Origin of the sequence: Cellulomonas sp. PhB143 (assembly GCF_003752595.1) — a bacterium.
Lineage (GTDB): Bacteria > Actinomycetota > Actinomycetes > Actinomycetales > Cellulomonadaceae > Paraoerskovia.
In genome coordinates, this window is sequence record NZ_RKIJ01000011.1 from 55,322 (window position 1) to 110,958 (window position 55,637).

At 75.0% G+C, this 55,637-nt stretch carries 52 protein-coding genes, 3 tRNA genes and 2 riboswitches; of the genes, 33 read left to right on the forward strand and 22 right to left on the reverse strand.

Going from position 1 to position 55,637, the window contains the following annotated elements; genetic code table 11:
• Positions 1 to 130: 130 nt before the first annotated feature.
• Both EDF32_RS06525 and fbaA read left to right on the forward strand, forming a co-directional pair.
• Positions 131 to 856 (forward strand): TrmH family RNA methyltransferase, encoded by a 726-nt coding sequence (locus tag EDF32_RS06525; RefSeq protein ID WP_123307742.1) that lies wholly within the window; start codon positions 131 to 133, stop codon positions 854 to 856.
• 124 nt (positions 857 to 980) lie between these two features.
• Complete coding sequence (fbaA, locus tag EDF32_RS06530) at positions 981 to 2,000, forward strand: class II fructose-bisphosphate aldolase (RefSeq protein ID WP_123307743.1); 1,020 nt, start codon at positions 981 to 983, stop codon at positions 1,998 to 2,000.
• Positions 2,001 to 2,076: 76 nt separating this feature from the next.
• Here fbaA and EDF32_RS06535 read toward each other — a convergent pair whose 3' ends face one another.
• Positions 2,077 to 2,499, reverse strand: coding sequence for an STAS domain-containing protein (locus tag EDF32_RS06535; protein WP_123308033.1), 423 nt, complete (start codon positions 2,497 to 2,499; stop codon positions 2,077 to 2,079).
• Between the two features lie 154 nt (positions 2,500 to 2,653).
• Between EDF32_RS06535 and EDF32_RS06540 the strand changes: the two genes are divergently transcribed.
• Positions 2,654 to 4,921 carry a SpoIIE family protein phosphatase gene (locus EDF32_RS06540; RefSeq protein WP_123307744.1) on the forward strand — a complete coding sequence of 756 codons (2,268 nt, stop codon included), beginning with the start codon at positions 2,654 to 2,656 and terminating at the stop codon, positions 4,919 to 4,921.
• Between the two features lie 154 nt (positions 4,922 to 5,075).
• Here EDF32_RS06540 and EDF32_RS06545 read toward each other — a convergent pair whose 3' ends face one another.
• Positions 5,076 to 5,426 (reverse strand): STAS domain-containing protein, encoded by a 351-nt coding sequence (locus EDF32_RS06545; RefSeq protein WP_123307745.1) that lies wholly within the window; start codon positions 5,424 to 5,426, stop codon positions 5,076 to 5,078.
• Positions 5,427 to 5,523: 97 nt separating this feature from the next.
• On the opposite strand from EDF32_RS06545, the gene EDF32_RS06550 reads away from it, so the two are divergent.
• The 7 genes from EDF32_RS06550 to EDF32_RS06580 all read left to right on the forward strand — a co-directional run bounded on the left by EDF32_RS06550 (position 5,524) and on the right by EDF32_RS06580 (position 12,599).
• Complete coding sequence (locus EDF32_RS06550; protein WP_123307746.1) at positions 5,524 to 5,973, forward strand: DUF3151 domain-containing protein; 450 nt, start codon at positions 5,524 to 5,526, stop codon at positions 5,971 to 5,973.
• Between the two features lie 125 nt (positions 5,974 to 6,098).
• A complete protein-coding gene (locus EDF32_RS06555) occupies positions 6,099 to 7,391 on the forward strand; it encodes an adenylosuccinate synthase (protein WP_123307747.1) in 1,293 nt (430 codons plus the stop codon).
• Between the two features lie 67 nt (positions 7,392 to 7,458).
• Entirely contained in the window at positions 7,459 to 9,687 is a 2,229-nt protein-coding gene (purD, locus tag EDF32_RS06560; RefSeq protein WP_123307748.1) for a phosphoribosylamine--glycine ligase, read from the forward strand.
• 248 nt (positions 9,688 to 9,935) lie between these two features.
• Complete coding sequence (gene purS, locus EDF32_RS06565; RefSeq protein ID WP_123307749.1) at positions 9,936 to 10,205, forward strand: phosphoribosylformylglycinamidine synthase subunit PurS; 270 nt, start codon at positions 9,936 to 9,938, stop codon at positions 10,203 to 10,205.
• On the forward strand, positions 10,205 to 10,924 hold the full coding sequence (purQ, locus tag EDF32_RS06570) for a phosphoribosylformylglycinamidine synthase subunit PurQ (protein ID WP_123307750.1): 720 nt from the start codon (positions 10,205 to 10,207) through the stop codon (positions 10,922 to 10,924). The genes purS and purQ overlap by 1 nt, the downstream gene beginning before the upstream one ends.
• Positions 10,921 to 11,988, forward strand: coding sequence for a GNAT family N-acetyltransferase (locus tag EDF32_RS06575; protein ID WP_233565767.1), 1,068 nt, complete (start codon positions 10,921 to 10,923; stop codon positions 11,986 to 11,988). Before purQ ends, EDF32_RS06575 begins: the two co-directional genes overlap by 4 nt.
• A 2-nt stretch (positions 11,989 to 11,990) precedes the next feature.
• Positions 11,991 to 12,599 carry a DUF998 domain-containing protein gene (locus EDF32_RS06580; protein ID WP_123307751.1) on the forward strand — a complete coding sequence of 203 codons (609 nt, stop codon included), beginning with the start codon at positions 11,991 to 11,993 and terminating at the stop codon, positions 12,597 to 12,599.
• Here the strand turns inward: EDF32_RS06580 and EDF32_RS06585 are convergent.
• The 3 genes from EDF32_RS06585 to EDF32_RS06595 all read right to left on the reverse strand — a co-directional run bounded on the left by EDF32_RS06585 (position 12,572) and on the right by EDF32_RS06595 (position 14,665).
• Positions 12,572 to 12,826 (reverse strand): type II toxin-antitoxin system VapC family toxin, encoded by a 255-nt coding sequence (locus tag EDF32_RS06585; RefSeq protein ID WP_123307752.1) that lies wholly within the window; start codon positions 12,824 to 12,826, stop codon positions 12,572 to 12,574. The two genes, EDF32_RS06580 and EDF32_RS06585, sit on opposite strands and share 28 nt — an antisense overlap.
• Positions 12,827 to 12,911: 85 nt before the next feature.
• Positions 12,912 to 14,195 carry an O-succinylhomoserine sulfhydrylase gene (locus tag EDF32_RS06590; protein ID WP_123307753.1) on the reverse strand — a complete coding sequence of 428 codons (1,284 nt, stop codon included), beginning with the start codon at positions 14,193 to 14,195 and terminating at the stop codon, positions 12,912 to 12,914.
• Positions 14,192 to 14,665, reverse strand: a complete 474-nt coding sequence (locus EDF32_RS06595) for a rhodanese-like domain-containing protein (RefSeq protein WP_123307754.1) — start codon at positions 14,663 to 14,665, stop codon at positions 14,192 to 14,194. The genes EDF32_RS06590 and EDF32_RS06595 overlap by 4 nt, the downstream gene beginning before the upstream one ends.
• A gap of 6 nt (positions 14,666 to 14,671) precedes the next feature.
• Positions 14,672 to 14,768: riboswitch (SAM riboswitch) on the reverse strand.
• A 129-nt stretch (positions 14,769 to 14,897) separates the two neighbouring features.
• Positions 14,898 to 15,013, forward strand: a riboswitch (SAM riboswitch).
• A gap of 37 nt (positions 15,014 to 15,050) precedes the next feature.
• Between EDF32_RS06595 and EDF32_RS06600 the strand changes: the two genes are divergently transcribed.
• Positions 15,051 to 16,493 carry an aminotransferase class V-fold PLP-dependent enzyme gene (locus EDF32_RS06600; protein ID WP_123307755.1) on the forward strand — a complete coding sequence of 481 codons (1,443 nt, stop codon included), beginning with the start codon at positions 15,051 to 15,053 and terminating at the stop codon, positions 16,491 to 16,493.
• 5 nt (positions 16,494 to 16,498) lie between these two features.
• On the forward strand, positions 16,499 to 17,266 hold the full coding sequence (locus tag EDF32_RS06605) for a hypothetical protein (RefSeq protein WP_123307756.1): 768 nt from the start codon (positions 16,499 to 16,501) through the stop codon (positions 17,264 to 17,266).
• Here the strand turns inward: EDF32_RS06605 and EDF32_RS06610 are convergent.
• From EDF32_RS06610 to EDF32_RS06625, 4 genes are all read right to left on the reverse strand, one after another.
• Complete coding sequence (locus EDF32_RS06610; RefSeq protein WP_123307757.1) at positions 17,256 to 17,429, reverse strand: CsbD family protein; 174 nt, start codon at positions 17,427 to 17,429, stop codon at positions 17,256 to 17,258. The two genes, EDF32_RS06605 and EDF32_RS06610, sit on opposite strands and share 11 nt — an antisense overlap.
• 104 nt (positions 17,430 to 17,533) lie before the next feature.
• Positions 17,534 to 18,526, reverse strand: a complete 993-nt coding sequence (locus EDF32_RS06615) for a MaoC/PaaZ C-terminal domain-containing protein (RefSeq protein ID WP_123307758.1) — start codon at positions 18,524 to 18,526, stop codon at positions 17,534 to 17,536.
• A complete protein-coding gene (locus EDF32_RS06620) occupies positions 18,523 to 19,896 on the reverse strand; it encodes a 3-oxoacyl-ACP reductase (protein ID WP_123307759.1) in 1,374 nt (457 codons plus the stop codon). Before EDF32_RS06620 ends, EDF32_RS06615 begins: the two co-directional genes overlap by 4 nt.
• Positions 19,897 to 19,899: 3 nt before the next feature.
• Positions 19,900 to 21,222 (reverse strand): acetyl-CoA C-acetyltransferase, encoded by a 1,323-nt coding sequence (locus tag EDF32_RS06625; RefSeq protein ID WP_233565801.1) that lies wholly within the window; start codon positions 21,220 to 21,222, stop codon positions 19,900 to 19,902.
• A gap of 292 nt (positions 21,223 to 21,514) precedes the next feature.
• Between EDF32_RS06625 and EDF32_RS06630 the strand changes: the two genes are divergently transcribed.
• Entirely contained in the window at positions 21,515 to 22,279 is a 765-nt protein-coding gene (locus EDF32_RS06630) for a TetR/AcrR family transcriptional regulator (protein ID WP_123307761.1), read from the forward strand.
• The gene (locus tag EDF32_RS06635) at positions 22,276 to 24,477 is read left to right on the forward strand and encodes an acyl-CoA dehydrogenase (protein ID WP_123307762.1); all 2,202 of its coding nucleotides are present in this window, start codon (positions 22,276 to 22,278) and stop codon (positions 24,475 to 24,477) included. The genes EDF32_RS06630 and EDF32_RS06635 overlap by 4 nt, the downstream gene beginning before the upstream one ends.
• Before the next feature lie 39 nt (positions 24,478 to 24,516).
• Here EDF32_RS06635 and EDF32_RS06640 read toward each other — a convergent pair whose 3' ends face one another.
• From EDF32_RS06640 to EDF32_RS14665, 3 genes are all read right to left on the reverse strand, one after another.
• Positions 24,517 to 25,980: an APC family permease gene (locus tag EDF32_RS06640; RefSeq protein ID WP_123307763.1), complete on the reverse strand. Its 1,464-nt coding sequence runs from the start codon at positions 25,978 to 25,980 to the stop codon at positions 24,517 to 24,519.
• A 41-nt stretch (positions 25,981 to 26,021) separates the two neighbouring features.
• The gene (locus EDF32_RS06645) at positions 26,022 to 26,282 is read right to left on the reverse strand and encodes an acylphosphatase (protein WP_123307764.1); all 261 of its coding nucleotides are present in this window, start codon (positions 26,280 to 26,282) and stop codon (positions 26,022 to 26,024) included.
• A gap of 79 nt (positions 26,283 to 26,361) precedes the next feature.
• Positions 26,362 to 27,171, reverse strand: a complete 810-nt coding sequence (locus EDF32_RS14665; protein WP_199734846.1) for a DUF2599 domain-containing protein — start codon at positions 27,169 to 27,171, stop codon at positions 26,362 to 26,364.
• A gap of 150 nt (positions 27,172 to 27,321) precedes the next feature.
• On the opposite strand from EDF32_RS14665, the gene purL reads away from it, so the two are divergent.
• The 8 genes from purL to purM all read left to right on the forward strand — a co-directional run bounded on the left by purL (position 27,322) and on the right by purM (position 39,692).
• Positions 27,322 to 29,703: a phosphoribosylformylglycinamidine synthase subunit PurL gene (purL, locus tag EDF32_RS06655; protein WP_123307765.1), complete on the forward strand. Its 2,382-nt coding sequence runs from the start codon at positions 27,322 to 27,324 to the stop codon at positions 29,701 to 29,703.
• A 70-nt stretch (positions 29,704 to 29,773) separates the two neighbouring features.
• Positions 29,774 to 30,127: a hypothetical protein gene (locus EDF32_RS06660; RefSeq protein WP_233565768.1), complete on the forward strand. Its 354-nt coding sequence runs from the start codon at positions 29,774 to 29,776 to the stop codon at positions 30,125 to 30,127.
• 70 nt (positions 30,128 to 30,197) lie between these two features.
• Entirely contained in the window at positions 30,198 to 30,941 is a 744-nt protein-coding gene (locus EDF32_RS06665; RefSeq protein WP_123307766.1) for a copper homeostasis protein CutC, read from the forward strand.
• Positions 30,942 to 30,945: 4 nt separating this feature from the next.
• Positions 30,946 to 31,317, forward strand: a complete 372-nt coding sequence (locus EDF32_RS06670) for a sterol carrier family protein (protein WP_123307767.1) — start codon at positions 30,946 to 30,948, stop codon at positions 31,315 to 31,317.
• 224 nt (positions 31,318 to 31,541) lie between these two features.
• A complete protein-coding gene (locus EDF32_RS06675; protein ID WP_199734847.1) occupies positions 31,542 to 36,458 on the forward strand; it encodes an ExeM/NucH family extracellular endonuclease in 4,917 nt (1,638 codons plus the stop codon).
• A 141-nt stretch (positions 36,459 to 36,599) separates the two neighbouring features.
• Positions 36,600 to 36,944 (forward strand): histidine kinase, encoded by a 345-nt coding sequence (locus EDF32_RS06680; RefSeq protein ID WP_123307768.1) that lies wholly within the window; start codon positions 36,600 to 36,602, stop codon positions 36,942 to 36,944.
• Between the two features lie 32 nt (positions 36,945 to 36,976).
• Complete coding sequence (gene purF / locus EDF32_RS06685) at positions 36,977 to 38,524, forward strand: amidophosphoribosyltransferase (protein WP_123307769.1); 1,548 nt, start codon at positions 36,977 to 36,979, stop codon at positions 38,522 to 38,524.
• A gap of 52 nt (positions 38,525 to 38,576) precedes the next feature.
• Positions 38,577 to 39,692: a phosphoribosylformylglycinamidine cyclo-ligase gene (gene purM / locus EDF32_RS06690; protein WP_123308037.1), complete on the forward strand. Its 1,116-nt coding sequence runs from the start codon at positions 38,577 to 38,579 to the stop codon at positions 39,690 to 39,692.
• Positions 39,693 to 39,852: 160 nt separating this feature from the next.
• Here the strand turns inward: purM and EDF32_RS06695 are convergent, their stop codons facing one another.
• Positions 39,853 to 40,044 (reverse strand): DUF3073 domain-containing protein, encoded by a 192-nt coding sequence (locus EDF32_RS06695; RefSeq protein WP_123307770.1) that lies wholly within the window; start codon positions 40,042 to 40,044, stop codon positions 39,853 to 39,855.
• Between the two features lie 326 nt (positions 40,045 to 40,370).
• Between EDF32_RS06695 and EDF32_RS06700 the strand changes: the two genes are divergently transcribed.
• On the forward strand, positions 40,371 to 40,580 hold the full coding sequence (locus EDF32_RS06700) for a BldC family transcriptional regulator (protein WP_123307771.1): 210 nt from the start codon (positions 40,371 to 40,373) through the stop codon (positions 40,578 to 40,580).
• A gap of 54 nt (positions 40,581 to 40,634) precedes the next feature.
• On the opposite strand, the gene EDF32_RS06705 is transcribed toward EDF32_RS06700, so the two are convergent.
• The 4 genes from EDF32_RS06705 to EDF32_RS06720 all read right to left on the reverse strand — a co-directional run bounded on the left by EDF32_RS06705 (position 40,635) and on the right by EDF32_RS06720 (position 41,671).
• A complete protein-coding gene (locus tag EDF32_RS06705; RefSeq protein WP_123307772.1) occupies positions 40,635 to 40,919 on the reverse strand; it encodes a DUF3618 domain-containing protein in 285 nt (94 codons plus the stop codon).
• Positions 40,916 to 41,353 (reverse strand): phage holin family protein, encoded by a 438-nt coding sequence (locus EDF32_RS06710; protein WP_123307773.1) that lies wholly within the window; start codon positions 41,351 to 41,353, stop codon positions 40,916 to 40,918. Before EDF32_RS06710 ends, EDF32_RS06705 begins: the two co-directional genes overlap by 4 nt.
• A gap of 128 nt (positions 41,354 to 41,481) precedes the next feature.
• A tRNA-Phe gene (locus EDF32_RS06715) sits at positions 41,482 to 41,554 on the reverse strand.
• Between the two features lie 43 nt (positions 41,555 to 41,597).
• A tRNA-Asp gene (locus EDF32_RS06720) sits at positions 41,598 to 41,671 on the reverse strand.
• A gap of 245 nt (positions 41,672 to 41,916) precedes the next feature.
• Between EDF32_RS06720 and EDF32_RS06725 the strand changes: the two genes are divergently transcribed.
• Positions 41,917 to 42,576 (forward strand): Type 1 glutamine amidotransferase-like domain-containing protein, encoded by a 660-nt coding sequence (locus EDF32_RS06725; RefSeq protein ID WP_123307774.1) that lies wholly within the window; start codon positions 41,917 to 41,919, stop codon positions 42,574 to 42,576.
• A 253-nt stretch (positions 42,577 to 42,829) separates the two neighbouring features.
• Here the strand turns inward: EDF32_RS06725 and EDF32_RS06730 are convergent.
• Positions 42,830 to 42,902: transfer RNA gene (locus EDF32_RS06730), tRNA-Glu, on the reverse strand.
• A 142-nt stretch (positions 42,903 to 43,044) separates the two neighbouring features.
• Between EDF32_RS06730 and EDF32_RS06735 the strand changes: the two genes are divergently transcribed.
• The 8 genes from EDF32_RS06735 (at position 43,045) to EDF32_RS06765 (ending at position 49,799) form a co-directional block, all read left to right on the forward strand.
• Positions 43,045 to 43,389, forward strand: coding sequence for a metallopeptidase family protein (locus tag EDF32_RS06735; RefSeq protein WP_123308038.1), 345 nt, complete (start codon positions 43,045 to 43,047; stop codon positions 43,387 to 43,389).
• 86 nt (positions 43,390 to 43,475) lie between these two features.
• Positions 43,476 to 44,459, forward strand: a complete 984-nt coding sequence (galE, locus tag EDF32_RS06740; RefSeq protein ID WP_123307775.1) for a UDP-glucose 4-epimerase GalE — start codon at positions 43,476 to 43,478, stop codon at positions 44,457 to 44,459.
• Between the two features lie 74 nt (positions 44,460 to 44,533).
• The gene (locus EDF32_RS06745; protein WP_158614061.1) at positions 44,534 to 45,646 is read left to right on the forward strand and encodes a polyprenyl synthetase family protein; all 1,113 of its coding nucleotides are present in this window, start codon (positions 44,534 to 44,536) and stop codon (positions 45,644 to 45,646) included.
• Positions 45,643 to 46,509 carry a phytoene/squalene synthase family protein gene (locus tag EDF32_RS14555; protein ID WP_158614062.1) on the forward strand — a complete coding sequence of 289 codons (867 nt, stop codon included), beginning with the start codon at positions 45,643 to 45,645 and terminating at the stop codon, positions 46,507 to 46,509. The genes EDF32_RS06745 and EDF32_RS14555 overlap by 4 nt, the downstream gene beginning before the upstream one ends.
• Positions 46,509 to 48,176, forward strand: coding sequence for a phytoene desaturase family protein (crtI, locus tag EDF32_RS06750; protein ID WP_158614063.1), 1,668 nt, complete (start codon positions 46,509 to 46,511; stop codon positions 48,174 to 48,176). The genes EDF32_RS14555 and crtI overlap by 1 nt, the downstream gene beginning before the upstream one ends.
• Positions 48,173 to 48,520 carry a lycopene cyclase domain-containing protein gene (locus EDF32_RS06755; RefSeq protein ID WP_199734848.1) on the forward strand — a complete coding sequence of 116 codons (348 nt, stop codon included), beginning with the start codon at positions 48,173 to 48,175 and terminating at the stop codon, positions 48,518 to 48,520. The genes crtI and EDF32_RS06755 overlap by 4 nt, the downstream gene beginning before the upstream one ends.
• Positions 48,517 to 48,882: a lycopene cyclase domain-containing protein gene (locus EDF32_RS06760; protein ID WP_123307777.1), complete on the forward strand. Its 366-nt coding sequence runs from the start codon at positions 48,517 to 48,519 to the stop codon at positions 48,880 to 48,882. Before EDF32_RS06755 ends, EDF32_RS06760 begins: the two co-directional genes overlap by 4 nt.
• A 47-nt stretch (positions 48,883 to 48,929) precedes the next feature.
• Positions 48,930 to 49,799, forward strand: coding sequence for a prenyltransferase (locus tag EDF32_RS06765; protein ID WP_123308040.1), 870 nt, complete (start codon positions 48,930 to 48,932; stop codon positions 49,797 to 49,799).
• 28 nt (positions 49,800 to 49,827) lie between these two features.
• On the opposite strand, the gene EDF32_RS06770 is transcribed toward EDF32_RS06765, so the two are convergent.
• Together EDF32_RS06770 and EDF32_RS06775 are read right to left on the reverse strand one after the other, a co-directional pair.
• The gene (locus EDF32_RS06770; protein WP_123307778.1) at positions 49,828 to 51,129 is read right to left on the reverse strand and encodes a D-alanyl-D-alanine carboxypeptidase family protein; all 1,302 of its coding nucleotides are present in this window, start codon (positions 51,127 to 51,129) and stop codon (positions 49,828 to 49,830) included.
• A 248-nt stretch (positions 51,130 to 51,377) separates the two neighbouring features.
• Complete coding sequence (locus tag EDF32_RS06775) at positions 51,378 to 51,830, reverse strand: pilus assembly protein CpaE (RefSeq protein ID WP_123307779.1); 453 nt, start codon at positions 51,828 to 51,830, stop codon at positions 51,378 to 51,380.
• Between the two features lie 47 nt (positions 51,831 to 51,877).
• Here EDF32_RS06775 and EDF32_RS14860 point away from each other — a divergent pair, with 47 nt between their 5' ends.
• Complete coding sequence (locus tag EDF32_RS14860; RefSeq protein ID WP_233565769.1) at positions 51,878 to 53,848, forward strand: mechanosensitive ion channel domain-containing protein; 1,971 nt, start codon at positions 51,878 to 51,880, stop codon at positions 53,846 to 53,848.
• A 14-nt stretch (positions 53,849 to 53,862) separates the two neighbouring features.
• Here EDF32_RS14860 and surE read toward each other — a convergent pair whose 3' ends face one another.
• Positions 53,863 to 54,627: a 5'/3'-nucleotidase SurE gene (gene surE / locus EDF32_RS06785; RefSeq protein WP_123307780.1), complete on the reverse strand. Its 765-nt coding sequence runs from the start codon at positions 54,625 to 54,627 to the stop codon at positions 53,863 to 53,865.
• Positions 54,628 to 54,655: 28 nt separating this feature from the next.
• Complete coding sequence (locus EDF32_RS06790; RefSeq protein WP_123307781.1) at positions 54,656 to 55,630, reverse strand: PfkB family carbohydrate kinase; 975 nt, start codon at positions 55,628 to 55,630, stop codon at positions 54,656 to 54,658.
• Between the last annotated feature and the right edge of the window lie 7 nt (positions 55,631 to 55,637).

Genomic DNA, 55,637 nt, shown 5'->3' on the forward strand with positions numbered 1-55,637 from the left:
GCCGGCCCCCCTCCCCGCCGAGCCCGGCCCGCCGCGACGGGCCCGCCGCGACGTCGAATTCCGCCCCCGATCTGGCCAGATCGGGGGCGGAATTCGACGTCTCGGCGGATCCGGGCGGGAGAATGGGCGCGTGCCCGACGACGCCCCTCGCCCCGACGACGCCCCTCGCCACCCGCGGGACGAGACCCTCGAGCAGGCCCCCCGCGCCGAGCAGGTGGGCGTCGGCCCGTGGCCCGGGGGAGAGGGCTCCTGGCCGGACGACCCCCGCTACGACCGCGAGCTGCTCGCGCACGGCGACCGCCGCAACGTCGTCGACCCCTACCGGTACTGGACCGTCGAGGCCGTGGTGGCCGATCTCGACACGCGCCGCCACCCGTTCCACGTGGCGATCGAGAACTGGCACCACGACCTGAACATCGGCTCGGTCGTGCGCACGGCGAACGCCTTCGCGGCGGCCGAGGTGCACGTCGTCGGGCGGCGGCGCTGGAACCGGCGCGGCGCGATGGTCACGGACCGGTACCAGCACGTGCGCCACCACGCGGACGTCGCCGACCTCGTCGCCTGGGCGAGGTCCGCGCCCCGGGACGACGGCGGTCGCGGGCTCCCGCTCGTCGGCGTCGACAACGTCCCGGGGTCCGTCGCGATCGAGCTCCACGAGCTCCCGCGCGAGTGCGTGCTGCTCCTCGGCCAGGAGAGCACGGGTCTGACGGCGGAGGCGCTCGCGGCGTGCGACGTCGTCCTGCACATCACCCAGTTCGGGTCGACGCGCTCGATCAACGCGGGCGCCGCCGCGGCCGTCGCGATGCACGCGTGGGTGCGCCGGCACGCCGTCGTCCCGGCCGACCCGGCTCCCTGAGGCGGGACCCGGGCGTCCACCCGCCGGGACCGCTACGCCGTCGGGCTCCCGTCCGTGAGAAAATCGGGCCGTACCGGGAGACAGCGCCGTCCTCCACCACGTTCTCGCCATTGGAGATCCGCAGATGCCCATCGCAACCCCCGAGGTCTATGCCGAGATGATCGACCGCGCGAAGGCAGGCTCGTTCGCCTACCCCGCGGTCAACATCACGTCGTCGCAGACCGTGACCGCCGCCATCCAGGGCTTCGCCGAGGCCGAGTCGGACGGCATCATCCAGGTCTCCGTCGGCGGCGCCGAGTACGCCTCCGGGTCGACGATCAAGGACCGCGTCTCCGGCTCGCTCGCCCTCGCGGCGTACGCGACCGAGGTCGCGAAGAGCTACGGCGTGAACATCGCGCTGCACACCGACCACTGCGCCAAGCAGAACCTCGACTCCTGGGTCCGCCCGCTCCTCGCCCTCGAGGCCGAGCAGGTCCGGGCCGGCGGCCTGCCGACGTTCCAGTCGCACATGTGGGACGGCTCGTCCGTGCCGCTCGACGAGAACCTGGTCATCGCCGAGGAGCTCCTCGAGCTCTCCGTCGCGGCCCGCACGATCCTCGAGATCGAGGTCGGCGTCGTCGGTGGCGAGGAGGACGGCCACGAGGCCGAGATCAACGAGAAGCTCTACACCTCGGTGGCCGACGGCCTCGCGACGGTCGAGGCGCTCGGGTCCGGCGAGAAGGGCCGCTACCTCACGGCCCTGACGTTCGGCAACGTGCACGGCGTCTACAAGCCGGGCGCCGTGAAGCTGCGTCCGTCGCTGCTCAAGGAGATCCAGGACGGCGTCGGCCAGAAGATCGGCAAGACGAACCCGTTCGACCTGGTGTTCCACGGCGGCTCCGGCTCGACGGCCGAGGAGATCTCGGAGGCCGTGGACAACGGCGTCATCAAGATGAACATCGACACGGACACGCAGTACGCGTTCACGCGCCCCGTCGTCTCGCACATGTTCGAGAACTACGACGGCGTCCTCAAGGTGGACGGCGAGGTCGGCAACAAGAAGGCCTACGACCCGCGCGCCTGGGGCAAGAAGGCCGAGGCCGGCATGGCCGCGCGCATCGTCGAGGCCGCGCAGCAGCTGCGCTCCGCCGGCAACAAGATGTGACGTCCCCCGGGACGACGAGGGCCCCGCACCGCACGAGACATCGTGCGGTGCGGGGCCCTCGTGCGTACGGGACGCGTCAGCCGGTCGGGCCCTGGGGCCGGATCGCGGACACGCTGCCCTCGACCTCGAACCCGGGGTCGTCGTCGACGACGTCGAGCAGCTCGCCGATGCGCGTGACCTCCAGCAGGAAGCGGACGGTCGGCGGGGCGCGCAGCACCCGCACGGTGTGCGGGCTGCGCGAGGCGAGCCGGGCGAGGAACGCGACCCCGGAGGAGTCCATGAACGTCACGTGGTGGGCGTCGATCTCCACCGGGAGGTTCGTCGCCTCCGCGTGGGCGGACGCCTCCTGCAGGTCGGCCGCGAGATCGGCGTCGACCTCGCCCGACAGGACGATGCGGGCTCGCGAGGAGCCGACGATCACGTGGACGGTCGCGGGATCGCCGGGGGCGGGCGTCGGTGTCGGGAGGCGCGTGCTGGTGCCGCCGGCGGTCTCGTCCACGGTGCTGTTCTTCCCGCCAGGGGGCAGGTGACCCTCGTCCACGGTGCTCCTCTCCGTCTCGACCGGGACGTCCCGGCGCTCACAGGTGACCAATCTACGGTTGAATGACCGTTCGGGACAGCAGGTTCGCGCGTGGTCGGGTGAGGGGAGCGAGATGTCCGGCGAGACGCAGGGCTCCGCCGACCCGTACGCGACCCTGCCCGAGCACGTGGCGGGCCGCGTCGCGCAGCACAGCTCGGTCCCCATGTTCGTGACCGGCTCGCACGCCGACGCCATGCCCGTCCTCTTCGTCAACGACGCCTTCGCCCGGCTGAGCGGCTTCACGACGGACGAGATCGCGCGCCGCGGGCCCGACGCGCTCGAGGGCCTGCTGTCCGACGACGTCGACTTCGCCCCGCTGCGCGACGCGGTCCGGGCGGGGGTCCCCGCCACGCACACGGTCAAGGCGACGCGCAGCGACGGCCGCCCCCTGTGGACGCGGGTGTTCGTCGACCCCGTCCCCGGGCCCCGGACGGGGGCCGACCACTGGGTGGGCGTCGTGGTCGACGAGTCCGGCCACTACGAGCAGCACGCCGCCCAGGCGGAGTCCCTCGCCCACGAGCGCGGGGCGCGTACCGGCCTCGACGCCATCGCGCAGGTCTCCGAGCTCTTGGCCGACCTCGAGCGCCCGGACGTGCTGGGCGAGATCTCGGAGCGCCTGAGCCGCACCGTCGTGGCGTGGGCGGGCTTCTACCTCAACGACGGCGGCCTGCAGTTCGCCGAGGGGATCGACGTCACGGCGCCGCCGTCCGGCCGGGGGCGCACGCACCGCTCGGGCACCGCGGCCCGGCACGCCGGCCGTGCGGGCGCGGACGAGACGGACGCCCTCGGCGACCCCGTGCGGCCCGGCGGGGTGATCCGCCCCGCGCACCTGGGCGGCGAGACCCGCGCCGACCCGGTGCAGAGGGTCCTGGACGGCATCGCCCGCGACCCGGTGCTCCTCGAGCTCGCGACGGACGAGCCCCGCGGCTCCGCGTCCCGGTGGCTCGCGGACGACCTCGAGCGGCGCCTGCCGCAGGGCCTGTGGGGCCGGGCGATCGAGGTCCACCCGGTGCCCGGGCGCCGGAACGTGCTCGGGGTCCTGGTCGTCGTGCCCCGCCATCAGCGCGACGCCGGGGTGATCGACGTGCGCTCGGTGCTGCACGTCACCGGCCGCCGCGCCGGGCTCGCGATCGACAACGCGCGCCTGTACGCGCGCGAGCACCGCCTCGCCGAGACGCTGCAGCGGGCGATGCTCCCCGAGCAGGCGGAGGTGGACGGCCTCGACGTCTGGACGTACTACGCGCCCAACTCCGAGCACGCCCAGGTCGGCGGCGACTGGTACGACGTCCTGCAGGTGACCCGCGACGTCGTCGGACTGGTGATCGGGGACGTCGTCGGGCACGACGTGGAGGCGGCGGCGGCCATGGGCCAGCTGCGCTCGGTCGTGCGGTCCTACGCGTACGAACGCCGGACGCCGGGCCCGGTGCTCGAGCGCGTGGACGCGCTCGTGGCGGGCATGCGGATCCCGCGGTCGGCGAGCCTGGTGTACGGGACGCTCAGCCGGGGCGCGTCCGCCGACGGAGCGGACGGCGAGGGCCCGGGGGGCGACGGGCCCGAGGCGCGGCCCGCGGCGTGGCTCCTGGAGTACAGCCGGGCCGGGCACCTCCCGCCCCTGCTCGTGCGCAACGGGATGGTCACCCAGCTCGGGGACGCGGGAGGCCCGCTGATCGGGTTCGGTGCGCGCCCGCGCGCGACCGCGCAGGCGTCCCTCTACCCGGGCGACACCCTCCTGCTGTACACCGACGGCCTCATCGAGCGCCGCGACCGTGCCCTGCGCGTCGGCCTCGACGCGCTCGTCGAGACGGTCGCCCTCGTGGAGGCCACCGACGCCGCCGGGATCGGCGAGGAGCTCCTCACGCGCCTCGCGGAGGCGCCGGAGGACGACGTCGCGGTCGTCGTCGTGCGGGTGCCGGACCCCGACGGCGACGCGGCCGCCCGCGTGACGAGCCCGCGCACGCGGCGCTGGCTGCTGCCCAGCGAGGTGGCCTCGATCGCCCGGGCCCGGCACGCCGTGCGGCGCACGTGCCTGGCGTGGGGCGTGTCCGACGCGGCGAGCGCCGAGCTGGTGGTCTCGGAGATCGTGGCCAACGGCGTGCTGCACGGGTGGGGACACATCGCCCTGCGCCTGTTCGACACGGGCGAGGGCCTGCGCATCGAGGTGGAGGACTCCAACCCCGCGCCGCCGATCGCCGGGGAGGGCCATGCGAACCGCGCCGGCGGGTTCGGCATGCAGATCGTCGAGCGGCTGGCCGACTGGGGCTGGCGGCCGTCGCCGAGCGGCAAGATCGTCTGGGCGCGGATGCGACCGTCGTCGGGCGTCCCGGGGCTCTCCCGCACCTGACGGCCGCCTGGTCCCGCCGGCCCGGCTCCGCCGGCCCGGTCCCGCTGGATCGTCCCGCCGAGACGTCGAATTCCGCCCCTGAGATCGCAGATCTCGGGGCCGAATTCGACGTCTCGGCGGACGGGGCGACCGGACGGGCCGAGCGGGCGGGGGCTCAGGCCTCCGGGTGGACCCCGGCCGGCGGCGTCGGCGCGCAGTGGTGGTCCGTGTCGATCCGGAAGAGCTCCAGCGCGCCGCACACCTCGAGGACGAACAGGTCGCGGTCGTCGCACCCGCGCAGCACCGTCGCCCCGCCACGCTTGCGGCCCGAGTCGGCCAGCGAGATGAGGAACGCGGCCCCCGTGGAGTCCATGAAGGTGACCCGGCACATGTCGATGACGAGCAGCTGGCGCCGCAGCCCGACGACGCGGGCGGCGATCTCGGGGAACTGGTCCCGCTCGGCGAGATCGAGGTCCCCGCTGATGACGAGGGTGGTCGTCGCCGGGGACGTGGCGATCTCGATCATGCCTGTACCTGGATCATGCCTGCACTGTAGACACCGGGCGGTGCCCGCGCAGGCGGGCGCCCCCCGGCGCCGGTCTCGACCTGCGAGAATCGTGCCCATGACGGACGCAGCGCACCCCCCGGTCCACGGTCGCAACCTCCTGGACGGCCCGGCGCCGGTCCGCCTCGGCGACGACCACCCCGACCTCGCGGCGCGCCGGGCGCTCGAGGACGGGGTGCCGGTGGACGACGCCGCACGTCGCTTCCCGGCGTCGTCGTACGTCTGGGCGGTGCTCGCCGAGGGCGCGCTCGACGCGGGGGACCCGGTCGCGGCCTACGCCTACGCGCGCACGGGCTACCACCGCGGGCTCGACGCCCTGCGACGAGCGGGCTGGCGCGGGCAGGGGCCGATCCCGGCCGACCACCGGGCGAACCAGGGGATCCTGCGGGCGGTGCTCGCGCTCGCGGACGCCGCCGAGGCGATCGGCGAGGAGCCCGAGGCACAGCGGTGCACGCAGCTGCTGCTCGACTCCGGGACGTCCGCGGACGAGGTCCGCGCGCTGCGCTGAGCCCCCGCCGCCCCGCTTGGTCAAAGACTTGTAAACTCGTCGCGGTCGGCGCGCCGCAGGGCGCTCGGACGCGGGCCGCGGCCCGTCACAGCACCACCACCGTCTGAACGGAAAGCAGGGATCGCATGCCAGCCGTCGTGCTCGTCGGGGGCCAGTGGGGAGACGAGGGCAAGGGGAAGGCGACCGACCTCCTCGGTTCGCGCGTCGACTACGTCGTGAAGTTCAACGGCGGCAACAACGCCGGCCACACGGTCGTGATCGGCGACGAGAAGTACGCGCTGCACCTCCTGCCCTCCGGGATCCTCTCGCCGGGCGTCGTGCCCGTCATCGGCAACGGCGTCGTCGTCGACATCGAGGTGCTGTTCGAGGAGCTCGACGCCCTGATCGCGCGCGGCGTCGACGTCTCGCGGCTGCTCGTCTCGCAGGGCGCGCACGTCATCGCGGACTACCACCGCACGATCGACAAGGTCTCCGAGCGGTTCCTCGGCAAGCGTCGCATCGGCACGACGGGCCGGGGCATCGGGCCCGCGTACGCGGACAAGATCAACCGCGTCGGGCTGCGCATGACCGACCTGTTCGACGAGAAGATCCTCGCCGAGAAGATCGAGGGCGCCCTCGACCAGAAGAACCACCTGCTGGTCAAGGTCTACAACCGGCGTGCGATCGAGGTGCAGGAGACGCTGGACGAGCTCCTCATCCACGCCGAGCGCCTCAAGCCGATGGTCGCGGACACCGGCCTCGTGCTGAACGAGGCGCTCGACGCCGGCAAGACCGTCCTCTTCGAGGGCGGCCAGGCGACGATGCTCGACGTCGACCACGGCACCTACCCGTTCGTGACGTCGTCGAACGCGACGGCCGGCGGCGCGGTGACCGGCTCCGGCGTCGGGCCTACCCGCATCGACTCGGTGATCGGCGTCATCAAGGCGTACACGACGCGGGTCGGCGAGGGACCGTTCCCCACCGAGCTGTTCGACGACGCGGGGGAGTACCTGCGCAAGACCGGCGGCGAGTTTGGCGTGACGACGGGCCGCGCGCGCCGGTGCGGCTGGTACGACGCCGTCATCGCCCGGTACTCCTCGCGCGTCAACGGGCTCACGGACATCGTGCTGACCAAGCTCGACGTGCTGACCGGCCTGGAGAAGATCCCGGTCTGCGTCGCGTACGACGTCGACGGCGTCCGGCACGAGGAGATGCCCATCGACCAGACCGCGTTCCACCACGCGAAGCCGGTCTACGAGGAGCTGCCCGGCTGGTGGGAGGACATCTCGCAGTGCCGCACCTTCGAGGACCTGCCCGCCAACGCCCAGGCGTACGTGCGCGCGCTCGAGGACATGTCGGGCGCGCGGATCTCCGCGGTGGGGGTCGGCCCGCGTCGCGACGAGATCATCGGCGTCCACGACCTCATCCACGGTCGCTGAGCCGGCGGCGGCCCGGGCCGCGGACGGCTCCCCGGGTCGGGCCCGCCGCTCGGTAGACTCGGCGCCCGTGAAGATCCTCGTCGTCGGTACCGGTGCCCGCGAGCACGCCATCGCCTACGCGCTCGCGCACGAGGCCCGCCCGGACGGGGCCGCGCCGCACGAGCTGCACGCCGCGCCGGGCAACCCCGGGATCGCGGCGCTCGCCACGCTGCACCCCGTCGACGCGCTCGACGGCGCGGCCGTGGCGGGGCTCGCGACGTCCCTCGGCGCCGACCTGGTCGTCGTCGGCCCGGAGGCGCCCCTCGTGGCCGGGGTCGCGGACGCCGTGCGCTCGGCCGGTGTCCCGGTGTTCGGGCCCGGCGCGCGGGCGGCGCGGCTCGAGGGCTCCAAGGCCTTCGCCAAGGACGTCATGGCCGCGGCGGGCGTGCCGACGGCGCGTGCGCACGTGTGCACCGACCTCGACCGGGTGGCCGCCGCGCTCGACGACTTCGGCGCCCCGTACGTCGTCAAGGACGACGGCCTCGCGGCCGGCAAGGGCGTCGTCGTCACCTCCGAGCGCGCCGAGGCGCTCGACCACGCGCGGGCGTGCCTCGACGCGCGGGGCGGCGACGGCCGGGTCGTGATCGAGGAGTTCCTCGACGGGCCCGAGGTCTCGCTGTTCTGCGTGTGCGACGGGACCGACGTCGTCCCGCTCGCCCCGGCCCAGGACTTCAAGCGGGCGCTGGACGGCGACGCCGGCCCCAACACCGGCGGGATGGGTGCCTACAGCCCGCTGCCCTGGGCGCCCGAGGGGCTCACCGAGGAGGTCGTCGCGCGCATCGCGCAGCCCACGGTCGACGAGATGGCGCGGCGGGGCACGCCGTTCTCCGGCGTCCTGTACGTCGGGCTCGCGCTGACCAGCCGCGGCACGCGGGTCGTGGAGTTCAACGCCCGCTTCGGCGACCCCGAGACGCAGGTCGTGCTCTCGCGGCTGCGCACCCCGCTGTCGTCGCTGCTGCTCGCGGCGGCGGAGGGCCGGCTGGCGGGGCAGCCGCCGCTCGAGTGGTCGGACGGCTCGGCGGTCACGGTGGTCGTCGCGTCGCAGGGGTACCCGGCAGCGCCCCGCACGGGCGACCGGATCGACGGCGTCGCGGCCGCGGCCGCCCTCGACGCGGTGCACGTCCTGCACGCCGGGACGGCGCTCGACGCGGACGGCGCCCTGGTGAGCGCGGGCGGCCGCGTGCTGTCCGTCGTCGGGCAGGGGGCGGACCTCGGCGCGGCGCGGGAGCGGGCGTACGCGGGCGTCGCGCGCATCTCGCTGGCCGGCTCCCACCACCGCACGGACATCGCGGCGCGCGCCGCGGCGGGGGACACCCGCGCCGGTGCCCCGTCCGTGCTCGAGCTGCCCGGCTGGCGGCACGTGTACTCCGGCAAGGTCCGCGACCTCTACGAGCCCGACCTGCCCGCCCTGGGGGGCGTGCACCCGCTCGGCGACGTCGTCCTCGTCGTCGCGAGCGACCGGGTGAGCGCGTACGACCACCCGCTGAGCCCGCCGGTCCCGGACAAGGGGGTCGTGCTCACGCAGCTGAGCCTGTGGTGGTTCGAGCAGCTCGGCGACGTGGTGGCGAACCATGTCGTCTCGACCGAGGTCTCGGCGGAGCCGGGCGACGGCCTGGTGCCCGACGTCGTCGCGGGCCGTGCGATGGTGTGCCGTCGCCTGGACATGTTCCCCGTCGAGTGCGTCGTGCGGGGCTACCTGACCGGGTCGGGGCTCGTCGAGTACCGGGCGGGGGGCGCGGTGTGCGGCGTCCGGCTCCCCGAGGGGCTGGTGGACGGCTCCCGGCTGCCGGAGCCGATCTTCACGCCCGCGACCAAGGCCGAGCAGGGCGAGCACGACGAGAACGTGAGCTTCGAGGTGGTCGCGGCGACGATCGGCGCGGACGCCGCGGAGCGCCTGCGCGAGCTGTCGCTGGCGGTCTACGGGCGGGCCGAGCGGATCGCCCGCGAGCGCGGGGTGGTGCTCGCCGACACGAAGCTGGAGTTCGGGGTGGACCCGACGAGCGGCGAGGTGGTGCTCGGCGACGAGGTCCTGACGCCGGACTCGTCGCGGTTCTGGCCGGCCGACCAGTGGCAGCCCGGGCGCGCGCAGCCGAGCTTCGACAAGCAGTTCGTGCGCGACTGGCTGACCTCGCCCGCCTCCGGCTGGGACCGCTCGGGCGACGCCGCGCCGCCCATGCTTCCGGACGACGTCGTCGAACGGACTCGCGACCGCTACCTCGAGGCCTTCGAGCGGATCACGGGCGCGCCCCTGAGCTGACGGCACGTCCCGTGGATGTCCGCGGGCGCCGGCGCTGCAGGGGGGGCGGAGCGCCGGCGCCCGTCGAACACGTGTTCGAAGATACACCCTGCGCCGCCGAGCGCGCACCCGGTGCGCACAGGGCTGCCCGAGCAGCCCCGGCGCGGGAGGTCGCCCGTCCGCGGGCGGCTAGACTGACCCCGGAATCCCGGCGACCGCGGCCCGTGCGTGGCCCGTCGCCCCCCGTACCGAGTGCTCGAGGAGCCCCCGTGGGACGCGTCGTCGTCGAGGTCATGCCCAAGCCCGAGATCCTGGACCCCCAGGGCAAGGCCGTCGTGCGGCAGCTGCCGCGCCTCGGGTTCACGCAGTTCACCGGCGTCCGTCAGGGCAGGCGCTTCGAGCTCGAGGTCGACGGTCCGGTGACCGACGCCGTGCTCGCGGCGGCGCGCGAGGCGGCCGAGACGCTGCTGTCGAACCCGGTGATCGAGGACGTCGTCCGCGTCGCCGAGGTGACCACCGAGGCCGAGGCCACGGCCTGATGGCCTCCACCGCCCTCGCCACGGCGCGCATCGGCGTCGTGACCTTCCCCGGCACGCTCGACGACCGGGACGCGGCCCGCGCGGTCCGGCTCGCCGGCGGCCGGCCCGTCGCCCTGTGGCACGCCGACGCCGACCTGCAGGGCGTCGATGCCGTCGTCCTGCCGGGCGGCTTCTCCTACGGCGACTACCTGCGCGCCGGCGCCATCAGCCGGTTCGCCCCCGTGGTCGACGTGCTCGTGGACGCCGCGCGGGGAGGGCTGCCGGTGCTCGGCATCTGCAACGGCTTCCAGGTGCTCACCGAGGCCCACCTCCTGCCGGGCTCGATGATCAAGAACGACCACCTGCACTTCGTCTGCCGCGAGCAGGTGCTCACGGTCGAGAACGCCGAGACCGCGTGGACGCGCGACTACGCGGCGGGCCAGCGCATCACCGTCCCGCTGAAGAACCAGGACGGCCAGTTCGTCGCCGACGAGCGCACGCTGGACGAGCTGGAGGGCGAGGGCCGGGTGGTGTTCCGCTACGCCGACGCCAACCCCAACGGCTCGCGCCGCGACATCGCCGGGATCACGAACGCCGCAGGGAACGTCGTGGGCCTCATGCCGCACCCCGAGCACGCGGTCGAGGCCGGGTTCGGCCCCGCGTCCGACGCAGGCCACCGCGCCGGGACGGACGGCCTGGGGTTCTTCACCTCGGTGCTCACCACGCTCGTCTCCTCGTGAGCGCGATCGGGTCCCCGCCCGCCGCGGCGCCGGACCTCGAGCTCGTGCCGTTCGACGACCCCGACGCCGTGCGCCTGCGCGAGGTGCAGCAGGCCGAGCTCGCCGCGACCTACGGCGTGGCGCCGGGGCAGAGCGACGTCGGCGATCCGGTGACCGGCGACGCCGCCGTGGCGACGGTCGTGCTGCGCGAGGCGGGCGTGCCCGTCGCCTGCGGGACGGTGCGGGACGTCTCGGGCGCGCCGGACGGTCGCGGGGGTCGCCACCCGGACGGCACCGGCGAGGTCAAGCGCGTCTTCGTCGACCCGTCGTGCCGTGGTCGTGGCCTCTCCAAGGCGGTCATGGCCGCCCTCGAGTCGCACGCCGCGCAGCACGGTCTGCGCTCGCTCGTCCTCGAGACGGGCACGCGCCAGCCCGAGGCGATCGGCCTGTACCTCGCCCTCGGCTACGTGCCGACCGAGCGCTACGGCGCGTACGTGGCCGAGGCGGACTCGCGGTGCTTCGCGAAGCCGCTGGCTGCCGGCGGCCCGGGCGCGCCGGTCCCTGCCGCGCCGCCGGGGCAGGGCGAGCGACGTCGGCCCGTGGACCTCGCCGAGGTCGCGTGGGACCACCCCGACGCCGCCGTCCTGCGGCGCGAGATGTTCGAGACCACCAACCTCGCGCGCTACCCGGAGGACTTCGCCCATCTCGCGGAGCCCGCGGCCTTCGCGGCCTCCGACGCCGGGCTCGGCCGCAGCGTGCTGGTCACCGTCCTCGCCTCGCGGGACGGGCGCGCGCTCGGCTGCGCCTCGGTCCGGGTGGCCGACGCCGGGTCTCCGGCCGGGGCGGCCGAGCTCTCCAAGGTCTTCGTCCGCGCCGAGGCGCGGCGCACGGGCGTGGCCACGGCGCTCCTCGACGCGGCCGAGCAGGCGGCGCGCTCGCGCGGGTTCGCCCGGCTCCTGCTGGGCACCGGCCCGCGCCAGCCCGAGGCGCTCGCGACGTACCGCCGCCGCGGGTACCGGCCCGTGCTGCCGTTCCCGCCGTACGACGCCTTCGACTCCGCGTTCTGCCTCGGCCTGGTGCTCTGAGCGTGCGCCCGCCGTGGTGGGCGCTCGCGAGCGCGGTCGTCGCGCCGGTCGCGATGATCGGCGGCTGGACGCTCGCCGCCGCGCGGCAGCAGAGCTTCGACCCGGTCGCGGAGACGATCAGCGCGCTCGCGGCGGCGCCGTCCGTGGACACCTGGATCATGACGACGGGTCTCGCGGTGACCGGGGCGTGCCACGTCGTGACCTCCCTCGGGCTGCGCGGCCTGCCCGCGGCCGGGCGGGCGCTGCTCGCGCTGGGCGGCGTCGCGACGGCCGCGGTGGCGGCGCTGCCGGTCGACCTCTACCCGCACGCGCACGGCGTCGCCGCGGGCACGGGGTTCGCCGCGCTGGCGCTCTGGCCGGCGGCGTCCGCAGCGCGGCGTCCTGCATCGGGCCGGGGCATCGGCGTGGGTCCGGGCCTGGGCACGAGCGCGGTGCTGGTCGTGCTGCTCGGCGCGTTCGTCCTCGAGCTGGCGCAGGGCGGCCCGGGTGGCGGCGCCGCGCTCGGCCTCACCGAGCGCCTCGTGGCGGGCGCCGAGTCGCTCGCGCCGCTCGCCGTGGCGGTGTGGCTCCGAGCCCGGTCGCGTCAGACCAGCCGGACGGGACCCGGGTAGCGCGGCACCACGGGGCCGTGGGTCAGCGACGGCAGCCCTGCGACGCTCGCCTGAGCGACGAGCAGGCGGTCGAACGGATCCTTGTGGATCGCCGGCAGGTCGGCCACGGCGGCAGCGTGGGCGCCGTCGACGGCGAGCTCGACGAATCCGAGCCGGAGGGCGGCGCCGCGGGCGACGCTGGGCTCGAGCGTGAACGACGCGTGCCCGAGCCCGAACGTGATCTTCACTCGGTGAGGCGGAACATCTCGGCGATCTCGTCGGCGCCGAACCTGTCCGACCAACCAGGGTCGGTCCACCGTACGCCCGGCGCGGCTACCGCGCGGCCAGCGCCTGCTCGACGTCCTCGAGGATGTCCAGCGGGTCCTCGAGCCCCACGCTCAGGCGTACGGTCGTCTCCGCGATCCCGACGGCGGCCCGCCCCTCCGGCCCGAGCTTGCGGTGCGTCGTCGTGGCCGGGTGGGTGATCAGGGACTTGGCGTCCCCGAGGTTGTTCGAGATGTCCACGACGCGCAGCGCGTCGAGGAACGCGAACGAACGCTTCTTGGCGTCCACGGCGTCGGTGCCCGCGGGCACCTCGATGTCGACCGTGACCACGGTGCCGCCGCCCGACTGCTGCGAGCGCGCGAGCGCGGCCTGCGGGTGGGAGTCGAGGAACGGGTAGCGCACCTGCGCGACGCCGGGCAGGCGCTCGAGCGCCGTCGCGACCTGCAGGGCGTTCGCGTTCTGCGCCGCGACACGCACGGGCAGCGTCTCGAGGCCCTTGAGCAGCGTCCAGGCGTTGAACGCCGACAGCGACGGCCCGGTGTTGCGGATGAACGTCTGCACGGGCCCGTGGACGTACTCCTCGGAGCCGAGGATCGCCCCGCCGAGCACCCGGCCCTGGCCGTCGATGTGCTTGGTCGCCGAGTAGACGACGACGTCGGCGCCGAGCTCGAGCGGCTTCTGCAGCAGCGGGGTCGCGAACACGTTGTCGAGGACGACGGTCGCGCCGGCGGCGTGCGCCAGCTCGCTGACGCGACGCACGTCGACGATGTCCTGCATGGGGTTCGACGGCGTCTCGAAGAACACGACGTCCGCGGGGGTCGACAGCGCCTCCTCCCACTGGGCGAGGACGTGCCCGTCGACGTAGTCGGTGCGCACGCCCCACTTCGCGAAGATCTCGTCGAAGATCACCAGCGACGAGCCGAACAACGCGCGCGAGGCGACGATCCGCGAGCCGGACGCCACGAGCGCGGCGAGGGACGTGAACACGGCCGACATCCCGGAGGCGGTCGCATAGCAGGCCTCGGCCCCCTCGACGAGGCGCATGCGCTCCTCGAAGGCGTGCACGGTGGGGTTGCCGTAGCGCGAGTAGATGAAGCGGTCGAGGTTGCCCTCGAACGCCGCCTCGGCGTCGCTCGCCGTGCCGTAGACGAACCCCTGCGTGAGGAACAGCGCCTCGCTCGTCTCGCCGAACTCCGAGCGCCGGTGACCGCCGCGCACGGCGAGCGTCGCGGGCCGGGCGGCGGCGGGCAGCGGGCCGCGGCCCGAGCCTCCGGGGACCTCGCCGGGCGCGGAGGGCCCGGTGACGCTGCCGACGACCTGTGCGTCGCTCATGCCCCGGCACCGTCCGTCCCTGCCGACGGCGCCCAGGTGGTGGACGCGAGCCCCTCGGCGCGCCAGCCGGCGTGCCCGCGGCGCCCGTCGGGGCCGACGTCGCCCTCGAAGCCGTCCAGCACGTTGTACGCCGGGCCGAGGCCCGCGGCGGTCGCGGCGCGGGCGGCGGCGATCGAGCGCTGCCCGGAGCGGCAGAGGAAGACGACGGGACGCTCGTCCCCGGCCACGAGCCCGGCCGCGCGGACCTCGTCGAGGAACGCGGGGTTGGGCCCGGCGGGCGTGACCCACTCGGCGAACGTGGTCCGCCGGTCGAGCGGGGCGACGTCGGGCACGCCGACCGTCGACCACTCGCCCTCGGTGCGGACGTCGACGAGGACGGCACGCTCGTCGGCGGCGAGCAGGTCCCACGCCTGCCGGGGCGTGAGGTCGCCGGCGTAGCCGGCAGCGGGTCGTGCGTCAGGGGACGTCATTGCGCTCCTCCATCGGTCGTGGCGGTAGCACCCTCGCCCGGATCGCTCCGAGGGGTTGCTGCGGCGTCGTCGTGCCAGGTCACTCGGCCGCTCTGGATGGTGGTCGGAGCGTACGTCATGCCGGAGGGCTCCGGGGCGCCCGTCCGCCGTCCCGTCCGCCGACGGGTCCACGATGCGAGACGTGATGGACAGCCGTTTGACGCGCCCGGCGCCCTCGGTGATCCTGGATCCAGGTCATGAGCGCCAGCGTGAAACCCCGGTTTGCTGGCCGGCAACCCTCCACTCGCGGTGGGGTGCCCCGGGTGACGACCTGGCTCCCCGCCGCACGGCGCGGAGCAAGCGCGGGGCGGCCCTCGGCCGGTCCCCGGGACGACGGAGGACTCGCATGACCACATCCACCCTCGGCACGAGCTGTCCGGACCGGACGGTGCAGGACGCCCCGGGCCTCGCGGGCCTCGGCCCGGTGCTGCCCGTCGTCGGCTCCGACACCCTCGTCCCGCTCGTCGACGGACGGCAGGTGCCGTACGCCAACCTCGACGTCGCGGCGTCCGCCCCCGCCCTCGTGAGCGTCGCCGAGCGCGTCACCGAGGTGCTGCCGCTCTACGCGAGCGTGCACCGGGGCGCGGGGTACCTCTCCCAGGTCTCCACGGCGCTCTACGAGGCCTCGCGCCGGACGATCGGCGAGTTCGTGGGGGCGCGGCCCGACGACGTGACGATCGTGACGCGCAACACGACCGACTCCCTCAACCTGCTCGCGGGCTGCGTCCCGGCGCATGCGGACGGCAGCCCGGGGCGCGTGCTCGTCCTGGACGTCGAGCACCACGCCAACTTCCTGCCGTGGCAGCGCACGGGCGGTGCCACGGTGCTCGCCGGCGCGGCGTCCGTCGCGGCCACGACCGAGCTGGTGCGCGCGGAGCTCGCGCGCCGCCCCTACGCGCTGCTCGCGGTGACGGGCGCGTCCAACGTCACGGGGGAGTCGCTGCCGCTCGGCCCGCTCGTCTCGGCCGCGCACGACGCGGGGGCGCGCGTCGTCCTGGACGGCGCCCAGCTCGTCCCGCACCGCCGCTTCTCGCTCGCCGACAGCGGCGTGGACTACGTCGCCTTCTCCGGGCACAAGACCTACGCGCCGTTCGGCGCGGGAGCGCTCGTCGGCCGGCGGGACTGGCTCGACGCGGGCACCCCGTTCCTCGCAGGGGGAGGAGCGGTGCGCCAGGTCGGGCTCGACGCGACGGACTGGCACGTCGGCACGGCGCGGCACGAGGCCGGGTCGCCCAACGTCGTCGGCACGGTCGCGCTCGCGGCGGCCTGCGACGCGCTCGGCTCGCTCGACCCCCGCGAGGCCGCGGCGCACGAGTCCGCCCTCCGGGCGCGCCTGGTCGAGGGTCTCGACGCGATCGACGGTGTCACCGTCGTGCGGGCGTGGGACGACGCGAGCGACCCGGTCGGCGTCGTGACCTTCGCCGTCCAGGACCACGACCCGGGCTTCGTGGCCGCGTACCTGTCCGCGGAGCACGGGATCGGCGTGCGCGACGGGCGCTTCTGCGCGCACCCGCTGCTGCACCGGCTCGGGCTCGACGGCGGGGCGATCCGCGCGTCGGTCGGCGTCGGCACGTCGGGCGAGGAGGTCGAGCGGCTGCTCGCCGCGCTCGCGCAGTTCGCGGCCGACGGCCCCCGGGCGCGGTACGCGATCGTCGACGGCTGCTGGACCGTGGTCGACGACCCGCGCCCCGTGCCGGCCGGCAGCGGCCTGACCGGGCTGTTCGCGACCGCGGCGGCCGGGTTCGTCGGCGAGTCCGCCGGGTGCGGTCCCGTCCCCGCCCAGGGCTGAGCCCCGTGCCGATCCTCGAGATCGACGTCCCGCTGACCACCGCGACCGCGCGGTTCCCCGACGGCACGAGCGAGTCGGTCACGGCGCCGCCGGGCACCTACCGCCACGCCGTGGTGGCCTCGCCCACCGACCCGGCGGCCGCGATCGGCGCGTTGACGGTCCGCGCCGACGTCCACGACGGCGTCGCCGCGCGGCTCGAGGCGCTCGCGCGCGCGCCGCGGTTCGTCGTCGAGCGCCGACCCCGCGTCGCGGGCGGCGGCAGCGTGCGCGTCCTCGCGCTGGTGGGCTCGGGGATCCCGCGCGAGCACGGCGACGCGCCGGCGTGCGCCGGGGGACGGCCCGGCACCGCCGGCACCCTCGGCACCGCCCAGCCCGACGCCGTCCTGCTCCCCGCCCGCGACCCCGCGGAGAGCGAGGGGCAGCGCGCGGCGTGGACCGCGGCTGCCGGCCGGGAGCTCGTCGCCCGGGCGCTGCTCCGCGCGGCGCAGGAGCGGACGCGGGCCCGTGGGCTGCGCGAGCGTGCCGGTCGCCTGCGCGGCGGCACCGAGCCGCTCGGGCGCTGGGAGGTGCTGCAGTGGCTCACCGACGGGCGGTTCGCGGGACGGGGGGCGCAGGACGCCGCCGCGCGGCACGCGCTCGACGGGCGCAGCACCGCCCTGGTGGACGTCGCCGAGGGTCTGCCGGTGCACGACGACGCCCCACCCGAAGGGAGTCACGGATGGGGCGTCGTCGTGCGGGCCGGGCGTGCCGACCCGGTCGAGGTCAGTCCTTGAAGGCGTCCTTGACCTTCTCGCCGGCCTGCTTGATGTTCGCGGAGGCCTGGTCGCCCTTGCCCTCCGCCGCGAGGCTGTCGTTGTCGGTCGCCTTGCCGGCGGCCTCCTTGGCCTTGCCCTGAGCGTTCTCACCGGCGTTCGAGATCTTGTCGTCGAGTCCCATGTCGGTCTCCTCTCGTGGTAGCACCCGGTGGTGCACCGGGTTCGCAGTGACAGGGTGAGCGTAGGCACGCCCGCCGTGGACTCGCACCCGGCGAGCGCGCGGGCTCAGCGCGGGACGACCGTCCCGGCGAAGTGCCGCCGGGCGCGCCAGGCGTCCCACCCGACGTACTCGTGCCCGTCGCCCGCGCCGTCTGCCGCCGGGGTGATCGCGACGTCGACCGTCCCGGGCAGCAGGACGGGGTGCGCGAAGCGGACCGTCCAGTCGTAGGCCGCGCCCCGGGCGGTGCCGACCTCGGCGAGCGCGCGCGCGGCGGTGTACATCCCGTGCGCGACGGCCCGCGGGAACCCGAACGCCTTGGCGCTCAGCGCGGAGAGGTGGATGGGGTTGCGGTCGCCGGAGACGGCGGCGTAGGCGCGCCCCGTGCCCGCGGGAAGGCGCCACCGGCCCGTGGGCAGCGGGGGGACGAACCCGGGGCGGGAGCCGGCCGGCTCCTGCGCGTCGTGGGCGCCGGCGGTGCCTTCGGCGCCGTCTGTGCCCGTGGCCTCGAGCGAGACGCCGCGCGCGAGATACGTCGACACCCCGCGGTAGGCGCCCTCGCCGTCGGCCCGGACCTCCGTCACGAGGTCGACCGTCACGCCCCGCCGGTGGGGGCGCAGGTCCTGCGCCCACGCGTCGACCGTCAGGAGCTGCCCGAGCGCCACGGGCCGGGCGAGGGTGACCGCGTTGGCCACGTGCACCATCCCGAGCAGGGGGAGGGGGAAGTCGCCGCGGACCATGAGGGCGGTCGCGACCGGGAAGGCGAGCACGTGCAGGAACCCCGCGGGCAGCGCGTCGCCCACCCGTTCGCCGACGAGCCGCTGGTAGGCCGCCAGGCGCGCCGCCACCTCGGGCCCGGTGGGGACGTCCTCGACGCGCAGCGCCACCGCGGGCAGCGCGGGCTCGGGAGTCTCGCCCGGGAGCACGCGGCGCGCCGCGATGGTGCCCGACGACGCCGCTCCCCGCGCGTAGAGCCCGCCGAGCCCGGGCGTGGTCGCCAGGGGCTCGGTGCGGTAGGCGCCCGGGGCACCCGTCGGCACGCCGGGGGCGGCGAGCGTCATCGGCCCACCAGGTTCTGTCCGCAGACGCGCAGCACCTGCCCGGTGATCCCGGTGGACCCCGGCGAGGCGAGGAACGCGATCGCCTCGGCCACGTCGACCGGCTGCCCGCCCTGCTGGAGCGAGGAGGCCCGCCGCGCGACCTGGCGGGGCACGAGCGGGATCGACGCCGTCATGTCCGTCTCGATGAATCCCGGCGCGACGGCGTTGGCGGTGCCGCCGAGCGCCGCCACGAGCCGCGCCGTCGCCCGGGTGTGGCCGATGACGCCCGCCTTGGAGAAGCCGTAGTTCGTCTGCCCGCGGTTGCCCGCGATCCCGGACGTCGAGGCCAGGGAGACGATGTGCGGGGCCTCGGAGAACCCGCCCACGTCGAGCAGGTGCCCGGTGATGCGCAGCTGGGCCGCGAGGTTGACCGCGACGACCGCGTCCCACTGCGCGGGCCTCATGTTGGCGAGCAGCTTGTCCCGCAGGATGCCCGCGTTGTGCACCAGGACGTGCAGGCCGCCGTGCCGGCTGCGCGCGTGCTCGAGGATCCGTGCGCCGGCGTCGTCGGCCGTGACGTCGAGCTGGAGGGCGGTGCCGCGGACCTCGTTGGCGACCGCGGCGAGCGCCTCGCCGGCGGCGGGCACGTCGACGACGACGACGCTCGCGCCGTCGCGGGCGAGCGTGCGCGCCACCTCCGCGCCGATCCCGCGGGCGGCGCCGGTGACCACGGCGACGCGTCCGGCGAGGGGGCGCGACCGGTCGAACCCGGTGGCGTCCCAGGCGGGCCCGGCGCCGACCTCGAGCAGCTGGCCGTCGACGAACGCCGAGCGGCCGGAGAGGAAGAAGTGCAGCGCGGCGAGCGCCGCGGGGTCGCCCGCGCCGGCGCCGGCGACCAGCTGGACGCCGTTGGCGGTCGCGCCGGCGCGCAGCTCCTTGGCGACCGAGCGCAGGAAGCCCTCGACACCGGCACGGGTCGCGGCCAGCGCGGGGGAGTCCCCGTCGCCGGGGGCGCGGGAGACCGTCACGACGCGCCCGCACCGGGCGAGGCGCCGCAGCTGGGCGCCGAGGGCGAGGACCGGGTCGTGCAGGTCCTCGGGCGTCTTCGCCTCGGTGACGACGACGACGATCGCGCCCCAGCGCTCGACGCCCTCGGGCACGGCGTCGCCGCGCGCCTGGCGTACGTCCAGGTCCCAGCCGAGCAGGGCCCGCGCGACCGCATCGGCGTCGTCGGCCGCGTCGGGTCGGCCGCCGACGACGAGGACGGGGCCGGGGACCAGCGGCGCGGACGGGTCGTGCCGGCGCAGGACGACGGGCTGCGGCAGGCCGAGCCGCTGGGCGAGGCCCTTGACGAGGCCGCCGTCGACGGCCTTGAGGTAGGAGTCGGTCATGGTTCAGGCCTCCGTGCCGGGCGCGGCCGACTCGATGATCGCGGCGACGCCGAGCCCGCCGGCGGCGCAGACGGACACGAGCGCCCGCGCGGTGCGGCCGGTCTCGGCGGCCCGCGCCGCGGCGAGCTTGGCCGCGGTCGCGACGATGCGCCCGCCGGTCGCGGCGAAGGGGTGCCCGGCGGCGACGGACGAGCCGTTGACGTTGAGCCGGTCGCGGTCGATCGACCCGAGGGGGCCGTCGAGGCCCAGCTCCTCGCGGCAGTAGTCCGCGTCCTCCCAGGCGGCGAGGGTGGTCAGCACCGTGGACGCGAACGCCTCGTGGATCTCGTAGAGGTCGAAGTCGCCCAGCCCGAGCCCGTGGCGGGCGAGCAGCCGCGGGACGGCGTGCGCGGGCGCCATGAGCAGGCCCTCGTGGCCGTGCACGTAGTCCACGGCGGCGGTCTCCGCGTCGACGACCCGGGCGAGGACGGGCAGGTGGCGCTCGGCTGCCCAGGCGCGCGAGGCGAGCAGGACGGCGGAGGCGCCGTCGGTGAGCGGCGTCGAGTTCCCGGCGGTCATCGAGGGCTCGGTGCCCTCGAGGCGTGCGCCGAAGACCGGCCGGAGCGACGCGAGCTTCTCGGCGCTCGAGTCGGGGCGCAGGTTCTGGTCGCGCGTCAGGCCGCGGAACGGCGTCACGAGGTCGTCGAAGAACCCCGAGTCCCACGCCGCGGCGAGGTTGCGGTGGCTCGCGAGCGCGACCGCGTCCTGCGCCTCGCGCGTGATGCCCCAGCGGGCGGTCGTGATGGCCTGGTGCTCGCCCATCGACAGGCCGGTGCGCGGCTCGTCCGTGCTCGGCGAGAGCGGTGCGAGGTCTCGGGGCCGCAGCTTCGCGAACGCCGCGACGCGGGCCTTGGTGCTCCGGGCGTGGCTCGCCTCGAGCAGCACGCGGCGCAGCCCCTCGCTCACGGCGATCGGGGCGTCGGAGACGGTGTCCGCGCCTCCGGCGATCCCGGACTCGACCTGGCCGAGCCGGATCTTGTTGGCGACGCTCACGACGGCCTCGAGCCCGGTGGCGCAGGCCTGCTGGAGGTCGTAGGCGGGCGTCTGCGGGGAGAGCGACGAGCCCAGGACCGACTCGCGGACCAGGTTGAAGTCGCGCGAGTGCTTGAGGACGGCGCCCCCCACCACCTCGCCGAGGCGCTCGCCCTGCAGCCCGAACCGGGCGACGAGCCCCTCGAGCGCCGCGGTGAACATGTCCTGGTTGCTCGCGGCGGCGTACTTCCCGCCGGCTCGCGCGAACGGGATCCGGTTCCCGCCGACGATCACGGCGTCGCGGGTCCGCGGCACGCCTGCGGCCCCGCCGCTTGCTCCGGCGTCCTCGGATCGGCTGCTCGCGGGTTCGGGCGTCGTGGCCACGGCCTGTGCTCCTTCGCTCTGGGCTCGCCCAGGACGCGTCCTGGGCTCGGCGCGAGCAGGAGGTCCGGCTCGCGGGGGTGTCCGGAACTCAGAGTACCTGATACTCTCGGTGCGGTATGCGGCGGTGACCGCCCCGCAGCACCATCCCAGGCAGTCGATCGGGCCGGCGGCCCGTTCCCGACCAGCCTAGGGACGACACCGACGTCGGGCACCCGGAGGCATCATGAGCAACGCGGACACCGTGGCGGACGGCCGCTCCACGCGCTGGGACGAGCACCGCGCCGCCCGTCGGGCGACGCTGCTCGAGCTGGCGCGCAAGGCCGTGCACAAGCGCGGCCCCGCCGTCTCCATGGACGAGATCGCGGCGGAGTGCGGCACGTCCAAGTCGATCGTCTACCGCTACTTCGACGACAAGACGGGCCTGCAGGTGGCCGTCGGCGAGGACGTCGGCGTCCAGATGCGCCACGCCCTGAGCCGCGCGGCGGAGGAGGCCGGCACGCCCGAGCGCGCGCTGCGCGCGATGGTCCGGGTCTACCTCGAGATGGTCGAGCAGTCGCCCAACGTCTACTACTTCGTGACGCGCACCGGCGTGATCGCCGGGACCGACGTCGACGGCAACCCCGCGGCGGCGCCGCTCGACGCGTTCCTGGAGTCCGTCACCGAGCTGGTCGCGCGCCCCTTCGCGCAGGTCGCCCACGTGAACCACGCCGTCGCCGCGTCGTGGGCCGCCGGCGCGGTCGGGTTCGTGCGCGGGGCCGGCGAGTGGTGGCTCGCCCACCGCGCCGAGCCGGGCACGCCCTCGCGCGAGGAGCTCACCGAGCAGGTCGCCGACTGGCTCTGGTTCGGCCCCGTGGGCGTCCTGTCCGAGCACCGGGTCCCGAGCCCGCCGACGGCCCGCACCGCACCCGCAGGAGCCGCACCAGACACAGCACCCACGTCACCCACAGCACCCACGTCACCCACAGCAAACCCCGGGGAGAACCGATGACCACGACGTCCGACCTGTCCGACGCCGCCTCGCCGACGCCGGCCGGCTCCGGCCACGCGAGCGAGCCGACGACCAACACCACCGCCGGCACCGTCGACGCGACGACCGGCGCACCCACGTCGCAGCCCGCGACGGGCCCGGCCCCGACCGCGGCCGGGGACGACGAGCGCATCGACGTCGAGGGCCTCGGTCGCGTCCTGCTCGGGCGCTGGTCGGAGCTGCGGTCCCGGGCGCGCGCCGCGGCCGGCGACCCGGCGTTCCACAAGATCGAGGGCCTGCCCACGCAGGAGCACCGCGAGCGCGTGCTCGACCAGTGCCGCCGGCTCGCGACCGTCGGCCAGGTGCACACCGCGTTCCCCGAGCGGCTCGGCGGCTCGGACAACCCGGGCGGCAACCTCGCCGGGTTCGAGGAGCTCGTCGCCGCCGACCCGTCGCTGCAGATCAAGGCCGGCGTCCAGTGGGGCCTGTTCGCCTCCGCGATCCTGCACCTGGGGGTCGAGGAGCAGCAGGACCGCTACCTCCCCGGCGCCATGGACCTCACCGTCCCCGGCGCGTTCGCGATGACGGAGACGGGCCACGGGTCCGACGTCGCCAGCGTTGCCACCACCGCCACCTACGACCCGGCCACCGAGGAGTTCGTCCTCCACACGCCGTTCCGCGCCGCGTGGAAGGACTACCTCGGCAACGCGGCGGTGCACGCGACGGCCGCGACGGTGTTCGCCCAGCTCGTCACCCAGGGCGTCAACCACGGGGTGCACTGCTTCTACGTCCCGATCCGCGAGGTCCGCGAGGACGGCAGCGCCGGCGACTTCCTGCCGGGCGTCGGGGGCGAGGACGACGGCCTCAAGGGCGGGCTCAACGGCGTCGACAACGGTCGCCTGCACTTCGACCACGTCCGCGTCCCGCGGGCGGACCTGCTCTCGCGCTACGGCAGCGTCGCGGCGGACGGCTCGTACGCCTCGTCGATCGACAGCCCCGGACGCCGGTTCTTCACCATGCTCGGCTCGCTCGTGCAGGGCCGCGTCTCGCTCGACGGGGCCGCGTCGAACGCCTCGAAGATCGGCCTCGCGATCGCCGTCACCTACGGCAACCAGCGGCGGCAGTTCACCGCGGCCTCGCCGACGGACGAGGTCGTCCTCCTCGACTACGGCACGCACCGCCGCCGGCTCCTGCCGCGCGTCGCGGAGACCTACGCGACCCACTTCGCCCACGACCGCCTCCTGGACCTGTTCCACTCGGTGTTCTCCGGCGACGAGGACACCCCGGAGACGCGCGAGGACCTGGAGACCACGGCCGCCGCCCTCAAGGCGACGAGCACGCGCTTCGCGCTCGACACCCTGCAGGAGACCCGCGAGGCCTGCGGCGGCGCGGGGTTCCTCACGGAGAACCGCATCACGAGCCTGCACGCCGACATGGACGTCTACGCGACCTTCGAGGGCGACAACACGGTCCTGCTCCAGCTCGTCGGCAAGCGGCTGCTCAGCGACTACGCGAAGCAGCTCAAGGGCATCACGCCCGGCGGCATGGCGCGCTACGTGGTCGACCGGGCGGCGAGCGCTGCCCTGCACCGCACGCCCCTGCGCCGCGCGGCGCAGGCGCTCGCCGACCAGGGCTCGGCACGCCGTGCGGCCGGGCACCTGCGCGAGACCGAGACCCAGCGCGCGCTGCTGACGGACCGCGTGGACACGATGGTCGAGGCCGTCGCGCTCGCGCTGCGCCCGGCGCAGAAGGCCTCACCCGCGGAGGCGGCGCGGATCTTCGACGAGCACCAGTCCGAGCTGGTCGAGGCGGCCCGGGCGCACGCGGACCTGCTGCGCTGGGAGGCGTTCACGCAGGCGCTGACGACGATCGAGGACGCCGGCACCCGCACGGTGATGACGCGGGTGCGCGACCTCTTCGGCCTCACGCTCGTCGAGCGGCACCTCGCCTGGTACCTGATCAACGGCCGGCTCTCCGCGCAGCGCGCGCGCACCGTGACGAGCTACATCGAGCGGCTGCTCCTGCGCCTGCGCCCGCACGCCCAGGACCTCGTCGACGCCTGGGGGTTCGGCCCGGAGCACCTGCGGGCGAAGATCGCCTCCGGCGCCGAGGCCGAGCGCCAGGACGAGGCGCGCGCCTACTACCGCGAGCTGCGTGCGAGCGGGGACGCCCCGATCAGCGAGAAGGCGCAGAAGAAGGCGGCGGCGAAACAGCGCTGACGGCGTCGCCCCCGACGGGCCCCGCACCGCCGACGGCGGTCAGCGGGGCTCGTCGACGTCGTCCTCGAGGTGCTCGACGTCCGAGAAGCCGATGCCGCGGTGGCGTACCGCGCGGTTGTACAGCCACGTGACGAACGACAGCACGATCCCCAGGCCCACGAGACCCGCCGCGATGACGTACTGCTCCTGCTGGTCGGCGCTGCGCGCCCAGGGGCCGGCCAGGAAGGCGCACGTCAGCGCGCCGAGCACCGCGAGCGGGACGCGCGTGCGGAAGTGCGCGTGGTCCACGCTGTCCCGGCGCAGCACGAGCAGCGCGATGTTGACGACGGTGAAGACCACGAGCAGGAGCAGCGACGTCGTCCCTCCGAGCAGCGCGACCGAGCTCGCCCCGGCCTCCGTGCCGGACTCCCGGACGACGTAGACGATCAGCGCGAACGCGATCGCCGTCGTGACGAGGATCGACACCCAGGGGGTGCGGCGCGAGCGCCCGACCCGCCCGAACACCCGGGGCAGGACGCCCTGGTTCGCCATGCCGTAGAGCAGGCGCGAGGCCATGAGCATGTTGATCAGCGCCGAGTTGGCGACGGCGAACATACCGATGAACGGGAAGATCGTGTCGAACGGCAGGTTCGGGGCGCCCGCGGCGACCACCTGGGTGAGGGCGGTCCCCTTCGACTCGTCGGACAGGTCGCCCACCGGGACGAGGGCCACGGCGGTGATCGCGACCAGCACGTAGATCACGCCCGTGACCGACAGGCCCGTGAGCATCATGCGCGGGAAGTCGCGCACCGGGTCCTTGCACTCCTCGGCCATGTTCACGGAGTCCTCGAACCCGACCATCGCGAAGAACGCGAGCGTCGTCGCGGCGGAGACCGCGATGAAGACGCCCTTGTCGTCGGCGCTCTCGAAGACGACGACCCGCGAGAAGTCGGCGCGCCCCTGGGTCATGGCCCAGAGCCCGACGAAGATCACCAGCAGCAGGCCCGACAGCTCGACCAGCGACATCACGACGTTCGCCCGGACGCTCTCCGAGACGCCCCGGACGTTGACGACCGCGACGAGCGCCATGAAGGCCAGGGCGATGAGCACGCGGCCCCCGCTGCCCGGGTCCAGGTCCAGCCCGAACCCGTCGGAGACGAACCCCGCGAACGCGTCGGACGCCGTCGACGCCGACGTGATGCCCGAGCTCATCACCATGAACGCGACGACGAACGTCAGCAGCTGGATGCCGAAGGCCTTGTGCGTGTACAGCGCGGCGCCGGCGGCGCTCGGGTACTTGGTGACCAGCTCCAGGTACGAGAGCGCCGTGATGGTCGCGACCACGAACGCCAGGAGGAAGGGCAGCCACGCGGCGCCGCCCACCTCCCCGGCGACCTGACCGGTGAGCGCGTAGACGCCGGTGCCGAGGATGTCCCCGACGATGAACAGCAGGAGCAGCTTCGGCCCCATGACGCGCCGGAGGTCCGGCTGGCGCTCGTCCGTCGCGCCTGCGGTCTGGCTCATGAGGGCTCCCTCGCGTCTCGGGCCTGCGTGTCCTGCGGGGCTCAGCCGACCTCGAGGGTCTCGACCCCCAGCACCTTCCCGGGCGCGTCCGGTCCCACGAGCCACGCGTTGAGGTGGCGCAGCGCGGCGACCTGTCCGCGCGCCGTGACCCGCACGGTGCCGTCCGGCTGGTTGGTGGCCTCGCCGCGCAGCCCGAGCCGGTGCAGCTCGCGGTGCGCCGCGTCGCGGAAGCCCACCCCCTGCACGGTCCCGCGCACGAGGAGGACGACGTGACCGTCGTCGTCGAGCTCGTTGTCCGTCATGTCCTCATGCTCCCGTGCGACGGCTGTCCCCGCCACGCGGGTCGGGCTGCGGGTCGGGCGCGCCGGTCCCGCGCGCGGGTCAGGTCGGGTTGCAGCGCGCGAGCGCGGTGTCGACGAACCCGACGTCGGGCCGCCACGGCTCGAGGTTCCACGACGCCTTGTCGGTGGCGCCCAGCGCGTGGCACTCGAGCTGGTCGTGCATGCCGGGCGTGTCCGCGTCGGGCTCGGCCGCCACCACCGCCGACCAGACGGCGTCCGCCCCCGCGGCGCCGGCCTGGCGCGCCCAGTCGGACGGGACGACGGCGAGCGAGCGGCCGCCCTCGGCCTCGCCCCACGTCGCGGACACGAGCGCGTCCGCGCCGAGCGTGACGGTCGCCGCCACGACCGCCGGCGGGGTCCGGGTCTCGGCGGAGGGTCGGCTCGTCGGGCTCCCCGACGCCTGCGGCCCGACGGTGACCTCGCGGTCGGCGACCGCGACCCGGACGTCGTCGCCGGTGACGGCGAGCCCGCCGACGGTCGCGGCGTCGTCGTCCCCCGGACCGACGACGGAGACCGTCGCGTCGGCGTCGCGCGAGAAGCGCGCGCCGCCCGGCCCGTCGAGCGCGAGCGTGAGCCCGACGGCGTCGTCGGTCCTGGCGGTGCGGCTCGTCGCGGGCCCGTCGGCGACCTCCGCGGTGCCCGCGCTCGCCCGCAGGACGACGATGACGTCGCCCACCTCGAGCCGCCCGATCTCGTGCGGCGCGGGCGACGGCGGACGGGACGGCGACGTCGGTGCGGCGGTCCCGGCGTCCGGCGCCCCGGGGGCCGAGCAGCCCGCCGCCGCGCACAGCAGCCCGCAGGCCAGGGCGACCGCGGCGCGCGCGGACGCGGCGCGGGGTCGGGAGCTCACGGGCACAGCCTGCCACCCGGCGGGCGGGCGTCGTCCCGGTGCGCGCCGCCCGGCCGGTAAACTCAGCGGCGTCTTCGTGCTCACGCCTGCCGCGCGCCCGCGCGCACGTGCCGGCCGCCCGAGCACCGCCCGCCACCGACGAGGGATCCGATGAGCGCCCCCACGAACGACGCGTCCGCCCCCACGAGCCGCCCGCAGCTGGACACCGTCGAGAACGCCGCCGCGACGCCCGACGAGGCGCTGCCGTTCGCCGAGCTCGGGCTCAAGCCCGACGAGTACGCGCGGATCGTCGAGATCCTCGGCCGCCGGCCCACCGCCGCCGAGCTCGCGATGTACTCGGTCATGTGGTCCGAGCACTGCTCGTACAAGTCGTCGAAGAACCACCTGCGGAAGTTCGGCGAGCGGGTGACCCCCGAGATGACCGAGCACCTCCTCGTCGGCATCGGCGAGAACGCGGGGGTCGTGGACATCGGCGACGGCTGGGCCGTGACGTTCAAGGTCGAGTCGCACAACCACCCCAGCTACGTCGAGCCCTACCAGGGCGCCGCGACGGGCGTCGGCGGGATCGTCCGCGACATCATCTCCATGGGCGCACGCCCGGTCGCCGTGATGGACCAGCTGCGCTTCGGGGCGGTCGACCACCCCGACACCGCGCGCGTGGTGCACGGCGTCGTCTCCGGCGTCGGCGGCTACGGCAACTCGCTCGGCCTGCCGAACATCGGCGGCGAGCTGGTCTTCGACCCCTGCTACCAGGGCAACCCGCTCGTCAACGCCCTGTGCCTCGGGGTGCTGCGCCACGAGGACATCCACCTCGCGAACGCCTCGGGCGCCGGGAACAAGGTCATCCTGTTCGGCGCGCGCACCGGCGGCGACGGCATCGGCGGCGCGTCCATTCTCGCCTCGGAGACCTTCGAGGGCGGTGTCCCGGCCAAGCGCCCGAGCGTGCAGGTCGGGGACCCGTTCATGGAGAAGGTGCTCATCGAGTGCTGCCTCGAGCTCTACGCGGCCAAGGTCGTCGAGGGCATCCAGGACCTCGGCGCCGCGGGCATCTCCTGCGCCACGTCCGAGCTCGCGTCGAACGGCGACGGCGGCATGCACGTCGACCTCGACGACGTCCTCCTGCGCGACCCGTCGCTCAACGCCGGCGAGATCCTCATGTCGGAGTCCCAGGAACGCATGATGGCGGTCGTCACGCCGGAGAAGCTGGACGCGTTCCTCGCGATCACGGACCGCTGGGACGTCGAGACCTCGATCGTCGGGGAGGTCAACGGCTCCGGGCGCCTGACCATCGACCACCACGGCCAGCGGATCGTGGACGTCGACCCGCGGACCGTCGCCCACGAGGGACCGGTCTACGACCGCCCCTACGCCCGCCCGGCCTGGATGGACGCGCTGAACGCGGACACCGCGGCCGGCCTCGCCCGGCCCGGCACCGCCGAGGAGCTGCGGGCCGCCGCGCTGGCGGTGCTCGGCTCACCGAACCACGCCTCGAAGGCCTGGGTCACCGACCAGTACGACCGGTTCGTCCAGGGGAACACCGCGCTCGCCCAGCCGGACGACTCCGGGGTGGTCCGCGTGGACGAGGAGACCGGCCTGGGTGTCGCGCTCGCGACCGACGCGAACGGCCGCTTCGCGAAGCTCGACCCCCGCACCGGCGCGCAGCTCGCGCTCGCGGAGGCGTACCGGAACGTCGCAGCGACCGGCGCGCGACCGCTCGCGGTGACCGACTGCCTGAACTTCGGCTCGCCCGAGGACCCGGACGCGATGTGGCAGCTGGTCGAGGCGATCGAGGGCCTCGCCGACGGCTGCCAGGAGCTCGGCGTCCCCGTGACCGGCGGCAACGTCTCCCTCTACAACGGCACCGGGGAGCCCGGCCGTGTCGACTCCTCGATCCACCCCACCCCCGTCGTCGGCGTCCTCGGGGTGCTCGACGACGTCGCGCGCGCCACGACGTCCGGCTTCCGCGAGGCGGGCGAGCACGTCGTGCTGCTGGGCACCACCCGCCCGGAGCTCGACGGTTCGGCCTGGGCCGACGTCCTGCACGGCCACCTGGGGGGCGTGCCGCCGCGGCTCGACCTCGCGGCCGAGAAGGCGCTCGCGGGCGTGCTGGTCAACGCCGGCCGCGACCACCTGGTCTCCGCGGCGCACGACCTGTCGGACGGCGGGCTCGTCCAGGCTCTGCTGGAGGCCTCGCTGCGCTTCGGCACCGGCGCCCGCGTCTCGCTCGACGCGCTGTGCGAGCGGGACGGCGTGACCCCGTTCGAGGCCCTGTTCTCGGAGTCGACGGCGCGCGCGCTCGTCTCCGTGCCCCGCGCGGAGGCGCAGAAGCTGGCCGACGCGTGCGTGGCGCGCGGGGTGCCGTTCCTCAAGCTCGGCGAGACCGGGCACGCCGTGGACGGTTCCGCGCAGGACGGCGGGTCGCAGGACGGCGTGGCCGCCGACGAGGCGCTCGAGATCGAGGGGATGTTCACCGTCCCGCTCGCCGAGGCCGACGCCGTCTACCGCGGGTGCCTGCCGGCGATCTTCGGCTGAGCCCAGCCCTGGTGGCCGAGGCGGGGCGGACCTAGTCTGGAGGGGTCCGCTCCGGCGAAGGATCGCTCCGATGCTGTGGCTCCTCCTGGTCTCCGGCGTGGCGGTGCTCGTGGTCACCGCGCACGCGGTCGTCGTCGCGCGCACGCGTCCCCCGGCCGTCGATCCGTTGCGCGCCCTGCGCGTGCAGCTCCGGCTCACGGAGCTGGCGGCGGAGCTGCGGCGCATCGAGACGGACGCCGACCTGTTCGCGCGCGCCCACCACTACCTCGCCGTCCAGGGGGCCTACGACGCGCTGCTGCGCGAGGCGTGCGGTCTCGCCGGCCTGCCGGTCCAGGGGCTGGTGCTGCGCGCCGGGGTGCACGACGACCCGACGGAGCGCCTGCGGGAGGAGCTCGAGCTGAGCGAGCGCGGCTGGAGCTGGTGACCCGCGGCGCACCTGCCGGGACCTCGCGCACCCGTCGTAGGGTGTGGTCCGACGACGGGCGGAGGGCAGCATGAGGCGGTGCGAGCTGGAGCTCGCGGTGCAGGACCTCGCGGGGGTCCGCACCGCCGTGGAGGTGGGGGCGCGCCGCGTCGAGCTGTGCGCCGCGCTGGGTGCCACGGGCGGCGTGACCCCGAGCGCCGGCCTGCTCTCGGCCACGCTGGACGCCGCCCCCGACGTCGGCGTGCACCCGCTGGTGCGGCCGCGCGCCGGCGGGTTCGTCTACTCGCGGGGCGAGCTCGACGTCATCGAGCGCGACGTCGCGACGGCCGTCGAGGTGGGGGCCGACGGCGTGGTCGTCGGCGCCCTGACGCCCGCGGGCCGGGTCGACGCCCGCGCGGTCCGGCGCCTGGTCGTGGCGGCGGACGGCGCCGAGGTGACCTTCCACCGGGCCGTGGAGCTGGTCGAGGACGTCGTCGCCGCGCTCGACGAGCTCGCCGCGCTCGGCGTCACCCGCGTCCTGACCTCCGGCGGGGCGGCCACGGCCCGGCAGGGGATCGACCGGCTCGCCGCGATGGTGGAGCACGCGGCCGGGCGCATCGAGGTCATGGCCGGGGGCGGCGTCCTGCCCGGCGACGTCGGGTCCCTGGTCGCGGTGGGGGTCGACGCCGTGCACCTCTCGGCGAAGCGGTCCGTGGCCGACGCCGGCGGCCCCGGCGGCGGGGCGGACGCCGGGTTCGAGCAGACGGACCCCGCGCTCGCCCGCGCCGCGGCCGCGGCGCTCGCCGCCGCCGTCCCCGTGCGGGCGGGGGCCTGAGGCCGTGCCCGCCCGACGACGCACCGAGCCCGCCGAGGGGCGTCGCGCCCTGGACGCGTGGCGCGGCGGGGCGACGGACCGGCGCACGATCGCCACGGCCGTGCGGTTCACGCTCGAGGAGCTCTCCGACGTCGCCCCGGGCCACGCGGTCGAGGTCCGCGTGCCCCCCGCGGGGGCCGTGCAGTGCGTGGAGGGCCCGCGGCACACGCGCGGTACGCCGCCCAACGTCGTCGAGACGGACCCCGCGACGTGGCTGGGCCTCGCGACGGGCGAGCTGGCCTGGGCGCAGGCCGCGGCCGAGGGGCGCATCGCGGCGTCCGGCGACCGCGCGGACCTCTCGGCCCTGCTCCCGCTCCAGGCCGCCCGGGCACGCTGACGGTCGCCCTCTTGCCACGGCGTCGGCGCGGACCTACGGTGCTCGCACGCACGCCCACCCGTGCTGCGGCGCACCGGTCGGACCTCCCGGGCCGGCAGGTGTTTCCAGGGTCGTGACACCGACGTCACGGGCCGTTCACCGGACTCCTGTTCGCTGCTCGGACGGGTGCGTCGTGCAGCCGTCGCAGCAGCCGGAGACCCCGGCCCCGTCGCAAAGGAGCAGGCGTGAGAAGCAGCCGTCGTACCTCAACGACCAGGAGGAGGGCCGCGACCGCAGCGTCGGTGGCCCTCGCGCTCTGCGTCCCGTCGGCCGGGCTCGTGGCCCTGCCGGCCGTCGCGGCCGAGCCCACGGCGCGCGCCGCCGCCGCACCGGCCGGCCCCGACGCCGGCCACGTGGTCATCGGCGAGGCGTACCTGAGCGGCGGGAGCGCGAACGCCCCGTACGCAGCGAAGTTCGTGGAGCTGTTCAACCCGACCGGCGCGGCCGTCGCGCTCGACGGCTGGTCCGTGCAGTACCGGGCCCGGACGGGCAGCGGGACGTCGACCGACCTCGTCGCGCTCTCCGGGTCGATCGCCGCCGGCGGCCACTACCTGGTCGGCGGCTCGAGCAACGGCGAGACCGGCGACGCGCTCCCGGCCCCCGACGCGCGCGGGACGCTGAACCCGCAGGGCCAGAGCGGCACCCTGGCGCTCGTCGCCTCCTCCTCCCGGGTGACCCTGCCCACCGGTGACGTCACGGCGGCGGGGAACGCCGCCGTCGTCGACCTGCTCGGCTACGGGACCTCCAACACCTTCGAGGTCGCGCCGGCCCCCGCCGGGCGCGCGAACACCGCCGGCGGGTCGCTCGGGCGGACCGGGTTCGCCGACGACAACTCGGCCGACTTCGAGGTCGCGGACGACGTCACGCCGCAGAACGCGGCGAGCGACGACGCCGGGACGCCGACCGACCCGCCCACCGACCCGACCGACCCGCCCGTCGACCCGACGGACCCCGTCGCGATCGCCGACATCCAGGGCACGGGCGAGAAGAGCGCCCTCGAGGGCGACACCGTCACGACGCGCGGCGTGGTGACCGCCGCCTACCCGACCGGCGGCCTGAACGGCGTCGTCATCCAGACGCCGGGCACCGGCGGTGACGTCGACCTGACGAGCCACACGGCGTCGGACGGGATCTTCGTCTACTCGGCGGCCGCGGCGAAGGACCTGACGGTCGGCGAGTACGTCGAGGTGACCGGCGCGGTCTCCGAGTACCCCTCGAAGTCCGGCAGCACCGTGACGGGCTACCTCACCGAGCTCGCCCCGGCAGCGGGCGGCTGGACCGTCCTCGACGAGGCGGCCGAGGCGGTCAAGCCCGCCGTGGTGCCGTGGCCGTCCGGAGACGCGCAGCGGGAGTCCCTCGAGAGCATGCTGCTGGCGCCCGAGGGCGACCTCACCGTGACCGACAACTACTCGACGAACTACTACGGCTCGGTCGGGCTCGCGGCAGGCGGCACGCCGCTGCGCCAGCCGACCGACGTCGGGCGGCCGGGCAGCGCCGAGGCGGCCGCGGTGGTGGCCGACAACGCCGCCCGCGCCGTCGTGCTCGACGACGGGGCGACGACGAACTTCTCGACCCCGGCGAACAGCGGCAAGCCCCTGCCCTACCTGACCGGCGGGGCGCCCGTGCGCGTCGGGGCGGCCGTGACGTTCACGACGCCGGTGGTCCTCGACCAGCGGTACGGGACCTGGAACCTCCAGCCTCTGGCCGAGCTCACGCCCGCCGTGGCGGACGCCGTGCAGCCCGCCACCTTCGAAGACACGCGCGAGGCCCACCCGCAGGACGTCGGGGGAGACCTGACGATCGGCACGTTCAACGTGCTGAACTACTTCACCACGACCGGGGACCAGCTCACCGGCTGCACCTACTACACGGACCGCACGGGAGACCCGGTCACCGTCAGCGGCGGCTGCGACGCGCGCGGGGCCGCGGACGCGGAGAACCTCGGGCGCCAGCAGACCAAGATCGTCGCCGCGATCACCGCGCTCGGGGCGGACGTCGTCTCCCTCGAGGAGATCGAGCGGTCCTCGGCGTTCGGCAAGGACCGCGACGACGCGCTCTCGCACCTGGTCGACGCGCTGAACGCGGCCGACGGCGCGGGGACCTGGGCCTTCGTGCCCTCGCCCGCGGCGGTGCCGGCCGACGAGGACGTCATCCGCACGGCGTTCATCTACCGCACGGCCTCGGCCGAGCCGGTGGGCGCCTCGCAGATCCTCACGGACGCCGCGTTCGACAACGCCCGCGAGCCGCTCGCCCAGACGTTCCGGCCGGCGGCCGGCGACGAGGCGCAGGACGTCGTCGTCGTGGCGAACCACTTCAAGTCCAAGGGCTCCGGCACCGGGGCCGACGCCGACCAGGGTGACGGGCAGGGCGCGTCCAACGCCTCGCGCGTCGCGCAGGCCCACGCGCTGGAGGCCTTCGCGGACGAGTTCTCCGCGGCGGCCGGCACCGACCGGGTGCTGCTCGTCGGGGACTTCAACTCCTACTCGAAGGAGGACCCGCTGCAGGTGCTCGAGACGGCCGGCTACACCGATCTCGGCGCGAGCACCGGGAAGTCGACCTACCTGTTCGGCGGCGTCGTCGGCTCGCTCGACCACGTGCTCGCCTCCCCGGCTGCGGCCGCGGCGGTGACCGGCACCGACGTCTGGAACATCAACTCGGTCGAGCCGATCGCCAACGAGTACAGCCGGTACGACGACAACGTCTCGAACCTCTACGACGAGACGCCGTTCCGGTCCTCCGACCACGACCCGCTGCTCGTGGGGCTCGCCCTCGCGGGCGGTGACGGGGACGGCTCGACGACGATCGACCTGCTCGGCATCAACGACTTCCACGGGCGGATCGACGCGAACACCGTGAAGTTCGCCGGGACCGTCGAGCAGCTCAAGGCCCAGAACCCCGACGGGACGCTGTTCCTCTCGGCGGGCGACAACGTCGGGGCGTCGCTGTTCGCCTCGGCCGTGCAGGACGACGAGCCGACCATCGACGTGCTGAACGCCCTCGGGCTGACGGTGTCGGCGACCGGCAACCACGAGCTCGACAAGGGCTTCGCCGACCTCACCGGCCGCATCCAGGACCGCGCGGACTACAGGATCCTGGGCGCGAACGTCTACGAGAAGGGCACGACGACGCCGGCGCTGCCGGAGTACGAGGTCGAGACGGTCGACGGCGTGCGGGTCGGCGTCATCGGCGCCATCACGCAGGAGGCGCCGACGCTCGTCACCCCGGGCGGCATCGCGGACCTCGACTTCGGGGACCCGGTCGACGCCGTCAACCGGGTCGCGGACCAGCTCACCGACGGTGACGAGTCCAACGGCGAGGCCGACGTGCTGGTCGCGACGGTCCACGAGGGTGCCAGCGAGGGGACGCCGGACGGCGCGAGCCTCGAGGACGAGGTCGCCCAGGGCGGCGCGTTCGCGAAGATCGTCCAGGAGACCTCGCCGAAGGTCGCCGCGATCTTCACCGGCCACACGCACAAGCAGTACGCCTGGGACGCGCCGGTCCCGGGGGAGGACGGCGTCACGCGCCCGATCATCCAGACCGGCGACTACGGGGCGAACGTCGGGCACGTCTCGCTCACGCTCGACGACGCCACGCACGCCGTCACGGCGTACACGGTCGAGAACGTCGCGCGCACGACGACGGCGGACGCCGACCTGGTCGCCACGTACCCGGCGGTGAAGGAGGTCTCCGGCATCGTCACGGCGGCGCTGGCGCACGCCGCGGAGGTCGGCAGCCAGAAGGTGGGCTCGGTGAGCGCCGACATCACGACGGCGTTCTCGGGCGGCTCGTACGTCGACGGGGTGTACGTCCCCGCGCCGGTGACCACCCCGCCCACGGGCGGCCGTGACGACCGCGCGTCGGAGTCGACCCTCGGCAACACCGTGGCGAACGCGCTGCGCGACTCGCTCGCCGACCCGTCCCGCGGCGGCGCCGACATCGGCGTCGTCAACCCGGGCGGCCTGCGGGACGAGCTGTACTACGCCCCGGACGGCACGGTCACCTACGCGGAGGCCAACTCGGTCCTGCCGTTCGTCAACAACCTGTGGTCCCTGACGCTCACCGGGGCGCAGGTCACGACGATGCTGGAGCAGCAGTGGCAGACCGACGCGTCGGGGAACCGCCCGTCGCGGCCGTACCTGGCGCTCGGGCTCTCGGACAACGTCAGCTACACCGTCGACACGGCGGACGGCACGGCGGCGCCCGGGGGCCACGTCACCTCGGTCACGATCGACGGGAAGCCGCTCGACCCCGCGGGCGAGTACCGCGTGGCGACGTTCTCGTTCCTCGCGACCGGTGGCGACAACTTCCGGGTCTTCACCCAGGGCACCGACGTCAAGGACTCGGGTCTCGTCGACCGTGACGCCTGGGTGGCCTACCTCGGCGCGCACCAGGACCTGGCGCCGTCGTTCGCCCGGACCCGTACGGTCGTCCCCGCGCTGCCGGGCACGGTGACGGCGGGCGAGAGCACCGCGGTCGACGTCACGCACCTGGACCTGACCTCGCTCGGCAGCCCGCAGAACACCTCCGCCAAGGCCTACCTCGTGCCGCGCGGCGGGGCGTTCGACCCCTCGGCGCCCGGAACCCCGGTGGCCACGGCGCAGGTGAGCGGCGGTGCGACCACCCTGGCGGTCGGTGTGCCGGCGGGCACCGCGGCGGGGGAGTACGACCTGTGGGTCGTCGCCGACCCGAGCGGGACGACGGCGCGGGTCCCGCTCACCGTCGAGGCCGCCGTCCCGCAGCACGCGGTGCCGGTGGACGTGTCCGCCACGTCGCAGTGCGTCGGGAAGAAGGGCCGCGTCACCGTCTCGGCGACCAACACCGGGACCGTGGCGATCGACGTCCGGCTCACCACGGCCTGGGGGGACGAGAAGTTCACCAAGGTCAAGCCCGGGAAGACGGTCACCTCGACGTTCGCCACCAAGGAGCGGTCCGTGGCCGCGGGCAGGGCGACGGTCGCCGCCTACTACTGGGACGGCGTCGGGCACTACGAGGTCTACCAGGCCCCGTACGCCGCGGTGGACTGCGCCCCGGCGCCGCCGCAGCAGAGCTTCTGGGGGCAGGTCGTCACGTTCCTGACGACGATCTTCGCCCGCTGGTTCTGACCCGGCGACCGGCATGAGCACGCGTCGGCGGCGACGTCCTGTGCGAGGGGCCTCCCTCGCACAGGGCGTCGCCGCCGACGCGCGTGCGGGTGCGCGGGGACCGCGTCCGGGCGGGCGCCCCGTCGCGGGTAGCCTTCTCGCGTGAGCAGCACCCCTCCCGACGACCGTCCCGGGACGCCCGACCCGTCCGCCGAGGAGCCCGCCGCGGCCCCCGAGGTCGAGCTCGGCGACGTCGTCGACCGCGCCACCGTGCGCCGCGCCCCCCGCTACCGGGCCTTCTTCTGGACCGGAGCGCTGGTCGGGATCGTCGTCGGCCTGGTCTTCGGGCTCTACCTGCTCGCCTCGGACGACGCCGCGGGGATGGACAAGGGCGGCGTCTACCTGACCGTCGTCGTCCTCGGCACGACGACGTTCACGGTCCTCGTCGCGGGCCTGCTCGCCGTGCTGGCCGACCGCCGCAGCGTCCGCCGCCGCGACCGCGGCTGAGCCGCCCCGCGGTCCTGTGGGACACTGGGCGCGTGGCAGCTCGCGGAGACGGACGTCTCAACCATGACCTGATGCCCGGCGAGAAGGGCCCGCAGGACGCCTGCGGTGTCTTCGGCGTCTGGGCCCCCGGCGAAGAGGTCGCGAAGCTCGCGTACTTCGGCCTCTACGCGCTGCAGCACCGGGGCCAGGAGTCCGCGGGCATCGCGACGAGCAACGGCGAGCAGATCCTCGTCTACAAGGACATGGGTCTCGTCTCCCAGGTGTTCGACGAGACCGCGCTCGACGCGCTGACCGGGCATCTCGCCGTCGGGCACTGCCGGTACTCGACCACCGGGGGTGTGACCTGGGAGAACGCCCAGCCCACCCTCGGGGCGACCGAGAACGGGACCGTGGCCCTCGGGCACAACGGCAACCTCACCAACTCCGCCGACCTCGTCAACCTCGTCGCCGAGCGGTACGGCGCCCAGCGGCGCGGCGAGCTCGCGCGCGGCAACACGACCGACACCGCGCTGATCACGGCGCTCCTCGCCGGCGACGCCGACCACACCCTCGAGGCGACCGCCCTCGAGGTGCTGCCGCAGCTGCGCGGGGCGTTCTCGCTCGTCTTCATGGACGAGCGCACGCTGTACGCGGCCCGCGACCCGCAGGGCGTGCGCCCGCTGGTGCTCGGCCGCCTGGAGCGCGGCTGGGTCGTCGCGAGCGAGATGCCGGCGCTGGACATCGTCGGTGCGTCGTTCGTGCGCGAGATCGAGCCCGGCGAGCTCGTCGCCATCGACGCCGACGGGCTGCGCTCGAGCCGCTTCGCGCCCGTCGAGCGCGCGGGTTGCGTGTTCGAGTACGTCTACCTCGCGCGCCCGGACACCTCGATCAACGGGCGCTCCGTGCACGCCGCGCGCGTGGAGATGGGCCGCCAGCTGGCCCGCGAGCACCACGTCGACGCCGACCTCGTGATGCCCGTGCCCGAGTCCGGCACGCCGGCCGCCGTCGGGTACGCGGCCGAGTCGGGCATCCCGTTCGGGCAGGGGCTGACCAAGAACGCCTACGTCGGGCGGACGTTCATCCAGCCCTCCGACACGCTGCGCCAGCTCGGGATCCGGCTCAAGCTCAACCCGCTGCGCGACGTCATCCGCGGCAAGCGGCTCGTCGTGGTGGACGACTCGATCGTGCGCGGCAACACCCAGCGCGCGCTGGTGCGCATGCTGCGCGAGGCGGGCGCCGCGGAGGTGCACGTGCGGATCAGCTCGCCGCCCGTGCGGTGGCCGTGCTACTACGGCATCGACTTCGCCTCCCGCGCCGAGCTCATCGCGAACGGCCTCGGCCCGGCGGAGATCGGCGCATCCCTCGGCGCCGACTCGCTCGGCTACATCTCCGAGGAGGGGATGATCGCCGCCACGGAGCAGCCCGTGTCCCAGCTCTGCACCGCCTGCTTCACCGGGCGCTACCCGATCGAGCTGCCGCCCGAGCAGCAGCTCGGCAAGAACCTGCTCGAGCAGGCCGAGCTCCCGCTGGGCGCGCCGGAGGACGGCCTGCGCCACCTCAGCGTGAGCGCCGGCGGTGCCGGCGCGCTCGACCACCCGTGAGGCGACCGGTCCCGGACCGCCGCCCGCCGACCGCCATCACGACAGGAGCACCATGACCGACGCGACCGAGGGCCTGACCTACGCCGCAGCCGGGGTCGACACCGAGGCCGGGGACAAGGCCGTCGAGCTGATGAAGGACGCCGTCCGCCGGACCCAGGGCCCGCAGGTGCTGGGCGGCGTGGGCGGGTTCGCCGGCCTGTACGACTTCTCCGCGGTGCGCTCCTACCGGCGCCCCCTGCTCGCGACGTCCACCGACGGCGTCGGCACGAAGGTCGCGATCGCGCAGGCCATGGACGTGCACCACACCATCGGCTTCGACCTCGTCGGCATGGTGGTCGACGACATCGTGGTGGTGGGCGCCGAGCCGCTGTTCATGACCGACTACATCGCGTGCGGCAAGGTCGTCCCGGAGCGGATCGCCGACGTCGTGCGGGGTATCGCGGCCGCCTGCGAGGTCGCCGGGACGGCGCTCGTGGGCGGGGAGACCGCCGAGCACCCCGGCCTGCTCGAGCCCGACGAGTACGACGTCGCCGGTGCGGCCACCGGGGTCGTCGAGGCCGACGCCCTGCTCGGCCCCGACCGGGTCCGCGCGGGGGACGTGCTGGTCGCGATGGCGTCCTCGGGCCTGCACTCGAACGGCTACTCCCTGGTCCGCGCCGTGCTGGCGCGCGCCGGGTGGGGGCTGGAGCGGCACGTCGAGGAGCTCGGCCGCACCGTCGGCGAGGAGCTCCTGGAGCCCACGCGCGTCTACGCGAGCGACTGCCTCGCGCTGGCCCGTGACGAGGCCGCGCAGGTGCACGCGTTCACCCACGTCACCGGAGGCGGGCTCGCGGCGAACCTCGCGCGCGTGCTGCCGCGGGGCCTGGTGGGCACGGTCGACCGGGCGAGCTGGGACGTGCCCGCCGTCTTCCGGACGGTCCGGGACCTCGGTGGCGTGCCGCGCCGGGACCTCGAGAACACGCTCAACCTCGGTGTGGGGATGGTCGCCGTCGTGGGGGCCGACGGCGTCGACGCCGCCCTGGCCCGCTGCGCGGCGCTCGGCGTGCCCGCCTGGGTGCTCGGTGACGTGACGGAGGAGGGTGCTCGCGAGCGCACCGGCGACCTCGTCGCAGGCACGAAGGGCGTGGACGCCGGCGCGGTGCGGCTCGTGGGCGACTACCGGGCGTGACCGGTACCGGTGACCCCGTGACGGCTACCGAGCAGTGACGGCTACCGAGCGCGACGCGCGCGCAGAAAACCCCGGGCCGGCGCGGGCCTGAGCCCGTCACCGCCTCGGGGTGCTCTGCACGCGTGCAGCGCGCGCCTGCGGGCAGGCGCCGTGTGCAGCGTCAGCGGTCGTCGGACCAGTTGGCGTAGCCGTCCTGGTCCTCGTCTTCCTCGGAAGGCCGGGAGTCGGTGACGACACCGGTGTTCGGATGACCCAGCTCACGCTCGAGCGCTGCGTAGTTGGTCTCGGGGCTGTAGTACTTCAGCTCCCGCGCAACCTTGGTGTGCTTTGCCTTCTGACGGCCGCGGCCCATGGCTCCGACCCCCTCAACTAGGAGCGGGGCGGCAACGTGCTCACACGTGCGGCCCCGGAGTGTTCTGTCGTATGTCCGTGGGCAACGATACAACGGCGACGGGCATTCCCTCCACTCGGTCTCGTCACAGCACGCCTCCAGGCCGTCGCGACCGGAGCTCGGGGGTGCCCGTGGGGCCCAACCCGGGCAAACGGGCGGTAGTTCACCCAGCGCTCAAGTCGTGGATTCTCCCCATCCTGTGACAATGGAGTGATTGGCGCACGGTGCCGCGTCGAGCACGACGGCGCCGTGAGCACCGGAGCGGTTCGACGTCGTGGAGGTGCGGGATGTCCCTGCATGGTGAGTCCGAGGTGCTGTTGACGCCCGCCGAGGTGGCGAGCCTCTTCCGCGTCGACCCGAAGACGGTCACGCGCTGGGCCAAGGCAGGCAAGCTCTCGTCGATCCGGACGCTCGGCGGCCACAGGCGCTACAAGGAGTCCGAGGTCAAGGCGCTCCTCGGCGCCGCCAGCGAGGAGATCCGCCGCCCCGAGGAGTGAGGGACGCGGGCGTCCCGCCGGCGTCGGCGCCCGGGCGCTCGGCGCCCGTCGGTCTCAGGAGGAGCGGCGGCGCAGCACGGTGACGACCACGAGCACCACGCCGGCCGCGGCGGCGCCGAGCACGATCTTCACGTTGCGCGCGCGTGCGGGCTCCCGGTCGGGTAGCCCGTCGCCCGTCACGAACGCGAGCGTGTCCTTGCCGGCGTTCCGCGCGGCGTCGGCGGCGTTCTTCGCCTGGGTCTTGGGGTGCAGCCGGGTGGTGAGCTCGTCCACGGTCGCGGCCAGCTCCGTGCGGGCGCGGGCGATCTCGGCCTCCAGGGTCGACGGGGGTGTGCTCACCGGACGTCTCCGCTCTTCGGCTGGTCGGTCGCGCCGCCCTTGAGGGCCGCGACGTCCTCCTTCACGCTCTTGATCGCCTTCTCCGGCGTGGGCGGCATGCCCCGCTGCAGCTGCGACTTGCCCACGAGGGCGAGCACCGCGACGACGACGAGGATCGCGACGCCGAGGAGCAGCGCCGAGAGCCACGGGGCGAGCGCCACGGCGATCCCCTCGAAGGCGGCGTAGAACAGCCAGCCCAGCCCGTACAGCGCGAGCACGCCGGCCACCACGAACAGGCCGATACCGATGCCCGCGTGCGCGACCTTCGTCTTGAGCTCGGTCTTGGCGAGCTCGATCTCCGCACGGACCAGGCGCGTGGCCTGCTCCGAGAGTCTCTCGACGAGCTTGCCGATCGAGGGCTTCGGTGGCTCGCGGCCGTCGTCCCAGTCGCTCATGTCTCACCCTTCCGCGATCGGAGTCGATCGGGTCAACTCAACAGGTCGCCGCAGGTAGGCGCAACTTCTCACGCGGCTGCGGGTGCGACGAAGGCCCCCGGGGTGTCCCCAGGGGCCTTCGTCTGCGGTGGCTCCGACCGGCGTCGATCCGGTGACCTTTCGATTTTCAGTCGAACGCTCTACCAACTGAGCTACAGAGCCCTGACACGAACGCCCGGCCATGATGACCGGGCGACCTGCCGAGCGACCCTGACGGGACTTGAACCCGCGACCTCCGCCGTGACAGGGCGGCGCGCTAACCAGCTGCGCTACAGGGCCTTGCTGGTCCGCCGTGCGAACCGAGAGAACCTTACCCCACGCTCGGCGCAGATCCGAAATCCGGTCCGGGGGCCGGGGGCGGCGGTACGGAGGGAGCCGATGATCTGAGTCGTTCCGCGCGGGCAGCAGCGGGTCTTCTGGCGGGCGGTCGGCGAGGATGTTCGCAGCGATCAGCGTCCATCAGCTGCTTGCAGCCGCCACCAGATGCAGGACGCCATGGAACCGGCAACCGAGGGAGACACATCGTGAAGCTTCTCCTCACCTCCGGGGGCATCACCAACGCGAGCATCAAGGACGCGCTGGTCGACCTGGTGGGCAAGCCGCTCACCGACGCCACCGCGCTCTGCGTGCCGACGGCGCAATGGGGCTACCCGCGAAGCGTGCCGGCCACGGTGCCGGACCTCCTGCACGGGCGGTCGTGGGGTGGCACGACCTCCCTGGACTGGCGCTCGCTCGGCGTCCTCGAGCTGACTGCGCTCCCGACGATCGGCGCGGAGCGCTGGGTGCCCTGGGTCCGGGCGGCCGACGTGCTGCTGGTCGCCGGTGGCGAGGCCACGTACCTGTGCCACTGGATGCGGCAGTCAGGTCTGGCCGACCTCATCCCCTCGCTGATCGACACGGTCTGGGTCGGGGTCAGTGCCGGCAGCATGGTGCTGACCCCGCGTATCGGCGACGACTTCGTGGAGTGGCCCTCTGCGCCGGACGACCGCACGCTCGGCCTGGTGGACTTCTCCATCTTCCCGCACCTCGACTTCTTCCCCGAGAACACCCTGGCCGAGGCGGAGCGCTGGTCGGCCGGCATCGGTGGACCCGCCTACGCCCTCGACGACCAGAGCGCCATCACGGTGGACGACGGCACGGTCGACGTCGTCTCCGAAGGCCGGTGGAGGCTGCTCTCGTCATAGGCGGCTCCGGCGATCGACGGGCGAGAGCGCCCGCCACGCCGCCGCTCGTGCGGAGACCGCCGTCGGCGCACGGCTGGAGGCGCTGGGCGATGCCTCGGCGGCGACGGCGCTCGACACGTTGATCAGCTGCTGCCGCCGACGGTCCTGGTGCCGTGCCGTGCCGTGCCGTGCCGTGCCGGACCGGGGCGGGATCGACCGAGAAAGAAAACCCTCCGATCCGCATCGCTGCAGGTCAGAGGGTCTTCGAGGGTCGTACCCCCAACGGGATTCGAACCCGTGCTACCGCCGTGAAAGGGCGGGGTCCTGGGCCGCTAGACGATGGGGGCCCGGCCCGCGGTCGCTGGGTGCGCTCCGGGGAGCGTGCACGGGCGCGGCGAGGGCCTGCGTCAGCATACGGCGGGCGCTCGGGGCCGCGCAAAGACGCGCGTCCGGGGGTGGCGGGTGGGGGAGGATGGCGTCGTGGTGGAGATGACGCGCGAGGACTTCGAGACGGCCGTCGGGGACGGGCTGGACCTGGTGCCGGCCGAGCTGGCGGACCGGATGGACAACGTCGTCGTGCTCGTGGAGGACGACGCGCCGGCGGAGGACCCGACCCTGCTCGGTCTGTACGAGGGAGTCCCGCTCACGGAGCGCGACGCCGGCTGGGGTGCGGGCTCGCTCCCGGACCGGATCACGATCTTCCGGAACCCGACGCTGGCGTTCTGCGAGACGCGCGAGGAGGTGGTCGAGGAGGTCGCGGTCACCGTGGTCCACGAGATCGCGCACCACTTCGGCATCGACGACGAGCGGCTGCACGAGCTCGGCTGGGGCTGAGGCCGCGCCCGGAGCGGGCCGAGGGCACCGAACGAACATGTCCGAACACCATTGAACACGACCGGACATCGCCGTAGGGTGGTGCCATGACGATTCTGGTGACGGGCGGAGCGGGGTACATCGGGGCGCACGTGGTGCGTCTCCTCCAGGAGCAGGGCGAGCGGGTCGTCGTCGTCGACGACCTGAGCACCGGGCGGGCGGACCGCGTCGGCGGCGCGACGCTCGTCGAGTGCGACATCGCCTCGCCGGAGGCGACCGGCCTGCTGACGACGACGCTGCGCGACGAGCAGGTCGACGCCGTCATCCACTTCGCCGCCCGCAAGCAGGTGGGGGAGTCGGTCGAGAAGCCGGCCTGGTACTACCAGCAGAACGTCGGCGGCCTGACGAACCTCCTCACCGCCATGGAGGCGGCCGGCGTCGACCGGCTGGTGTTCTCCTCCAGCGCCGCGACCTACGGGATGCCCGCGGTCTCGAGCGTCGAGGAGAAGCTGCACGCCGAGCCGATCAACCCCTACGGCGAGACCAAGCTGGTCTGCGAGTGGCTCGCCCGGGCCGCGGCACGGGCCTGGGGCCTGCGCTTCGTGGCGCTGCGCTACTTCAACGTCGCCGGCGCGGGGTGGCCCGAGCTCGGCGACCCGGCGGTCCTCAACCTCGTCCCCATGGTCCTCGACCGGCTCGCCCGGGGCGAGCGTCCCGCGATCTTCGGCGACGACTACCCCACGCCGGACGGGACGTGCATCCGCGACTACATCCACGTGCGCGACCTGGCGGACGCCCACATCTCCTCGCTGGCCTACCTGGACCGGGCCGAGCGCGAGTTCGACGTGTTCAACGTCGGCACGGGCGAGGGTGCGTCGGTGCGCGAGGTGATCGAGGAGATCGGCCGCGCATCGGGCCTGGACGCGACGCCCGAGATCCGCCCGCGCCGCGCCGGCGACCCGCCGCGGCTGGTCGCGTCGCCCGAGCGGATCTCCCGGGAGCTGGGCTGGAGCGCCGAGCGTGCGCTGCCCGAGATCGTGTCGTCCGCGTGGGAGGCCTGGCAGGCGGGTCCCCGACGCATCGAGGTCTGACCTCCGGGGCCCGGCCGCTTGCCGCCGAAGAGATGCTCAGTATGCTGAGCATCTCTTCCGAAGGAGTGGTGCACGTGAGCGACGAGGCCAGCCTCGCCGGCCCTGCGGCGCCCGCCGAGGGCTGGCCGCGCGCCGCCCGCCTGGGGGACCGCGTCGCGGCGGGGCTCGCCGAGACGGAGCAGGTCCTGGACGACTACCTCGCCGGGTCCGTGCGGCGCGCCCGCGCCCTGCACCCGAGCGCCGGGGAGCTGTGGGCGGCCCTGCGCGACCAGCTCGGGGGCAAGCGGGTGCGTCCCCGCCTCGTGCTGACGGCCTACCTGGGGCTCGGCGGGGACGACGTCGGCGCCGCGGCCGCCGTCGCGGCGGCACAGGAGGTCCTGCACACGGCCATGCTGGCCCACGACGACCTCCTCGACCACGACGAGGTGCGCCGCGGCCGGCCCAACCTGGCCGGCTCCTACCGCGCCCGCCTGGGTGCGGGGCTGACGCCGTCCGAGACCGAGGACCAGGTCCGCGCGGCCGCGCTCCTGGGCGGCGACCTGGGCCTCGCGGGGGCCGTCGACGTCGTGCTGCGCTCCGGGGTCGAGGCGTCGCTGCAGGCGGAGCTCGTCGCCCTGATCGTCCGGTCGATCCACACCAGCGTCGCCGGGGAGCTCCTCGACGTCACCGGGCAGAGCGCGGCGCCGGTGACCTTCGACGCGCTGCGTCTCGCGGGGCTCAAGACCGCCACCTACACCTGCGTCGTGCCGCTCCTGTCCGGGGCCGCGCTCGCCGGGGCGGGATCCGCCGAGCGCGCCGCCCTCGAGTCGTACGGGAGCGCTGCCGGGGTCGCCTTCCAGCTCGTCGACGACCTCCTCGGGGTCCTCGGCGACCCTGCGGTGACGGGCAAGTCGGTCCTCGGCGACCTGCGCGAGGGCAAGCGCACCTACCTGCTGGCGGTCGCCCACGCGCGCGCCGCCCCCGCCGGTCGGGCGGTGCTCGAGGCGCGGGTCGGCGACCCGGCGCTGGACGAGTCCGGGGCCGGGGAGGTCCGTGCGGTGCTCGAGGCGACCGGCGCCGCCGACGCGGTGCGCACCCGGGTCGACGCGCTCGTGGCCGACGCCGTGGCCGCCGCCGAGGGGCTCCCGCCCGACCTCGCGGCGGAGCTGGCCGGGCTCGCGGTCGCGCTCACGGAGCGCTCCGCGTGAGCCGCAGGACCGGGGCCGAGCTCTACGACCGCACGGCCGCGCGGGTCAGCCGCGCGGTGCTCGCGGAGTACTCCACGTCGTTCGGCCTCGGCACGCGGCTGCTCGGGCCGCGCATGCGGCGGCACATCGAGGCGGTCTACGGGCTCGTCCGCGTCGCGGACGAGATCGTGGACACCTACCGGGGCGACGAGGCGCGGGCCGCGCTCGACGAGCTCGAGGCCGAGACCTCGCGGGCGGTGGCGTGCGGGTGGTCGTCGAACCTCGTCGTGCACTCCTTCGCGCGCACGGCCCGGGCGACCGGGATCGACGAGCGGCAGACGACGCCGTTCTTCGCCTCGATGCGCGCCGACCTGACCACGACGGTGCACGACGAGGCCAGCTACGAGGCGTACGTGTACGGCTCGGCCGAGGTCGTCGGCCTGATGTGCCTGCAGGTGTTCTGCCGCGGCGGCCGCGAGGACGGCGACGTGCCCGTCGACGGCGTGCTCGTCGACGGCGCGCGCGCCCTCGGTGCCGCGTTCCAGAAGATCAACTTCCTGCGCGACCTGCGCGAGGACGCCGCGCTGGGCCGCAGCTACTTCCCCGGCGTCACGCCGCGGACGCTGGACCGGGCGGGCCTGGACGCGGTGCTGGCCGAGATCCGCGGCGACGTGGACCGCGCGCGGGCCGCGATGCCCGGGCTGCCCCGGCGCCCCCGGGCCGCCGTCGCCGCCACGCTCGCTCTCTACGACAGGCTGCTGGTGCGGCTGGCCGCGACCCCGCCGCACGAGATCCTCGAGCGGCGCGTGCGGGTGCCCGACGCCGAGAAGCTCCTGGTCGCCGGGGTCGCCGCGGTGCGGTCCCTGCGCGGGGTGCGGGGCTGATGCCGGGCGGTCGCCGGGTCGTGGTCGTCGGCGGGGGCGTGGGCGGCCTCGCGACCGCCGCGCTGCTCGCCCGCGGCGGGGCAGAGGTCACGCTCCTGGAGCGCCACGACAGCCTCGGCGGCCGGGCCGGGACGCTCGAGGTCGACGGTTTCCGCTTCGACACCGGCCCCTCCTGGTACTTCATGCCCGAGGTCTTCGAGCACTTCTTCGCGCTCTTCGGCGAGCGGGTCGAGGACCACCTCGACCTCGTCCCGCTCGACCCGGCCTACCGGGTGTTCTTCGAGCCCGCGCAGCCGGGGGCCGCGACGGCGGAGGAGCGGCTCGACGTCGGCCGGGACCCCGAGGCGAACTACCGGGCCTTCGAGCGCCTGGAGCGGGGCGCCGGGGCACGCGTGCGCGCGTACGTGGAGCGGTCCGGCACGGCCTACCGGCTCGCGCTCCACCGCTTCCTGTACACGACCTTCGAGCGTCCCTCGCGCCTGCTGTCGCCCGCGACGCTCCCGCACCTGCCGCGGCTGGCGCGCCTCCTCGGGAGCACCCTCGCGGCCGAGGCCGCCCGGACGGTGGAGGAAGAGCGGCTGCGCAAGGTGCTCGGCTACCACGCGGTCTTCCTCGGCTCCTCGCCCTATCGCGTCCCCGCGCTGTACAGCCTGATGAGCCACCTGGACCTGGCCGACGGCGTCCGGTACCCGCGCGGCGGGATGTACACCCTGGTCCAGGCGCTCGAGCGGCTCGCCCGCGCCGCCGGCGTCGACGTGCGCACGGGTGCCGACGTCGCGTCGATCGAGGTGGCGCCGCGCCCCCCGGGCCGGCTGCGCCATCGGCCCCGCGGCGCCGTCACGGGCGTGCGGCTGACGGACGGCGAGGTGGTCCCCGCCGACGTCGTCGTCTCCGGCGCCGACCGCCACCACACCGAGACCGAGCTGCTGCCCCGCGAGTACGCGGACCTGCCGCCCGAGGCGTGGGAGCGCCGTGGTCCCGGGATCTCCGCGCTGCTCGTCATGGCGGGCGTGCGCGGCGGGCTGCCCGAGCTCGCGCACCACTCGCTGTTCTTCACGGACGACTGGCCGCGCAACTTCGCGGACGTGCTGGGCACGGACCGGGCGAGCGCCGTCGGCGACCTGCAGGTGCCGCTGCCGGGGTCGCTGTACGTCTCGCGCACCTCGGCGACCGACGTCCCCGGCTCGCCCCGGGCCGCGGCACCGGCCGGGCACGAGAACCTCTTCGTGCTGGTGCCCTTCCCCGCGGACGAGCGGCTCGGGGCGAACGACGTCACCCAGGAGCGGCTCGAGGTGCTCGCGGACGCCTACCTCGAGCAGGTCGGCGCGTGGGCGGGCGTCGCGGACCTGGGCGCGCGGGTCGTCACGCGCCGCGTCGTCGGGCCCGCGCACTTCCACGAGTCTTTCCGGGCATGGCGCGGCACGGCGCTCGGGATGGAGCACACGCTGCGCCAGTCGGCGATGTTCCGGCCCGCGGACCGGTCGCGGCGCGTGGCCGGGCTGCTGCACGTGGGCAGCGGGACCGTGCCGGGGGTCGGTCTGCCCATGTGCGTGATCAGCGCCGAGCTGGTCGCGAAGCGGCTGCTCGGGGAGACGTCGTCGCGCCCGCTGCCCGCGCCGCTGCGCCCGGGGTTCCTCGAGGCGAGCCGGCGGGGGTGGGGCGCATGAGCAGCGGCTTCCACCCCGTGGGCCTCGTGTACCTCGGGGCTCTCGTGGTGTCCCTCGCCGGGCTGGCCGTCCTCGACCTGCGGTACCGGCTCGCGTTCTGGGACAGGCCCGGGCGGTCCGCGGTCTGTGTGCTCGTCGGCGTCCTCGCCTTCCTCGTCTGGGACGTCGCCGGCCTCGCCCTGGGCGTCTTCGCGCGCGGGGACTCCCCGCACATGACCGGGATCCTCCTGGCGCCCGAGCTCCCGCTGGAGGAGTCCGTGTTCCTCACCCTGCTGTGCTACTGCACGCTGCTCGTGTGGCGGGCGGCCGACCGGTGGTTCGCCGCCCGGGCGGGTCGGCGATGACGAACATCGTGATGAACGTCGTCGTCGTCGTCGCGCTGGCGGCGGTGTGCGTCCCGGTGCTGCGCCGCCGCGCCCCCGGCACGCGCTCGGGCCCCCTGCTGGTGGCGGGCGCGGTCATGGTCGCGCTGACGCTGGTGTTCGACACGGTCATGATCGCCGCCGGCCTCTACACCTATGCTCCCGACAAGATCCTCGGCGTCCGGCTCTGGGGTGCGCCGCTCGAGGACTTCGCGTACCCCGTGGCCGCTGTCCTGCTCGTCCCGGCGACGTGGACGGTGCTGGAGGGCCGCGCGCGGCGGGTCGCGCGGGCCGCGGCCGAGGAGACCACGGCGACGGAGACCATGACGACGGAGGAGCGGTGAGCGAGGACCAGCGGCGCACGGTGGAGGGCACGAGCCGGGGGACGCGGCTGCGCGCGGTGCTCGCGGCGTCGCGGCCGTTCTCGTGGGTCAACACCGCCTACCCCTTCGCCGCCGGGTACCTCGTGGCCACGGGCGGCCGGGTGGACGCCGCGCTCGTCGTCGGCACCCTGTACTTCCTGATCCCCTACAACCTGCTGATGTACGGGATCAACGACGTCTTCGACCACGAGTCCGACCTGCGCAACCCCCGCAAGGGCGGTATCGAGGGGGGCCTCGTCGCCCGCGCCGAGGCGCGCCGCACGCACCGGGCGATCCTGTGGGCGGCGGTCGGGAGCAACCTGCCGTTCCTCGTCTGGCTGCTCGCGGTGGCCGACGGCGCGGCGAACCTCGTCCTCGTCGCCGTCGTCTTCCTCGTGGTCGCCTACTCGGCGCCCGGGCTGCGGTTCAAGGAGAAGCCGTTCCTCGACTCGTTCACGTCGGCGATGCACTTCGTCGGCCCGCTGCTGTACGCGCTGGTCCTCGTCGGGGCACCGCTCGGGTCCCGCAGCGTGTGGCCGGTGCTCGTCGCGTTCGTGCTGTGGGGGGCGGCGTCGCAGGCGTTCGGCGCCGTGCAGGACGTCGTCGCGGACCGGGCCGGGGGGATCGGCTCCGTCGCCACGGTGATCGGCGCGCGCGCCACGGTGCTGGTCGCCGCTGGCGCCTACGTGGTCGCGGCGGCGGTGCTGGCGGTGCTGCCCTGGCCGGGGTGGCTCGCGGCCGTGCTGCCGCTGCCGTACGCCGTCAACGTGCTGCGCTTCCGCTCGGTGACGGACGACGACTGCGAGCGTGCCAACGCCGGGTGGCGGGCGTTCCTCTGGCTCAACCTCGTCACCGGCTTCCTCGTGACGATGCTGCTGATCGCGGCGACCTGGCGGTAGCGGCCGCCGGGCCCGCCGGCCCGTCCGCTCAGGACGCGGGGGTGTACTCCCAGTGCCACGGCTCGTTCTTGGAGCCGCCCGAGCGCGCCCAGTCGGGGTTGTCCCAGCCGTAGGCGGGCGCGTTCTCGCGCATCCACGCGTACCGCGGGTCGCCGTACCCGCCGACGGCGTGGCTGATGTCGACTGCGGTGCCCCACCCGTGGTTCGAGGTGCCCGGCTGCGCCGCGAAGTAGCCCCGCGACGCCTTGACCGACACCTGCGAGGAGTACGAGCGGTAGGAGTCGGTGATCGCGATGTCCGTGCCCCACGCCGCGCGGTAGGCCGCGTCCAGGTCCTCGAGGCGCTCGGCAGCGTCGCACCGGAGCAGCGCGCCGGGGGCGAAGGCAGGCGCGCACAGGGCGCTCGCCGGGATCTGGCCGTTGCCGTAGTCGGCGGTGGACCCCGCCAGCTGTGCCAGGCGGGCGGCCTCGGCGGCGGCGTGCTCCGCCTCGCTCGGGGCCGGGACGACGGACACCGACGCCTGGACGGGCGCCGCGTCGAGGATCGCGCGCAGGTGTGCGGCGGAGTCGTCGATCTCGTCCGCGGTCACCACGCCGCCGGTCGCGGGCGGGGCCTTCGGCGCGGGCGAGGCCTTCGGCGCGGGCGAGGCCTGCTTCGCGGGCTCGGACGCCGTCGCGACCGGAGCGGCCGACCTTCCGGCGCCGGCCGTGGGGGTGCCGGTGGTCTCCGAGGCGCTCGCCTCGGTGGCGGTGGTCTTCGTGGCGGTGGTCTTCGTGCCGGTGGCCTTCGCGTCCGCGACCTCGGCCGCGGTCCCGACGGACGCGGCGGTCGGCGCCCCGTCGCTCTCGGCCCCGGCGACCGGTGCCGGGTCGCGGCTCTCGGCGCTGCGGGAGGCCGCGCGCGGCGCGGTCCCGGCGAGGTCGGCCCGGGCGTCGGTGACGAGCGCCTCGAGGTCGGCCTGCGCGTCGGAGATCCGGGCGGCGGCGTCGTCGTCGGGGACCAGGTGGAGGTCGGCGACGTACTTGGCGCGGGCGATCTCGTCGCTCGCGTCCTCGATGGCTGCCGTCGTCGCGGTGCGCTGGACCGCTCCGGCGTGCGCGGCGCTCGCGGCGCCGGGGGCGGTCGCCGGGCCGCCGAAGGCACCGGCCGCTGCTGCCGCACCGGTCGAGCCGAGCGCGAGCACCGCGAGCCCTGCGCCCACGCGCATCGGGTGGCGGCGGGCCGCGCCGGCGACCGCGCTGCCCGCGGTGCTGCCCGACCTGCTCGCCGCGCGCGACCACGCGGACGCGCGCGACCACGCGGACGCGCGTGCGGCGGTGTGCCGGCCCATCAGCGGTCGCCCGAGGTGCCCACGGCGGGCGCGCTCGGGCGCGGACCGGTGCGGCAGGTCTGGCGAGGGAAGGGCACGGCGGGCTCTCGGGTCGGCGGACGCGCGGAGCGGCCCGCCTGGACGAGAGGGGACGATCTCGTCCGTGCGGGCCGCTGCACCCATCCTCCGACGCGATGCTGGGTGCTCCCTGCCGAAGTCGGGGCGGTCCCACGTGCGTCGCGTGCCGATCCTGTGAAGGTCGGGCGATCTCAGTCCCGCGACGCGTGCACGAGCGCGAGCACCGCCCGCGCGTAGGCGTCGGCGGCGTCGTGCTCGGTGCAGCGGGCGCTCCCGGCGCCGGGGATGCTCGCGGTGACCGTGAAGCGCGGCGTCGCTCCGTCGTCGTCCGCGGTCCCGTCGTCCGCGGTCCCGTCGTCGCGGTGCAGGCTGTCGAACGCCCCACCGAGCAGCACCCGGAGCTGGTCCTCGCGCGGGTGCCACAGGGTGTCCTCGAGCGCCACCGAGTCGAGCGCCCACTCGGTGGTGCCGTTGAACCCGAGGATCACCCCCGTGTCGAACTCGTGCGGCTCGATGGTCAGGTCGCTGACCGTGAACAGGTCGCCGTCGGCCCCGTCCACGAGCAGGCGGAACTGGTCGCCGGGTGCCGGGGACCACCGCACGCCGGCGTCCCTGAGGTCGGTCGCACGCCTCCACGAGATCATCACCCCAGTATGCGCAGGCGCCCCGCGGGGCTCCTAGGGTGGAGCGCATGGACGACCCAGATATCTCCGACGCCACCCAAGAGGCCTACAACGTCGTCGTCACGCTCGTGACCGCCGCGATCTGCGTCGCCGTCGCCCTCGCGGTCTCCGTCCTCGTCGGCGTGGTGATGAACCGGCTCGGCCGCAAGCGCCCGCTCGCCCGCCGGATCAGCGCCCGGATGCGACGCCCGATGCGCCTGCTGCTCGTCGTCATCGCCCTGATCGTCGCGGTCCAGATCTCGGTGCCGCGCGAGGACGTCGTCTGGCGGGCGCCCGTGAACCACCTGCTGGTGATCGTCCTGATCGGCTTCGGGGCGTGGCTGCTCGCCGAGCTCGCGCTCCTGCTCGAGGACCAGATGCTCGACCGGTTCACCATCGCCTCCGGCGGTGCGGACGCCGACGACCGGCACAGCCGGCGCGCGCGGACGCAGATCCAGGTCATCCGCCGGCTGACGATCGCGGCCGTGGTGATCATCGCCGTCGGCGGCGCGCTGATGACGTTCCCGGAGGCCCGCGCCGCCGGCGCCTCCCTCTTCGCGTCCGCCGGCCTCGTCTCGGTGATCGCCGGTCTCGCGGCCCAGACCACGCTGTCCAACGTCTTCGCCGGGATGCAGATCGCCTTCACCGACGGCATCCGGTCGGACGACGTCGTCGTCGTCGAGGGGCAGTGGGGGCGGATCGAGGAGATCACGCTGACCTACGTCGTCGTGCACGTGTGGGACGACCGGCGGCTGATCCTGCCCTCGACCTACTTCACGACGACGACCTTCGAGAACTGGACGCGGCGCCAGTCGGCGCTGCTCGGTACGGTCGAGCTCGACCTCGACTGGGAGGTGCCGATCGACGCGATGCGCACCGTCCTCAAGGGGCTGCTCGTCGAGTCCGAGCTGTGGGACGAGCGGGTCGGGATCCTCCAGGTGACCGACGCGACGGGCGGCAGCGTCAAGGTCCGCGCGCTCGTCTCGGCGGGGGACTCCGGGACCCTCTGGGACCTGCGGTGCTTCGTCCGCGAGGGCCTCGTGGCCTGGCTCCAGCGATGGGCCCCGCAGGCGCTCCCCCGCATCCGCGTGGGAGACGCGACGGCGAAGGCGGAGGCGCCGCAGATCGCCGCGCCGCGCTCCGACGCGCAGGCCGTCGCGGAGCACGCCGACGGCGTCCTGCCCGTCGCGGCGCGCGCGTCGGAGGGCGCCGGTGCCGAGGAGCCGGGCGGCGAGGCGCACACGGCGCCCGACGGGACGCCTCAGCAGTGCGAGCCGCGGTTCGACCTGTCCGGGGCGAGCTCGGAGCGCTCCTCCTGGCGGCGGCGGCGCAGCCTGCGCCGGCTGCAGCGGGACGTGAGCATCCACGCGGCCGCCCCCGGGGTCGGCGTCGAGACCGACGGCGTCGCGCCCGCCGGGGCGCCCGCGTCGCGGCTGCCCGCGCCCAGCGACGACGCGACCCGCGTGCTCAGCGCGGAGGAGCTGCGCGGGCTCGTCCCGGGCGGTGGGTCCGGCGGGGCCGCGGCCCGGGCCGTGGACACGCCGCCCGAGCCCACGAGCGGGACGTTCAGCGTCTCGCACGAGTCCGCGCTGTTCTCCGGCAGCGCGGAGGCCGTCGAACGGTCCAAGGCCTTCGCCGGCCCGGGGGAGGAGGTCTACGCCCAGCGCGAGGAGAACGCCGAGCGCGGGTGGTCCGGGACCGGTGCGGTGGAGCGCGACGAGCAGGACGAGGACGCCGGCGACGGCTCCCCGGTCGGCGCCGACGGCGGACCGGACGGCGGTCCGGACGACGGTCCGGACGACGGTCCCGACGACGGGCCGGACGGGGGTGGCGGGACGGGTACCGGCGAGCTCGCCGGCCTCGACGCCGCCGAGGCCCGCCGCCGCGACCCCGCGGGCCGGCGCGCGCCGCGCGGCGGCGACGCGACCGGCGACAGCGGCGGCGCGAGCGGTGACGGCGGCGGCGCGAGCGGTGACGGCGGGGGCGACGGCGGGAGCTGACCGCCCGCGGGGTCTCAGGCGCCTGGCGCGCCGAGCGCGGGGACCTGCGTCCGGTCGTCGGCGTACGGACCGCGCAGCAGGGTCGCCGTCGCCCAGCCCCGGTCGAGCAGCCCCGCGTCCGACTCGGGCTCGCGGGTGACGTCGAGGCCCGTGTAGCGCACGGTGAGGTTGCGGTCGTCGTTCTCGTGGATGCGCGCCGAGACGGCGCCGAAGCTCGCGAGCGGCGCCTGGCGCAGCCCGCGCAGGAGCGCAGGCTCGACGTCGGGCACGTTGAGGTTGAGCACGCGGCCGGGGATCTCCGCCTCGCGCAGCCAGGCGAGGCCGTGGTCGGTCACCAGGCGTGCGGTCTCCCAGTGCGTCGGGGCGACGGCGTCGATCGAGACCGCCATCGCCCGGATCCCGTGGGTCATCGCCGACAGGGCGGCGCCCACGGTGCCCGAGTGGAGCACCGAGCTGCCGGTGTTCGCGCCCCGGTTGACGCCCGAGAGCACGATGTCGGGCTTGGGGCCGAACCCGCCGTGCGCCGCCACGAACGCGATCAGCGCGGGGGCGGCGCGCACCGCGAGGGAGGTCACGCCGTCGGGCAGGCCCGGCGCGGCGACGGCGTCCACGACCAGCCGGCCGTCCTTCTCCGCGCCGAGCAGCGACGCGCTCGCCCCCGACGACTCGCGGGCCGGCGCGGCCACGACCACCTCGTAGCCGGCGTCGACGGCGCTCGCGGCCAGGACGGCCAGACCCTCCGACGCGATGCCGTCGTCGTTCGTGATCAGTGCGTGCACGGTGCTCCTCGGGGTGGTCGGGGGCTCGTCAGTCCAGTGTCCGGACCTTGATCCGGTGCGCGAACCGCTCGATCTGGTCGCGGCGGCCGCTGCCGAGGCCGCGGCGGGTCACGTTGAGCGCGCCGGCCGCCGCGCCGAGCCGGACCGCGTCGGGCAGCTCGGCGCCGCGCGCGAGGCCGACGGCGATCCCCGCGGTCATGGAGTCGCCCGCCCCGCGGTGGTCCACGGTCGTGATCCGCGGGGTGCGCACCGCGTACGTCCGCTCCGGGGTGACCAGCAGCGTCGGGTTCTCGGCGCGGGAGACGACGACGGCGCGCGGGCCGCCGTCCAGCAGCGCGCGGGCCGCGGCGCGCAGCGCGTCCTCGGAGCCGTCCGCCGAGAACCCGCCGTCCACGAGCTCCTCGTGGCTGATCTTCAGGACCGCGCCGGGCGCCTGCGCCGCCGCCGCAGCCTGGCGGCCCGACAGGTCCGCGACGACCGTCCGGTCGGACGCGTCGAGGTCGCGCACGAGGCGGCCGAAGAAGCTCGCGGGGACGCCGAGCGGTGGGTTCGAGCCCGTGACGATGCAGACGGCGGACTCCAGCGCGGAGACGAGGACGGTGCCGTACAGGTCGTCGAGCTCGTGGCGGTCGAGGGCGTGCGGCGGCATGACCGCGACCTCGCGGCGCTCCCCGCCGCGGCGGTCGTGCACGTACGCGCCGTTCGCGGAGGTGGTCGTGGCCCGCAGCTCGAGGTGCTCGGCGCGGGCCAGGTGCGCGGCGATCATGCCCGCCTCGCCGCCGAACGGCCCGCACACCACGACCTCGGCGCCGAGGGAGTACGCCATGCGCGCGAGCCACAGGCCCTGGCCGCCCGGGTGCACGTGGACCTCGGGCGTCTGCTCGGTGGGTCCGGACGGCTCGATCTCGACCGTGAGCTGGGGCTCGAGCGCGAGCACGCAGACCCGGGGGCCGCGCGGCTCGGCCGCGGGCTCGTCACCCGTGCGCGGCGGCTCGGTCGTCATGCGCTCC

What these genes read in the sequence shown, in the direction of transcription:
- fbaA (WP_123307743.1), top strand. Translation starts at nt 981, where the DNA reads ATGCCCATCGCAACCCCCGAGGTCTATGCCGAGATGATCGACCGCGCG.
- EDF32_RS06540 (WP_123307744.1), top strand. Translation starts at nt 2,654, where the DNA reads ATGTCCGGCGAGACGCAGGGCTCCGCCGACCCGTACGCGACCCTGCCC.
- EDF32_RS06545 (WP_123307745.1), bottom strand. Translation starts at nt 5,426, where the DNA reads ATGATCGAGATCGCCACGTCCCCGGCGACGACCACCCTCGTCATCAGC.
- EDF32_RS06550 (WP_123307746.1), top strand. Translation starts at nt 5,524, where the DNA reads ATGACGGACGCAGCGCACCCCCCGGTCCACGGTCGCAACCTCCTGGAC.
- EDF32_RS06555 (WP_123307747.1), top strand. Translation starts at nt 6,099, where the DNA reads ATGCCAGCCGTCGTGCTCGTCGGGGGCCAGTGGGGAGACGAGGGCAAG.
- purQ (WP_123307750.1), top strand. Translation starts at nt 10,205, where the DNA reads ATGGCCTCCACCGCCCTCGCCACGGCGCGCATCGGCGTCGTGACCTTC.
- EDF32_RS06590 (WP_123307753.1), bottom strand. Translation starts at nt 14,195, where the DNA reads ATGAGCGACGCACAGGTCGTCGGCAGCGTCACCGGGCCCTCCGCGCCC.
- EDF32_RS06595 (WP_123307754.1), bottom strand. Translation starts at nt 14,665, where the DNA reads ATGACGTCCCCTGACGCACGACCCGCTGCCGGCTACGCCGGCGACCTC.
- EDF32_RS06600 (WP_123307755.1), top strand. Translation starts at nt 15,051, where the DNA reads ATGACCACATCCACCCTCGGCACGAGCTGTCCGGACCGGACGGTGCAG.
- EDF32_RS06610 (WP_123307757.1), bottom strand. Translation starts at nt 17,429, where the DNA reads ATGGGACTCGACGACAAGATCTCGAACGCCGGTGAGAACGCTCAGGGC.
- EDF32_RS06615 (WP_123307758.1), bottom strand. Translation starts at nt 18,526, where the DNA reads ATGACGCTCGCCGCCCCCGGCGTGCCGACGGGTGCCCCGGGCGCCTAC.
- EDF32_RS06620 (WP_123307759.1), bottom strand. Translation starts at nt 19,896, where the DNA reads ATGACCGACTCCTACCTCAAGGCCGTCGACGGCGGCCTCGTCAAGGGC.
- EDF32_RS06630 (WP_123307761.1), top strand. Translation starts at nt 21,515, where the DNA reads ATGAGCAACGCGGACACCGTGGCGGACGGCCGCTCCACGCGCTGGGAC.
- EDF32_RS06635 (WP_123307762.1), top strand. Translation starts at nt 22,276, where the DNA reads ATGACCACGACGTCCGACCTGTCCGACGCCGCCTCGCCGACGCCGGCC.
- EDF32_RS06640 (WP_123307763.1), bottom strand. Translation starts at nt 25,980, where the DNA reads ATGAGCCAGACCGCAGGCGCGACGGACGAGCGCCAGCCGGACCTCCGG.
- EDF32_RS06645 (WP_123307764.1), bottom strand. Translation starts at nt 26,282, where the DNA reads ATGACGGACAACGAGCTCGACGACGACGGTCACGTCGTCCTCCTCGTG.
- purL (WP_123307765.1), top strand. Translation starts at nt 27,322, where the DNA reads ATGAGCGCCCCCACGAACGACGCGTCCGCCCCCACGAGCCGCCCGCAG.
- EDF32_RS06660 (WP_233565768.1), top strand. Translation starts at nt 29,774, where the DNA reads ATGCTGTGGCTCCTCCTGGTCTCCGGCGTGGCGGTGCTCGTGGTCACC.
- EDF32_RS06665 (WP_123307766.1), top strand. Translation starts at nt 30,198, where the DNA reads ATGAGGCGGTGCGAGCTGGAGCTCGCGGTGCAGGACCTCGCGGGGGTC.
- purM (WP_123308037.1), top strand. Translation starts at nt 38,577, where the DNA reads ATGACCGACGCGACCGAGGGCCTGACCTACGCCGCAGCCGGGGTCGAC.
- EDF32_RS06695 (WP_123307770.1), bottom strand. Translation starts at nt 40,044, where the DNA reads ATGGGCCGCGGCCGTCAGAAGGCAAAGCACACCAAGGTTGCGCGGGAG.
- EDF32_RS06700 (WP_123307771.1), top strand. Translation starts at nt 40,371, where the DNA reads ATGTCCCTGCATGGTGAGTCCGAGGTGCTGTTGACGCCCGCCGAGGTG.
- EDF32_RS06710 (WP_123307773.1), bottom strand. Translation starts at nt 41,353, where the DNA reads ATGAGCGACTGGGACGACGGCCGCGAGCCACCGAAGCCCTCGATCGGC.
- EDF32_RS06735 (WP_123308038.1), top strand. Translation starts at nt 43,045, where the DNA reads ATGACGCGCGAGGACTTCGAGACGGCCGTCGGGGACGGGCTGGACCTG.
- galE (WP_123307775.1), top strand. Translation starts at nt 43,476, where the DNA reads ATGACGATTCTGGTGACGGGCGGAGCGGGGTACATCGGGGCGCACGTG.
- crtI (WP_158614063.1), top strand. Translation starts at nt 46,509, where the DNA reads ATGCCGGGCGGTCGCCGGGTCGTGGTCGTCGGCGGGGGCGTGGGCGGC.
- EDF32_RS06755 (WP_199734848.1), top strand. Translation starts at nt 48,173, where the DNA reads ATGAGCAGCGGCTTCCACCCCGTGGGCCTCGTGTACCTCGGGGCTCTC.
- EDF32_RS06760 (WP_123307777.1), top strand. Translation starts at nt 48,517, where the DNA reads ATGACGAACATCGTGATGAACGTCGTCGTCGTCGTCGCGCTGGCGGCG.
- EDF32_RS06770 (WP_123307778.1), bottom strand. Translation starts at nt 51,129, where the DNA reads ATGGGCCGGCACACCGCCGCACGCGCGTCCGCGTGGTCGCGCGCGTCC.
- EDF32_RS06775 (WP_123307779.1), bottom strand. Translation starts at nt 51,830, where the DNA reads ATGATCTCGTGGAGGCGTGCGACCGACCTCAGGGACGCCGGCGTGCGG.
- EDF32_RS14860 (WP_233565769.1), top strand. Translation starts at nt 51,878, where the DNA reads ATGGACGACCCAGATATCTCCGACGCCACCCAAGAGGCCTACAACGTC.
- EDF32_RS06790 (WP_123307781.1), bottom strand. Translation starts at nt 55,630, where the DNA reads ATGACGACCGAGCCGCCGCGCACGGGTGACGAGCCCGCGGCCGAGCCG.